Below are 56,154 nucleotides of genomic sequence, written 5' to 3'. Positions count from 1 at the left end.
CAAAGCGGAGCAGGAAGTGGCTTCATTCGAAGGTGTTCCTGAGGCCCAGGCACTGAAGCTCATCAGTGCAGGCGTCAGAAGTTTCGACGACCTGCTCCAGCAAGGCAGCGACAGAGCCGGGCGCAGATCGCTTTCATCCTCGACCGGCCTGGACGAAGAGGTTGTCCTGACTCTTGTGAACCGTGCAGACCTGGCAAGGATCAGGGGGGTCGGCGCATCCTATTCCGAACTGCTCGAGGCTGCAGGCGTTGATACCGTTCCCGAGCTTGCCCAGCGCAACCCGGCAATCCTGCACGCGAAAATTCAGGAGGTAAACACGAAAAAGAAGCTGGTACAACAGCTCCCGTCGTCCTTGCAGGTCAGGGAGTGGGTCGATCAGGCCAAATCGCTCGCCCGTGTCGTGACCTACTGAAGGGCGTTACGTTCAGAAGCCGCTTATCAGCAGTTTTTTCAGGAGGCTTCCGTGCAGGCGGGGGCCTTCTTGTGTTATATGTTTACGCGGCCTGGATGTATTCCGAAGCCAGCACTCGGGCTTTTTCGTACCGCCGTTTTTTTCTCATGGAGGGTTCGGGATCACCGAATATTTTCCAGCCGCAGCTTCCGCTGCATGAATCAGTGCTGATGCCCATGAACCCCCACACATCCTTGAGCGGATAGCCGAGAGCGATGCCGATTTCGTGGGGTATTGAACCCGATGCATGCCAGCGGCTTGCCACTTCTGCAAGAAATGCAGTGCTGTCGAGGCCAAACGGATACTTCAGGACGCAATGCAGGATATTTTTCGATGCAGCGGCAATTTGCCGGTCAACGGCAGCTGCGCGGAAAAGGATGATTTTCAGAGAGTGACCGTTATCGGAAAGCAGCAGGTGTTCAAGATCCCAGGAACGGCAGAATGACGCCGTTACCTCCTGGCATGCAGGAGCGTTCAGACCGAACATGTCTTTTTTCATGATGATCAGTTCGCCGGGTTTTTTTGCGAACAGTACTCCTGCAACATGGACGAATATCCACTTTTCGAGCAAAGCCTTTGTGTCGAGGTAATAGCAGAGTTTCTGCTTCCAGTGTTCCAGCTTCAGCTGATCTGCTTTTGAAAAACAGTGCGTCATGGTTTTCGGATTGTCGATCTGTTTCTTTGTTGCAGCATACGAAATGACTGTTAATTTGTCCGAAAGAATTATATATCAATTTATAACTAATATTAAATAGACAAAATAAAAATAATTTACTGTTTGTTTTTTGTGCAAGTCCGTCTTGTATTTATCGTCATTTTAAGGCAGCTTCATCACAGGTTGCCGCCGGAGTGGGGAATTACGGCTTTTCTTCGGCGAGCCGTCAGGCATGGGGCACAAAAGTGGTATAAAATGGATAACCGATGGAGATTTCGATGCTTCTCCGGATAATTGCTGCAGTTCTGCTTGTTACAGGTTATGCAGGACTCATCATTCCCGCCCTGCCGGGCATCGTGCTGATTTTTGCCGGATTTGCGGTGGCGGCATGGGCCGAGAACTTTGAGTATGTCGGATGGGGAACCCTCAGCGTTCTCGGCTTGCTCACAGGGCTGGCCTACCTGCTTGACGCAGTGGCCGGGCTTGTTGGGGCAAAACGTTTCGGTGCCGGGCGTTCCGGACTTGTCGGGGCGGCTGCCGGTACCTTTGCCGGTATGTTTTTTGGTATTCCGGGGCTTGTTGCCGGTCCGTTTCTCGGAGCCGTGGCCGGAGAGCTTCTTGCCCGCAAGGACTTTCGTTCGGCCGGTCTGGCCGGACTGGGCGCATGGCTCGGTCTTGCCGCCGGAGCGGCCGTGAAGATTGCCATTGCCTTTGCAATGGCCGGCGTGTTCGTTTTTGTGCGTTTTTTGTAAGTTTCGGGGTAAAGCGGCGGAGGCAGCACGGATCGGGATTGTTATTTACTATTAAAAGCTAAACGGGATAACGAAATGGAAGAGAAGAGCAGTCAGGAAGCGCAGCGGGTCATCGTTACCGATATCCGTATGCCGTTCTGGTCGATGGTCGTGTTCATGATAAAATGGGTGTTTGCGAGCATACCGGCAATGATCGTCCTGTCGGTGATCATGACCATTCTCATGTTTGCCGCCGCAGCCCTGACAGGGTCGATGTGGAACATGCACGGCATGTTCGAACAGGGCGGCCCCTCGTTCTGATCATCTCCTTTTATTACAGTAATCCATCAATGAGGAGCTTGCGCATATAAGCCTTACGCTCGGCACACGACACGGTTGCGTGATGCAGTCGGAAATCCGGACCATGTCGATAGCCTGCACGAAAGCCGGAGGCATCAATCTTTCCCAGGGGGTCTGCGATACGCCGGTTCCTCCCGAGGTATCCGGCAGTGTGGCCATGGCTGTAGCCGATGGATTCAACACCTATACGCACTATGCCGGGCTGAAAGCCCTGCGTGAGGCGATTGCCCTCAAGCAGAAGCGTTTTTCCGGCCAGGATGTCGATCCCGAAAGCGAGGTCATCGTCAGCGCAGGGGCTACCGGAGCCATGTACTGCGCATTTCAGGCGCTGCTCAGCCCCGGGGACGAAGTGATCGTGTTCGAGCCGTTCTACGGCTATCACGTCAGTACGCTTGTCGCCGCCGAGGCGGTGCCGGTATCCGTGCCGCTTGGCTTGCCGGGATGGAGCTTCACTTCGCACGATCTCGAACGTGCCGTTACCTCCAGAACACGGGGTATTATCGTCAACACGCCGGCTAATCCCTCAGGCAAGGTTTTCAGCCGCGAGGAGCTCGATGTGATCGCCGGTTTTGCCGAGCGGTACGATCTTTTCGTTTTTACCGACGAGATTTACGAGCATTTCCTCTACGACGGGCGCCGTCACTCTTCGTTCGCCACCCTGCCGGGAATGAAAGCCCGAACGATAACGATTTCAGGTTTCTCGAAAACCTTCAGCATTACCGGCTGGCGTCTGGGTTATGCGATCTGTGACGCCCGCTGGGCCGCTGCTATCGGCTACTTCAACGATCTGGTCTATGTATGTGCCCCTTCGCCCCTGCAGGCCGCCGTGGCAGAAGGCATGAGTCTGCTCGATGACAGCTACTACCTCGCGCTGTCGTCGGAATACGAAAAGAAGCGGGATCGTTTCTGTGATGCCCTCCGTCATGTCGGACTCGCTCCCCATGTGCCGGATGGAGCTTATTACGTGCTTGCCGATACCAGTAATTTGCCTGGCCATAGCGCTACGCGGAAAGCTATGTACATTCTTGAAAAAACCGGGGTTGCAAGCGTACCCGGCAACGCTTTTTTCAGCGAGAAACGGGGTGCCGATCTCGTGCGTTTCTGTTTCGCCAAGGAGGATGCTGTTCTCGATGAGGCTTGCCGGCGCCTGGCGCTTCTCCGGAAAGAGTCCTGAATCTTTTTTTCGTTGCCCGAGGGAACATCCTGAGGGTTTTCCTTTGTTAGCAATCGGCAGGGCTGTCAGTCTCTATCAGTCAACCCGTCAAGGATAAGGAGTGTCCCGGATGCGTCATGTTTTCTCTTTTTTTGTCGCGCTGCTTTTGGGTAGCGCTCTTTCGGGATGCATAAGGGTTTCCACCCATGTTACTGTCAGGCCTGACGGCGGGGGCAATGTCACCGAACGGGTGCTGATGAACATGGCTTTCATGAAGACCATGATGAACGGTTCGGGGGATGCGAAGAGCAACATGCAGACAGCCTCGTCTCCCGATCGGAAGGCGCTTGAAAAGAGTGCTGCCGCGATGGGGGACGGGGTACGTCTGAAGAGCTTCCGCCACTATCAGGAGGGTGATTTCGAAGGCTATGAGGCGGTTTATTCGTTCAGCGACATCAACCGCCTGAAAGTTTCTGGTCGTCCTGACGAGAGCCTCGCGTCGGACTCCCTTGCCAAAGGAGGGACTCCTGCTGCAAGAGAGCCGATTCTTTTCCGCTTCCGAAAGGGTGTACCTTCAACGCTTGTGATCGTGATGCCGGAAGAGAAGAGCCTTCTCGAACCGGCTTCAAAAAGCAGTACTCCGTCGAAGCCTCCGACTCCCGAACAGCAGAAACTGTCGCTTGCCATTATCAGGGAGGTTTTCAAGGGTACTCGCATGACGCTTTCCGTTGGAGTTGACGGAAGCCTGGTGAGTACCAATGCAGTGTGCCGTGAGGGATCACGTATTATTCTTGCCGATGTGGATTTCGACCGGCTGCTCGGCACGGAAAATCAGGATTCGGCACTTTTGAATCTTACCGGTTACGGTTCGTCACCCGATTCTCTGACAGAGATGCTCAACCGCGTTTCGGGACTGCGGGGTGAAACCGGAAGGGAGGTTACTGTTCTCTTCAACTGAAAAGCGCCTGGTGGATAATTAACGTGGAGGGCTGTTGCTATGAATGTTTCCGACGATGTCGATGTACAGTGCCCATATTGCGGTTCGGTTTTTACGGTTGCCATCGAGGCGTATGAATCCCGGCAGGAGTTTGTGGAGGATTGCGCGGTTTGCTGCCGTCCCCTTACAATTGTAATTACCTTCGATGAAGGGGGCACGGCTCACGCCGGAGTCCACGGAGAGGATGAATAAAAAAAGCCGAAACCGAAGCTGTAAGCCGAATTCTGTGAATCGTCTTCCGTGGAAGTCGAAACTGCAGCCATTTATCTGATGCGGCTTACCCGAAAACTCTCCCGTTGAGGGAATTGAACGGGCCGCTCTTTTTCCCCCTGAGGGGAAAAGTTTTCCTATTTAGCCTTGCTTCGGGGAGGTTTGCCAGGCATATCCCGTTGCCGGAATATCCGGTGGTCTCTTACACCGCCGTTTCACCCTTACTCCGGTTTCCCGGAGCGGTCTGTTTTCTGTTGCACTGTCTGTGAAAGCGGGTTTTCCCCACTCTCCCCGGGCTTGAATCGCGGTTGCTCCGGTTTACACCGGCAGCTCCTTGACTCTCGACCGGCACCCTGCCCTGTGAAGTTCGGACTTTCCTCTGCGTAACCTTGAAGTTATGCAGCGGCTGCACGCTTGCGGTTTCAGCAAGTAAAAAGAACTGAAGAGAGACGGAAAAAATTCATTCGGCAGCTTCATCAAACAGCCTTTCATGAACGACAATTCTTCCGCATGATTCACAAAGGTAAAATCCGCCCTGCACAATCATGGTGTGACGGTTGGTGGGTACCCTGGTGTTGCATCCGGAACAGGCGTTGCGGTTCAGCTTTACAACGGCGTTCTGCAGAACACCGCTTCTGAGATGATCATATTTGTCGAGAAGGCGTTTGGCTTCCTTAATGATGAGTTCGCGCTGCTCGTTGATTTTTTTGTTCAGTGCGTCTACTTCGTCGGCTGTTTCAATGACAATGCTGTCGAGCTCCTCTTTTTTCTGTCCAACCTGCCGGCTGAGATCCTCGAGCTGCTGCATAAGTACATCGTCAGGCATCATCTCTTCGGTTATCTCGTCGTAACGGTTTTCATCGATAAGCTGTCGTCCTTTCTGCTGAATTTCCATGGTTCGCTGTTCAGCATGAGCGATATCCTGAAGCTGTATTTCTGCCTGGGATATTTCCTTTTCTTCGTACTCTATCTGTTTGGAGAGTGCGTCATACTCTTTATTGTTGCGGGCAAGAGTCTGCTTTTCCTTGAAGGTTCTGATTTTATCCCGGCACTCGTTGATGGTTTCATTCAGCTTTTGCCGGAGTTTCAAGTGATCGTCAGCAATTTTTTTGCGTGCCTCGATCTGCCGTTTTGTGAATGCCAGGTCTTCGTCAAGGGCAATGATCTCTTCCGGTAAACCTTTCTGAAGGCTGATAATGTTCTCGATCTGGTTGTCAAGGTGCTGAAGCCTGACAAGAAGGTTGATTTTTGTATGATCCACTATTGCCTTTGTTTTGGATTATTGAAGCATAAAAAAAGCACCTTCTCTGGAAAAGGTGCATACCTTGATTGAGCTATGTGTAAACAGTCCGGATTCGTACCCTTCGCTGCGATTGTTACCTGCTGTCGTCTGCATCTTGCTTTGGAAGCTTTTTGGTGCCCGAAAGGAGATTCGAACTCCTACACCTTGCGGCGCTCGTCCCTGAAACGAGTGCGTCTACCAGTTCCGCCATTCGGGCTTCGCAGAATTAAAACCAGACCAGATTATAATAAACCCTTTTTCGATGTATTAGTCAAAAAATAAGTTACTTAATCTCTTTATGCAACGTGTGGCGCTGCATGTTTGGATTGTACTTTTTCAGCAGCAGGCGCTCTGTGGTGTTCTTCTTGTTTTTGGTTGTCGTGTACCTCGAAACGGTTTTTCCTTCTTTTTTCGCTTCGGTACACTCGATTGTTACTACAATCCTGTTTTCTTTTCCTTTTGCCATCAGAAACCTCAGTAATAGATATTTAGTTAAGAGGCATGAATATAAGGCTTCAGTAAGGATTTTGCAAGTTCAGGTTTTTTGTTTCTCTTCTTCCGGGAGAAACACTATACTATAAACCGTTCTCAAGGGTATCTCCATAAACTGTCGTGAGCGGTTCGAGTACAGGAAGGACGGAACCCCGGAAACCGGAGTGTACATCGCAGTGCATGATGAGTTCGGGTAACGCAAAACGGAACAGTCTGATGGAGATGGCCTCTCTACGATAACCATACCAGTTGAAGCTTTGAGTGAACGTACTGTTTTTCATTATCAGGACAATGTGCTCTCCTGTGAGGATGTCCGCCTTGACGAACTTGCCTCAACCTACGGGACACCGCTTTTCGTCACTTCGAAGAGAAGTCTTGTGGAGAGTTGCCGGGAGTTCGAGTCTGCATTTGTCTCTCTTCCGCATTTTACCTGTTATTCGGTAAAAGCAAATTACAATCTCACCGTCATCCGTAACTTTGCGGAGATGGGCTACGGCTGCGACGTGAATTCCGGAGGTGAACTGTTCCGTGCACTCAAGGCTGGTGTTCCTGCTGAAAAGATCATTTTTGCCGGAGTGGGCAAGCGTGCCGATGAAATTGCCTATGCGCTCGATGTTGGTGTGCTCATGCTGAAGGTCGAATCGCTGGCCGAAATCGAAGCTATCGACCGCATTGCCGGAGAGTTGGGCGTGATGGCTCCTGTGGCGCTGAGAATCAATCCCAACGTTACTGCCGAGACACATCCCTATATTACCACCGGTGACAGCAAGGAGAAGTTCGGTATTGATGAGGCCGGTCTTGAAGAGGCTTTTTCACTGCTGCACCGCCTGAAGCATGTCCGCCTTGTCGCTCTCGACATGCATATAGGCTCCCAGATTTTCGATCCGGAATACTACGTAGCGGCGACAACCGTATTGCTCGATATTTTCGAAACAGCAAAATCCATGGGGTTTGCCATAGATTTTCTCGATATCGGCGGCGGTTTTCCGGTTACCTACGATGCCCGCAAGCCGGCAACCCCGATTGCACATTTCGCCGAGAAACTTGTTCCCCTGCTCGCTCCGACCGGTGTCAAGGTTATTTTCGAACCGGGCCGTTTTCTTGTGGCCAACGCATCGGTGCTGCTTACCAGGATTCTTTACAAAAAGCGCAACCACACAGGAAAGCGGTTTTTCATAGTCGATGCCGGCATGACGGAACTCATCCGTCCAGCGCTCTACCAGTCGCACCATGAAGTACTTGCCGTTACCCGGCATGAGAGCACTGTTGTGGCAGATGTTGTCGGTCCGATCTGCGAGTCGAGCGACTTTTTCGCTCGCCAGCGCACCATCGATGATGCCGGTGAAGGGGAGCTGCTTGCAGTTATGTCTTCAGGCGCCTATGCCGCAGTGATGGGCAGCAACTACAACGGGCGACTGCGCCCTGCCGAGTTGATGGTTGATGGAAAGGATGTACTGGTGATACGCCGGCGTGAAACTTATGAGCAGCTTATCGCGAACGAGGTGCTCTGAGCATGCAGAGAGAGTATCCCGTTTGCGATGCCTGAATGTGTTCCCCCTGACTGGCCTTCGAGAGCGAGGCGGTGAGACGTCCGTCAGATTCTGCTGATGTTTTTGAATATCTTCATCGTCGCATCGGCAAGGTTCAGGGTGTAGAAGTGAATGCCCCGTACCTGCCGATCGATCAGTTCCTGCACCTGTGCAGTGGCCCAGTCAATTCCTATTTTCGCAACGTCGCCGTCGTTTTCGGTTTCAAGCACCTTTTTGAGCAGGTGTGAGGGGATGCGTGCGCCCAGAGCCAGCTCCGACATCCTGATCATCCCTTTTTTTGTGGTGACAGGCATGATGCCCGCAATGATCGGCACATCGATGCCCGCTATCCGGCAGCGTTCTACAAAATCGAAATAGTCGCGGTTGTCGAAAAAGAGCTGGGTTACGATGTAATCGGCTCCGGCGTCGACTTTTTCCTTGAGGAGCTCTATCTCTTTAAGGCGGTTCGGGGTTTCAGGGTGTCCCTCGGGAAAACCGGCGACACCTATGCCGATGGAGGGGAAGTTTTTCCTGATGAACCGGACCAGGTCGATGGCATGCGGAAAGTCCTTGATGGCTTCGGCAAGCGTTGCCGCACTTGCCGGCTTGTCTCCCCTGAGTGCCAGAACATTGGTGATACCGTGTTCAAGGTAGTGCTCCAGGATGGAAGATGTTTCCTCCCTGTCCGAACAGATGCAGGTCAGATGCGATACCACGGTCAGTCCGGTTTCCTTCTGGATTTTCGTGACAAGATCGTGGGTTCTCGATCGTGTTGAGCCTCCGGCGCCATAGGTGACGCTGACGTAAGAGGGGTGCAGGTGGTTCAGGTTGGCAATGGTCTCAAAGAGCGTGTCCCAATCTTCGTCTCTTTTCGGCGGAAAGAATTCAAAACTGAATACGGGTTCACTCGCGGAGTTCAGGATCTCTCTGACAAGCATGTAGTGAATGGGCGTTTACGGGTTTTTCAAAGAAAAGAATATACAAAAACAATGATTTGCGTAAGTTAATTAATTGAGGATACTGTAAAGAGCACTCCAGTCCTGTTGCCATGACGGATATCATTGCGCCATATCCTGCCGTGCGCCTGCTGCTGTTCGTGGTTGCCGGAATTCTGGCCGGCACGGCCTCTTTGCTGCGGCTCGACGTATGGCTCCTTATGAGCCTCTTCTTTTTTCTTCTCATGCTTGGCGCATTCGTTTTTGAAGCCGTCCGGTTGAGGCACCTTCCGTTTCCTTGCGCCGGAACCGCTATAGCCTATCTGCTTTTCGTTTTTTCCTCCTTTGCGGCCTGCAGTCACTACCGGTTCAATATGGTGCCCGATAGCAGTTTGCTTAACTATACCGGCAGCCAGGTGCTGCTTTACGGCAGGGTAGAGGGGCGGCCTTCGTGCTCCGAAAAGGGAGTGGCCTGGACGATGACGGTGAAGGAGGTTTTCGAACATGGACGGACCGAGCGGCTTTCCGATCGGGCTAAAATCTTTATGAGAACCGGAGCCGGGAGCCCTGTGGAACTTCGTTACGGCGATATGGTGCGGGTGAAGGGCACGGTGCGGACGATTCCCGGAGCGGCAAACCGGGGAGAGTTCGACCCCCGGCCTTACGCCAGGATGCAGCGCACCTTCGTGCAGCTCTACTGTGCCGGTCCGTGGCACCTGCAGCTCGAAGGGAAGCGGTCACTCAATCCGTTCGAGAGGTATGTGGTCGCTCCGCTCTACAGCTACATTGTGGGGTCCGTCGACACTCTGATTCCCGCAGGCGGAGAGCGGAAGCTGATAAGAGGGGTGCTGCTCGGCGAAAGGGAGGTGCTCGACCGGGAGGTGTTCGAGGCCTTCAAGACAACCGGAACCGCCCATGTGCTTGCCGTTTCGGGTCTCAATGTCGGCCTGCTCGCTTTTGGCATTCACCTTCTCCTGCAGCGATTCAAGATCACCACCGCGGGTCGCTGGTTTTCGTTCATTCTGATTGCTTTTATCCTTGTGGTATTCAGTTACGTCACCGGAAATTCGCCTTCGGTAAAGCGGGCGGCAATCATGTCGATAGTGCTTTTCGGAGGCGAAACCCTCGGCAGAAGAGCCTACGGGGTGAACTCCCTGGCCATTTCCGACATCATCATTCTTCTTTTCGACCCCTTCGATCTCTTCAACCCCGGCTTTCTCATGACCAACGCCGCCGTGCTGGCCATTCTTCTCGTCTATCCGATCCTCTATCCCCCAGGGCATCAGGAAGAGGGTATGTTTCAGGCTGCGCTCAGGTTTTTTCTCGGCAGCTTTTTTGTGAGCCTTGCGGCCATCATCGGGGTTTCACCCGTCATTGCCTACTATTTCGGTACCTTTTCCCTGGTGAGCCTTGCCGCGAACCTGCCGGTGGTGTTTTTTTCCACGGTGATGATGTACGCACTCATGCCTATGCTTCTTTTCAACCTTTTCTCTCCTTTTCTTGCCTCGCTGTTCGGTATGAGCGGCTGGCTTTTCGCTCGCCTTACCCTTGATTCGGCGCTTTTTTTCAGCCGGGTACCCTTTGCCTCCGTGCCGCTGAAACCCGATTTTCCGGAAGTTCTGATCTACTATGTCACATCCGGAGCACTTGTCTGGTTCTTCTACCGGAAAGCGTGGGGGAGGTTCGCCATCGCTCTTCTGCTTGGTTGCAATGCGCTTCTCTGGTACGGCATGGTGGACCGGACGCAATCGGGCAGAGGGTTGGTGACTGTGAACCTCGGTCGGAATCTTGCCCTGCTCTATGCTACAGGCAGCGAAACCGTGATTGTCGATGCGGGAAAAAGTGCTCGCGATTCCGGGCGCATCATGCGCCAGATAGAAGAGTACCATTTTCCGCCGCCTGCGGCAGCGGTGCAGTTCCATTCGAAGGATTCGCTTTTCAGCGCTATTCCGGTTCGGCTGCGGATGCCGGTAGATCAGGATCGTCTGGCGCTCTCCTCGATGATAATCAGCAGGCCGATGGAGAAAGTGCTCTCAATCCGCAGCCGGGGTCGTTCGCTGCTCTATGTTTCGGGCACCAGCCGCTTGCGGGAAGAGCCCGCATGGAAAGCCGATGTTGCGATCCTCGGCGTCTACCGCTTCCGCGAAAAGCAGGAACAGCAGATAACCGGATGGCTGAACTATGCCCGGCCGAAGCGCTGCATCCTCCTTGTCGGCTCTTTCCTGTCGAAGCAGGACAAGAGCGCGCTCGTCCGATTTGCCGATCGGAGGCCGAACATCGAGATTCGCCGTTCCGACCGCCAGATCGTGATTCCGTAGCACACAGGCTTCAGCGCCGGCGGCGCAGGATGTCGGCAGAACATGACGTCCAATTCGGGAAGGAAACCGAAACCCGTATCGGGGGTGGGTGGGCTTGTGCTGCATGCCCGCAGCTCTTCAGGAGCAAACGGAGGTTCGCTGTTGTTGATGGTTTCCTGCATGAAATGCTGGCTATAGGTAAGATTCCGCGAATACGTCAGGTTTATTCTGGTAGTTCAACTAAAGGGAGGAGACGATGAAAAAAATCATTATGACAGGGTTGATTCTTCTGGTGTCCGGTTGTGCTCCTTACATGCACGACCGCGACGAACGACGCAACGAGAGGGATTATCCGCGGAAAGATGGGCGCAACGATCCTGACGACAGTGATGGCCGCAGCGATCAGAACGACAGGAAACCGCGTGACGATAACCGGTATCAGCCGGGTTACAAATAACGATATCCTGTTCGGCAAATTCTCCTGAAAACCATCATGACTTGCCGGATTTCATGAGCCAGTTTCTGGCCGATTCGAGGTCGGTGAACATGCCGAGGATGAGGCCCCGGTTGACGACAACGTTTTCGAAGAATTGCGCATCGGCAATGAAGGCCGGATTATAGACGATTGCGATTCTGGCGACTTTCGGCGCATGTGCAGAGAGGAATTTGCCCGCTTCGTAGGTATCGACGGTGCCGAGCCGGTACTCGAGGGCGGTTTCATCGCACAGTACAAGGGTGGCCCCATGCTGAAGACAGGCCTCGATTACCCCCTGCGCGTAATCCTCCACATCAGCGAGGCTTTCGTCGAAACCCGAAGCCTTTACCAGAAGGAGCTCGCCGTAGATTTTTGTGGTGTATCGGATACTCATGCTTTTTTTGTAGAGCCTGTTTGCGGCGTTTTTTCGACTTATTTGTTATTGCTGCCGCTGAAGATGTTGTTGACGACGAGTTTGTCGATGATTTTCGTGACGTCGGAGGAGAGTCCGGGAGGGTTGATGCGGCTGATAACCTGGGCAAGGGTATAGATCTTTCCTTCCAGAGGGAGGAACTTGTTGACCACCACCACGTTGTCTTCCCTCAGGCGGCATTCTCCGCCGAGAAAATTTCCCTTCTCGTATCGCAGGCCAAAACCGATCTCCTTTACGGTATTTTCAAGCAGGGTGAGCTGTGCGGTTTTTTTCATGACTGCCTGGTCTCGGGTAGTGGTCTCAGCGGTTCAGCATCAGGAGATATTTCAGAATGGGTGCAGCATGCAGGGACTGAAGCATCTCTCCCTGGAGGACGATGGTCTTCAGCTCCTCTATGCTTACCAGATGGACGGAAATCTCCTCGGTGGCGTCGAGCTGCCTTGGCCCCAGAGGTTCCACTCCTTCGGCAAGAAAGGTGCAGGTGAGGTTGTTCTGCAGGGCGGGGTTCGCCGACAGCTCCATCCAGGGCGTCCATGTTCCACCCCCGAATCCGGTTTCTTCGAGCAGTTCGCGCTGCGCTGCTTCGAGCAGCGATTCGCCGGGCTTGTCGTGAACGCCTGCAGGAAGCTCCCAGTAAACCCCTCCTATTCCGTGCCGGTACTGCCGGATCAGCACAGCATGGCCTTTTCCGGTCAGGGCCAGTACGTTGGTCCAGGGTGGGTACTCCCAGATGTAGTAGTCGTCGATAACCCTGCCGTTCGGAAGTCGTACCCTGTCCTGGCGCATGGTGAGCCATGGGTATCGGTAGAGGTATTGTGTGCCGAGTTTTTCCCATGCACCCGGTTCAGGCTGGCCGTTCATGTCTGTCCGCGCATTCTGGGGTCGAGGGCGTCCCGCACGCCGTCGCCAATAAGGTTGAAGCAGACCACCGTGGTGAGAATGGCGATGCCGGGAAAGGTCGATATCCACCAGTGGTTCAGAAGGCTGTCGCGGCCTTCGTTGATGATGTTGCCCCAGCTCGGAGTGGGAGGCTGTACGCCGAGACCGAGGAACGAGAGGCCGGCTTCGGTAAGGATGATGCTGCCGATACGGAGGGTTGCTGCAATGATGACCGGTGTGAGGGTGTTAGGCGCAAGGTGGCGGAAAATGATTCTCATGCTGGAGAGTCCGAGCGCTTTGGCCGCAAGAATGAACTCCTGCTCCTTGAGCGAGAGTACCTGGCTTCTGACGATGCGGGCTACCCCCATCCATCCGGTGAAGGAGAGCGTGATGACGATCAGATAGATCGAGTTACCGAATGCGGCTATGATGATGAGAATCAGGAAGAGCGCGGGAAAGGCGATCAGCACATCGACGATTCTCATGAGCAGCGCATCGATCCAGCCTCCGAAATAGCCAGAAGATATGCCGATGACAGTTCCGAGGGTAACCGAGATAAGCACCACAAGAAATCCGATGGAGAGCGAAATGCGCGAGCCGTAGATCACCCGGCTGAGAATGTCGCGTCCGTACTGGTCGGTTCCGAGCACGAACGTTCTGGTGATCTCCGGAGCTTTTCCTTTTCGGTCGGCAAGTTCCTCAACAGGCATGGTTCTTGTTCTCATGCCCTGCAAAAAGGTGACCGTGCCGTTTTCGATGCGGTAGCTGTCGATAAATTTCAGGGCATGGGGTTCGTTTCGTGTTTTCAGGGTCCTGAGATCGTCGATCAGGGATGCTGCCATGCGGTCTTCGGTGTTTTCAGCCTTTGCGACGGGCATCACCTGGATTTTTGGCTGCCGGAGTACCAGCGCCTGCAGTCGGGTCAACGGCGGCTTATAGGCGGTAACGAGAAAATCCTGCTGGTCGTAAGGGCTGAATGGTGCAAGAAAAGGGGCAAGAAACGCTACGGAGTAAAGGACGAAAACCACGGCGGCCGCACTCTGGGCGATGGTGTTGCGCATGAATGCCTGCAGGCTGATGCTTCCGAGGCTGGATTCGTTGCGGCTCCCGTCTGAATTTTGCCGGGTGGCCTTCGCCGCTGATTTTTTTGAAATGAGGGCGAGCGCAGGCAGCATGGCCAGAAGCACGATTGCCGAAATCCAGAATTCGACGATCTCGATGCTGAAAATTTCCCTGAGCCTCTGGGGCGCCGTCACCAGCAGTGCTGATGCGAGGGCAAGTGAACGGAGACTGATAAGCACCAGGTCCCACTGCAGGATCAGGATGAAGAGATAGGCAAGAAATGAGCAGAGCAGAAAGATGCCCTGTCCTTTTCTTTGACGGCTGATAAGACCGAGTCCGGGGATGAGATGAAGAAGCGGCAATGCTCAAGTATCTGATTTATGGTGGTCGCTGCTGCTTTGTCCGGCAATTGTGTTTTTTTCGCTTCAGGTCCCCAGGAAATCATCACTTTCCGGAGCGGTCCGGCGAAAAAACGCTTGAATCAGCAATAGTGGGTACCAGTGCGGTCCTGTGAGACTGTGTACTGCCAATATTGTTTCAATTACCGTAAAAAACAATACATGCAGCTCGAAAACCCTCCGGCGAACAAAAAAAGCAGCTTTCCGTTTCGGGGAAAGCTGCTTTTTGAATGCATGTTCTCTTTGCAGTGGAAAGGATGCGGTGTTTTTCAGGCTTCAGTAGCAGCTTCTCCGGCCGCCTCGGCTTCCTTTTTCGGTGCAAGAACGCTCACAACCGGCGTATCGGGGTCATCCATGATGCTGAGTCCGGAATAGGCGTCCATCGGGATCTCTTTTACGTGGATGATATGGCCGATTTCCAGAGCGGTGACGTCGATGGTGAGGTGATCCGGCATATCGGCAGGCATGCCTTTGATGGTCAATGCATGCCGGATAATCTGGATTTTCCCTCCTTTTTCGACACCTGCGGCGTTGCCGCTTACAGCTACAGGAACTTCAAGTTCAACGATTTCATCGGCTGCAAAGAGCTGAAAATCGGTATGAATGATACGGTCGCTTACCGGGTCGAACTGTACGTCCTTGATGAAGGAGCGCATTGTTTTGCCGTCCGGAAACTGGAGGTCGATAATGTGTGATTCGGCCGAATGAACGAGTTTGTTGAGTGCGATCTCGTTGACGCTGACTGCGACGGTCTCTTCACCTTTATGATAGATAACGGCAGGAACGATGCCGCTCTTGCGCAGTTTTGCCGCTTCGTTTTTTCTGACGATGCGGGATTCTACCCCTAATGCAATTGTTTCCATGCTCTTCCTTTATATCTTTTCTGCTTGTGATTTAATGATTGTTCGTGATTTTTTCGCTGATATTCTTGCTGTCGAACAGGCAGCTGACCGAATCGTCTTCGTAAATCCGCTTGATGGCTTCGCCGAACAGACCGCTTACCGAGACGGTTTCGATTTTGGGCGAATATGCGTGATTGGTGACCACCGAATCGGTAACGATCACCTTTTCGATAACCGATGCATCGATCCGCTCTATGGCCGGTCCGGAAAGGATAGGGTGTGTTGCCGCCGCATAGATGTTCAGGCCGCCTGCTTCGCGTATGGCTTTTGCCGCATTGACCAGCGTGCCTGCAGTGTCGATCATGTCGTCGACAAGCAGGACGTTTCTTCCGCTTACATCGCCGATGATGTTCATTACTTCTGCTACGTTTGCTTTCGGACGCCGTTTATCGACAATCACCAGATCGGTGCCGAGCTCTTCGGCGAATTTTCTTGCAAGTTTGACGCCGCCGACGTCAGGAGAGGCAACGACAAGGTTGTCGCGGAAATCTCTGTGCCGGATATGGTCGATGAGCACGACGCTCGAGTAAAGGTGGTCAAACGGAATATCGAAAAAACCCTGTATCTGCGGGGCGTGCAGATCCATTGTAAGAATGCGGTTCGCTCCGGCTTCGGTAAGCAGGTTGGCGACAAGTTTTGCTGTGATGGCAACCCTCGGCTTGTCCTTTCTGTCCTGTCGGGCATAGCCGTAATAGGGGAGAACCGCCGTGATCCTTGCTGCAGAGGAACGCCGGGCAGCATCGATCATGATCAGCAGCTCCATGAGGCTGTCGGCAGGCGGATTGGTGGACTGGATGATGAACAGATCCGATCCCCTGACCGATTCGAAATAGTTTACTGAAATTTCCCCGTCGGAGAAATTTTCGACTTTTGCATTGCACAGCGGCATGCCGAGATAACGTGCTATTTTCTCTGCGATAGCCGGGTTGCTGCGCCCTGCAAAAATTTTAATTGGTTTTGCCATTGCGTCCTGCATTTTCACTATGAAACGGGTTATATTATGGCAGTATTTTTTTCATTTCCTGGACGGCCGTGTCTTTTTTTTCTTTTCGGAATCGAGGCCTTCACGGGACTTCGAATATAATGAAAAAGGCTTAAAAATTAATTAATTTTTTCCTCTTTGTACGGCATTGTTATCTACTTGTAAAATATGTTAATAAGTGAAATCAGGGACTACCTCGGGCAGTTTTTCGGAAGCGTCGAACTGCATGGCTCCAGCGATGGCGTAATTTCCGGTCCGGGAAAAATCGAAACTGCGCAACCGGGTCAGGTCACCTTTGTGTCGAATGAAAAATATCTCAGGTTTCTCGACGGGACAGAGGCATCTCTGGTGATTGTTGGTCAAGGAGTCGATGTTGAAGCCTATCTGGGACGTACTTCATTTATCAGGGTAGGTGATCCCTATACTGCGTTCATGCTCCTGCTTCAGAAGTTCTACAAACCCAGAACGATTGCCGGGCCGGGTATAGCTGCGACGGCGGTGATCGGCAGGGATGTACGGCTTGGAATCGGTGTCTCGATAGGTGAGTATGCGGTTGTAGGTGACGGTTGTTCGATCGGCGACAATTCGGTGATCGGGCCTCATTCGGTTCTGCTTCATGACGTTGCCGTCGGCAGCGGGACGGTGATCAATGCGCATGTGACCTGTTACGATGGCACCGTTATCGGCAGCCGTGTAATCATACACTCCGGCAGTGTTATCGGGGCAGACGGATTCGGTTTTGCCCCGCAGGAGGACGGTTCATATCTGAAAATACCGCAGCTCGGCATTGTCGAAATCGGTGACGATACTGAAATCGGAGCAAACACCACAATCGACCGGGCTACGATGGGAAGCACAGTGATCGGAAAAGGGGTGAAAATCGATAACCTCGTTCAGGTGGCACACAACTGTCGTATCGGAGATCATACGGTCATTGCTGCCCAGGCGGGAATATCCGGCAGCGTTATCCTCGGCAAATGTTGCATGATCGGCGGGCAGGTTGGGTTTGCAGGTCATCTTGAGCTTGCCGATCGCATACAGGTAGCAGCAAAATCCGGTCTTTCCAAGTCGTTTCCTGATGCCGGTATTGTCTTGCGCGGTACTCCGGCTCAACCCATGAGGGAACAGCTCAAGCAGGAAGCTCTGGTGAGGAGTCTCGGTTCTATGAAGGAACGCCTTGAAAAGCTTGAAGTTGTGCTCAGCCTTATGAAGCAGGACTGAGACGGTTTACAGTCCCGTGCTTGTTATCCTGACGTACTCCCTCTGCGGATTTCCGTTTTCCACAGAGGGAGTTGTCTGTTTATGACAGGTTTCTTGGTACCTGAGAGGAGTGGTGGTGTACTATAGGTTTTTCGCAGGCGATATCGATAACGAAGCTGAACCGGGAAGGAAAACTCAGCAGCACCTGATCGACTTCGAATTCAAAGGAGTAGATACCGCTAAGGGTATGCAGGGTTTCACTCAGGGGTTGTTTTCTGAGGGCTTTGTTGTGGAGCCTTACACCAAGGCCGTCTCTGGTCGCAAGCTGTTCGAAATAGCCTTTTATCCCTTCATGGGAGGTTACCGTATGGGGAGAAAAGGTTGGAATCAGCACGGCATGTTCATGGTAAAGGGCCGCTATGTCATCAGGGTTTCCGCAGCATACCCGAGAAACCCACTGGAACAGCACTTCTTCAGGATTGTTGAATAGCATGGTGATAAATGTTGTTGGAAACGGCAGAGTCGATTTGCCCCAAATATAGCCCGAGTTTTTTTTTCGGCAATAAAAAAAGCCTGAACGTCCGGCCGGACGTTCAGGCTTTGATGGTTAAGGTAGCCATCGGCGCCTGAGAGAGGCTTACATCCTCAGTTCTCCGGATTGTGCCTGCCGTTTCAGTTCGTTGTTGGCGTAAATAAGGATTTCAACGCGGCGGTTCAGGCGGCGGCCGGACTCGGTTTCGTTGGTGGCAACCGGTCTGGTTTCACCGAAACCTACAGCTGAGAGCCTGTTGCCTGAAACTCCATATGCCCTCAGAAGGTTCGAAACCGCATCTGCGCGGCGCTCGGAGAGAATCTGGTTGCTCTGTTCGTTGCCGATGCTGTCGGTGTGGCCCTCGATCACCACATTGGTGTCGTCATAGTTGTTGAGAATTCGTGCGAGCTTCTCGAGATTGTACCGGCTGGTGGAGGTTACGGTCGATGATGCGGTGGAGAAAAGAATCCCTGAATCGAACACGACCCGGATGCCTTCGCCTACACGTTCCACGGTTGCTCCCTCGACATTCCTGTCGATTTCGGCAGCCTGCTTGTCCATATAGTTGCCGATAAGAGCACCGGCAGCGCCGCCAATAACCGCGCCAAGAATAGCTCCTTTGGCCCAGCTTCCCGATTTGCTGCCGATAATGCCGCCGAGCAGGCCGCCTGCGGCAGCGCCGTACCCGGCTCCACGGCCGGCATTTGTCGTGCTCTCGCATCCCCAGGTGAGGGAAGTCATGGCAATAATCAGAAGCAGGGCTACCGGTTTGGTCAGTTTTTGCAGATGTGTCATGGTTTCGATGTGTTTAACAGTTGGAGCTGAGCGGTCATGAAAAAAATCAGTGCAAAAGCATTCATTTCCGGGAAGCGGAATACATCAATGATATAGATTCAGCTAAGTGTATTATCAGCGATGATGTTATAAAATACCTGCATCTGTTCTTAAGTTCCCCGATCCCTCAAGAAAGTCCCCTGGAGGGCCGGTTTTTTTCGCCGGGTTATTATAGTGCCCGCTGCAGCTCTGCGACGCTTTGCATACACATTCGCAGCAAATTTTTTACAGGGGGATTTCGTTCTTTTCCGGAATGGAACGAGTCTCACAAATCGAATGGGAGGATTTCTTATGCCCGAACGAGAGGTCTGGAGCGCAATGCTCGAAGAGCGGCTTCCGGTGGAAGCGCAGGCGGTTGCACGCAATCTGGCCATTACCTCCGGTTATGCAACATGGTATCTTGAAAAGCCAGAACTGTTCAAGTGGGCGGGAATGGCCGCGTTTGCATCGAGGCAGGTAGGTCTTGCTCTCATCATGTTCGAACTAATGCAGGCTCCTTCGATGGACGTGCAGCAAAAAGGGGGAGCGAATGCCGGTATTGGCGAGCTTATCGGTGCACTCTTGCGGACTCCGATATTTTTCGCTTCGTCTCTCCATACGTTTGCGGCCGACCGGCTGCTATTTTCCGATTTTGATGTCATACGAAGGGGAAACAACAGCATCTACCGTGACATCGCCTGGGCTCATGCGGCTTACCTGCACGGAGGCATCGATGAGGTCGAGGCTGGGTGCTTCAGTGCGGACGAGTCGTTCATGCTTCAAGGATTTCGCCTGATCGACGAGGGACGGCGGGAGCTTGCGGCGAATCACGGCAGCATGGTGGCTCGCAGCCTTATCAGGGAGGGAAACATCCTGCTGCTGCGGCATGAACAGCAGCATACCCTTCAACCGCTCTTCGAAACCGTATCGCCTGCAGGAAGCATCGTGGTTTCGTTCGGCAGCGAACTCGATTTTTCGTGCGGAACCGAAGAGGGCCGGTTCCGGAAGGCTTCGTTCGCGGGTTTTGCCGGTTTCCTCGAAACCGCCGCCGGTCTGCGGAGCATTACGGTCGAGAAAGACCGGTGGGCCTGGATAGAGCGGGAGGTGCTTCCGGCATGGGAGGCTGCCGAAGGCTCTTTCTGCAGGGGATCGGCCATTGAACGGCAGCTTCTCGGCATGGCTGCACAAGAGGGCGACCCTCTTCGCTCCCTCACCATGGCGGCGGGCGCTCTCTCCCGCAATCTTGGCGGCGGGTGAAGGTTCTGCCGACAGCCCGAGTGTCGGGCTTATTTCGGGCGGAGTGCTTCTACGGGATCGAGACCGGCGGCCTTCCATGCCGGAAAGATGCCAAACGCCATGCCGATAATCGAGCAGACCACGAGCGACACGCTTATCCAGAGCAGGGGAAAGATGAGCGGAAGGTTGAGGTTTGCGGCAATGATATTTCCTGCGCCGATTCCGGCGATAATGCCGATGAAGCCTCCCGTCAGGGAAAGAGTAAGGGCTTCGAGCAGAAACTGGTTGCGGATGCTTGTGCGGGGTGCGCCGATTGACTTGCGGATGCCGATCTCCCTGGTTCTTTCGGTTACGCTGACCAGCATGATGTTCATGATACCCACCCCTGCGGTGAGCAGCGCCATGAAGCTGATGATGAATGCCCCGATGCTGATGATGCGCTGAATGTCGCGGAACGAATCGATCAGGGAGTCGTTGGTTCTTATCTCGAAATCGTTGGGTTCCTGAATGGTAAGTCCTCTTGCAAGACGCATGGCGCCTACGGCCTGGTCGATGGTTTTCCGGTACTCCTCCTGCGAAAAGGCTTCAATGGTTATGCTGAGTGTGCTTTTTTCGTTGATATGGTCGAGGTAGCGGGTGATGGGAATGACCACGATGTTATCCTGGCTCTGACCGAATGCGGCTCCTTTTTTTTCAAATACACCGGCTACCGTATAGACCTGCCCGTTGACCCGTATCGTTTTGTTCAGTGGATTCTCTCCGGCAGGAAAGAGTTTTTCGGCCAGTTCTCCGCCCAGAACCGCAATATTCCGGGCATACTGGATATCGCTGCCGCTGAGGTTTCTACCGGTTCTGAGGATGAAGCCGTTCGCCGGCGCAAAATTTTCGTCGCCTCCGGTCATGGTCACGTCCGGGTTGGTAGAACGGTTGGCGTACCGGGCCTGGTTTGCCGCCGAGGTTATGATGAAGCCGATGTTCCTTGCTTTCGATTCCATGATTTTGCGGAAAAACAGCCCTTGCTTATAGGTGATGTCCTCCCGGTTCGCATAACGGTTCCGGCTGTGTCCCCCTCCGAAAACCGTTGCAGGATATTTCTGGATCTGGAAGGTGTTCGCACCGAGGCTGGTGAGTCCCGATTCGACACTCTTGTCGATGGCGTCAAGCGCGGTCATGACGGCAATAATCGAAAACACTCCGACGGCGACCCCCATGGTGGTAAGCCAGGAGCGGAGGCGGTTGACTGCAAGGGATGAGAGCGCCTGCAGAAACACATCCCTGGGCTGTATGGTTTTGTTTCTACTCATAGCGCAGCGAATCAGCAGGGTCGAGTTTAGAGGCGTTCACCGCGGGAGCCAGGCCGGAAACGATGCCGGTAAGCACCGAAACGCCGAGACTGGCAAGTACCAGGGTGAACGAAAACTGTACCGGAAAGTCGGGAATGGCTTTTTCGATGATGAAGGTGATGGAGAGGGCGGTTACCATGCCGACAACTCCTCCCAGGAGGCAGATCATGACAGATTCGATGAGAAACTGCAGCAGTATGGTTCGCCGTTTGGCTCCGAGAGCCTTCCGCAGGCCGATCTCCCGGGTCCTCTCCCTTACGCTGACGAAGGTGATGTTCATGATACCGATAGCACCTACAAAGAGCGACATGCCGGTAATGAAGATGCCGGCTGCAGCAATGCCGTTCTTGATCGGGTCAAGCTGGCTTTTGAAGGCTTTCTGTTCGTTGATGGAAAAATTTTCCTCTTTTCCGGGTGTTATTCTGCGTATCCTGCGCATCAGGCCGAGCAGTTCCTCCTTGGCTTCGGCAATTCGCTCCTGGTCCTTGATTTTAACCCGAATGGTTACGAACATGTTTCGCCCATAAACCTTTTCAAAGGCGCCAAGCGGCATGATCACCTGATTGTCGAAGCTGAAGAGGCCGAGAAACTTGCCCTGTTTTTTGAAAACCCCGACGATACGGAACTTGCGGTTTTTAAGGCTTATGGATTTTCCGAGAGCGTTTTCATTCGCAAAGAGGCCCGAGGCGATGTCGTCTCCTACCACGCAGACCATTTCACTGCCGGCGGATTCCCCGGGTGTGAAGAACCGTCCGGCGGCAAGATCTCCGGATGCGGTTTTCAGATATTCGTGGTTGGTGCCGAGCGAGAAAATCTGTTCGAGTACCCGCTCCTTGTAGCCGGCCGTTGCCTGATAGGTCGACATCTGCGGTACGGCTATGAGCAGCTCCGTATCGGGGTTATCGGCAATGATGCGGTTGATCCTGGTTGCATATTCCGTTTTCAGATCCGGACGGTTGCGGTAGCGCCACCACTCGCCCATGGTGCTCCAGGAGCTTTTCTGTACATAGATCACATCGTAGCCGATCATGGAAAGGCTTTTTTCAAAGCCCATGTCGATGCCGTTGATGGCAGTGCCCATCATGGTGATGGAGACAATGCCTATAATGACCCCGAGCGCGGTAAGAAACGATCGGATTTTGTTCGAGTTGATCTGAAAAAGCGCGATTTTCAGGCTTTCTGCGGTTTCATACCGGAACTGCTGCAGGTTCTCTTTCATCGCTTTGCATCGCTTTCGATTCTGCCGTCCCGAAGGCGGATAATCCTGCGGGTAAAGCGGGCGATGTCCTCTTCATGAGTGATGAGGATGATGGTGTTGCCCAAATCGGAAAGCCTGCCGAACATATCCATGATATCGTGGCTTGTCGCGGTGTCGAGGTTGCCTGTCGGCTCGTCGGCAAGAATGATGGAGGGTTTGTTTACCAGTGCCCTTGCTATGGCCACGCGCTGGATCTGTCCTCCCGACAATTCCGACGGCTTGTGCAGAATCCGGTCGCCGAGCCCGACGCTGAGCAGCGCCTGTTCGGCACGTTCCTGACGCTCATCGGGAGGAACGCCGGCGTAGATCAGCGGCAGTTCGACGTTTTTCAGACAGTTCATGCGCGGCAGCAGATTGAAGGTCTGAAAGACAAAGCCGATTTCCCGGTTTCTCACCCTGGCCAGCTCATCGTCATCCATTTCGGCGACATTGGTGCCGTTGAGTTCATAGATGCCCGATGTCGGCGTGTCCAGGCATCCTATAATGTTCATGAGCGTCGATTTACCGCTGCCCGAAGGGCCCATGATCGCGGCATAGTCGTTCCTCCGGAACTCAAGGTCGATAGATTCGAGCGCCCTGACGATCTGCTCTCCCATTTCGTAGTGCCGGCAGAGTGATGCCATGCGGATGATGACGGGTTCCATCTTGCCTGTTTACCGTTTCGGGATTTTGATGCTGCACCCGTCGTAAAGCAGGGTGGTGATCGCGCTATAGCTGCCTGATATCACATCCTCACCGGCTTTTAGGCCGGTGAGGATAATGATGTGGGTGTTGTCGGTCGTACCGGTCTTTACCTTGCGGAAGCGCGCTTTTCCGTTCTCCACCACAAAAACGCCTTCGACGCTTTCGGCTTCTCGGGTCTGTTTTTTGTCGGGGTTGGCTGAATCTTTCTGTGCGGTTCGTGATCCCTCCGGTGTTCTCACCGTTACGCACTGAATGGGAACGACGAGCGCGTTTCTGACGCGTATGGACTCGATGTCGGCGGTTGCGCTCATACCAGGTTTAAGCAGGCGCATGTGGTTGAGAATGCGGATTTTGACCGAAAAATTCGTGACCTCCTCCTGAGTGCCGGCAGCCTGCGAGACCGCAGAATTCGATATTTCGTGCACGATTCCCCTGAATACGCGTTCTCCGAAAGCATCGACGGTAATAGTGACCGGATTGCCTTTTCTGACATTGACGATGTCGTTTTCATTGACTTCAACCTCTACCTGCATACTGTCGAGGTTTGCAAGACGGAGTACTTCGGTTCCGGGAAACTGTCCCGTTCCGACGACACGTTCGCCACTTTTGTTGTTCAGCTTGATGATGGTGCCGTCGATCGGCGCCCGAACGACGGTTTTTTTCATGCGTTCCTCATTCTGGTCAAGAAGGCTTCGGTACTGTTCGATGGAATAGTTTGATGCTTCCCAGGAGGCTCTGGCCGCTTCCGCATTGGTTTTTGCGGCAAGGAAGTCGGTCTGGGAGATAAGTTTTTCCCTGAAGAGCAGGGAGGCTTTCCTGAAATCATCTTCAGCCTTGATCTTTCTTGACTTTGCCTCGAGGCTCTGCGATTTTGCAAGGTTAAGCTGTGCCCGGCTCTGCTCGACCTGGTTGATATACACATCAGGCTGTATCTTGAAGAGCAGATCCCCTTTTTTGACCTGCTGGCCGTCCTTGACGGGCAGTTCGATAATTTCTCCGGAAACGTCCGGCGACATGGCTACATCGGTCTCCGGTTCGATCTTGCCTGTAGCGGTTACCAGATGAACCACCTCTTTTCTGAACGATTTATCGATGGTGACCTCAACAGGTTTTTCCCGGAAAATGAAAAAAGTGACCAGTAGCGAAATGCCGAGAATGAGAACCGGTATGACGATCAGGAGGGATTTGCGGTTTCGTAGCGGTTGTTTTTTCTTCATGAGCGGTCAGACCTTTAGGGTCATTGGGTTGACAGAGTTCCTGATGTGAAGTCGAGCACGTTTTTCTGCAGGACAAGATTATAAGTCGCCTGGCTGAGGGTCGACATGGCGTTGAACAGCGCAGCACGGGCCGAGCTCAGCTCAACAAAGCCTGATGCGCCAAGATCATATTTTCTTTTGATGCCCTCGTATGCTGCTTTTGCTGCCTTGAGGCCGGCTTTTGCCGATTCGATGCTTGCTTCAGCTGCCTTATATTCAGCTACCGCCTGTTGCAGGTCGAGAGCAATATCCGACTGAAGGTCCTCATAATCGAGCCTCTGGTTGATATGGTTGATCCTTGCCTGCTCGACGTTGTACCGGGTCTGGAAGCCGTCGAAGATTGCCCAGCTCAGGTTCAGCACAATTGAATAACCTACCGAGTTCTCCAGCTGGTCGGCCATCGGAGGGAATGAGTATTCCTGGGGAGGAGTTCCGCTGTAGGTCTGGCGAAGCGACTCCACGCCGCTGGTGCTGACGTTGAAATTCAGATCGAGCTTCGGGTACCAGGATGAGGCTGCCTGACGGATCTGCCACCTTGCGGCATCGGCTTCGAGTTTTTGGCTTTTCAGGTCGGTACGGTTTTTTAGGGCAAGGTCGATAAGGCTGTCGATATCGGGTTTCAGGGGTTCGGCTGAAAGCGTCTCTTTCGGGAGCGGTTCAAGCGAGAGGTTTGTGCGGGGATCGATGCGCAGCCTCCGCAGGAGTTCGAGCCGGCTTCGTTCAAGCTGTGCATCGGCCCTGTTGACGGCAAGCTCGCTGCTGGCAGTTTCAGCCTGCTGCTGATAGAGGTCGGGCATCGATTTCAGGCCGATCTCAAACTGCCGCTGGCTGAGTTTCAGCTGATCTTTTGCAGTCAACAGGTTTTCACGAGCAATTGCAAGTATTTCCTGGTTGAGCAGCACCTGGCAGTAGTGCTGTGTGACATCGAATACAACGGCCTGGCGGGCTCTATACAGTGAAAATTCCGCACTCTGCTCGTTTTTCAGGGCAGCCTGCAATGAGGCATAATCACGGAATCCGTTAAACAGGTTCAGGCTGGTTGTCAGCGTCAGATCCAGCGTTTCCCGTTCGCTTTTCAGTTTCACGGTTTCAGTACCGGCAGTGGGGAACTGGCTGTAGGAACGGCTGATCGAATAGGGGACATAGCCCGCCGATACCGAAAGTTTCGGCAGAAAACTTCCGTAACTCCGCAATAGGTCAGCGCCTTGCAGGCGGGTGAGATTACCGGCTTTTTTCAGGGATGATGCGTTTTCAAGTGCAATCGATATGGATTCCTTGAGCGAGAGGCGCTTTTGCAGAGGTTCTGCGAGCAGCGGGTAGGAAGATAGAAGCAGCAGAAACGAGGTGGTGACGATAGCAAAAAGCTGTCTGTGATTCAATATGGGAGACTGTAAACGTTTGATGGTCATCTTTTCCTCATTTGCCTGCTGGTCGAACAGATACTCACCTCATAAGTTTCATCGGATATAAATAGTTTCATTTTCTGAAGATGAATTGCTCAATTCAACGGAGCCCGTCTACAGATATTCGAGCAGGGTGTCGATTCTGCTACGGTAGTGATCGGCCAGTTCGGGTTTCAGCTGGATAAGGGCGGTATAGATCTTGATGGCTTTTTTATAGGCCCCCTGCTCCGTAAAAAGGTTGGCAAGGGTTTCAGTCGGTACGGCAATGGTCGCATCATCGGGGAAGGGCTGTTTCTGTTCCAGAATCGGGGTCGGATCAAAACTTTCCGTCGAACAGTCCGGCTGAAATTCCTGTAAGGCCGCCGTGAGCTGTTCAAGCTCGTCGGTTACCGGATCGAAGAGATTTTCTTCTGAGCCGTTTTTTTCCTGCGGGGTAAGTGTTTGCAGTTCAATCAGTTCTTTCCAGGCGATCTGGTTAGCCGGTGCCAGATGGCAGCACTTTTCGAAATGGCTCAGCGCTGCACCGTAGCTTTTCAGGCCTTTCAGGGCCCTTGCGAAAAGGAGGTTGATCAGATACGAGTCCGGATAGCGTTCCAGCAGAGGCTGGAGTTTGTTCAGCCCTGCCCGGTATTCCCCTCTTGAGAGGTCAAGAGAGACCTCCGCGAAAAATAGATGAGGTTCAGAAAGCATGGTTCAAAGGCTAAAAATGAAAGGCTGCGCACTCAGTTACCCGTCCATTCCGGTTTTTCCAGGGCGTACTGCAGAAGCCTGTCGATAAGTTCGGAAAAGGCAATTCCTGAAGCTTCAAAAAGCTGCGGGTACATGCTGATATCGGTAAATCCGGGGATGGTGTTTATTTCGTTCAGGACGATCGATCCGGTCTTTTCGTTTACGAAAAAATCGACCCTCGACATTCCTTTGCAGCCGAGAGCCTTGTAGACGGTGATGGCGCTCCGGCGTACCTCTTCGAGCAGTTTATCTGGAAGACGGGCAGGAATGAATGTTTTTGCGGTATTTCCGATGTATTTGTCCTGAAAATCGTAAAAATCGCTGCCGGGCTGGATTTCTCCCGGAACCGATGCCAACGGCTGGTCGTTGCCGAGCATGGCCACCTCGATCTCCCTGCCGGTAACCGCAGCCTCGACGAGCACCTTGCGGTCGAGCCCGAAGGCTATCTGCAGCGCCCGGAGGAGTTCTCCGGCATGGTGCACCTTCGATATGCCGACCGAGGATCCCAGGCTTGCCGGTTTGACAAAAACCGGGAAACCGAACTGCCGGGCAATCAGTTCATGGGTGCTTTCAGGTGAGGCCTTGTAGTCCGGAGCGGAAAGGGTAATCGAAGGAGCCGTCGCTACTCCTGCGGCGGCAGCGCACAGTTTTGTCAGGGCCTTGTCCATTGCCAAAGCAGAAGCCGATACACCACAGCCGGTATAGGGAATGCCTACGGTATCCAGAAATCCCTGTATTCTGCCATCCTCTCCGTAACTTCCGTGAAGGACGATGAAGGCAACATCGATACCCGAGTCCGTGAAATTGAAATCGAAGGGTTTCTGGCCTGAATCGAGAGCTTTTCTTTTCAGAAGATTCTCAGCCTCTTCCCGTGATGTGTTGCGCATGATCGAGGAAAGGTCAAGATCAAGAATCTCTCCGGCGATCCCCCCGGTATACCACTCGCCGTCGCGGGTGATATAGAAAGGGATAATGCGGTAGTGTTCGCGGTTGATGGCCCGGGCAATCGAGCGTGCCGAAATGATGGATATTTCATGCTCGGTTGATTTTCCCCCGAAAAGAAGGGCTACGGTTGTCTGTGACATCTCGATTCCGTTACTATGGCAATATGGTTCAAAGCAGTGAGCCCAGCAGTGTTCATTCTGCCCGCAGTTAACACTGGATTTCCTGGAATGGAACATCCTCGAAAGTCGGTCTTTGGACAGTAGGGGGGGACCTTCTGGCATAATTTTTGGAAAATACCCGACAGCAACCAGACTAACAACCCGCAATACCGGAAAAAATTATTTCGTTCGTTTTTTCCAGCTGCAGTGCAGGGAAACTTACCGTAAAGTGCATCCGTTATAATCAGTGCTAAAGGAGTTTCGTGATCCCTCTGAAACCAGCTTGGGCTCCAGGGGGGATGGCATCCAAACCTGATGAGGAGTTTTTATGAAGAAAAATACCGGTTTTATCCGCACCTCGGTACTGCTCTTCATGTTTCTGGCGACCTCATGTTCCGCTCTTTCCGTCATGAGCGATTATGACCGCGATTACGATTTCACCCGGCAGCGTACCTACCGGTGGGTTACTGAGTCCGGTCAAGACAGCTGCGATGTTTTTTCTACCAATCCGCTTCTGAAGAACCGGGTGCAGTCGGCTATCGACAGGGAACTCGCTGCACGTGGATTTATTGCCGTCTCGGGTTCGGCTTCGGCCGGTCTGGAGATCGTCGTTCGTGCCTATGTAAGTGAAAAGAGCATGACCAGGCATGAACCCGCTCCCTTCTATCCTCCTGTCTACAGGTGGGGCAGGGGTTTTCGGTATTATCCCTGGTTTGATCGGTTCGACGGAGTGCCTGTGGTGTACCAGTACGACGAGTTTCTTCTTTTGATCGACATGATCGACCGGACGGGAAAGCGCATGGTCTGGAACGGTTCGGCAAGAGGCCTTCTGAAACGGTACAGAACGGGTGAATCCATGCAGAAAGACATCGATTTTGCGGTATCGGAAATCTTTTCCGATTTTCCCCTGCAGAAAGCCGTCCGGAATTAGGAAGGCTTTGTTTCAAGCTGAAAAAACGGGGGCTTGCCGGTGAAGAGGCTTTTTTCAACAGTATACGGCGTCGATACCGGTTTGCAGACGGGTGAACGCAATATGGAAATCGATTGCATGCTCATGCAGGCGTTTATCGACGGGCGTTTTCACCACCGGTACGGTTCAGGGTGTTGTTTGTGGCGTTTTTACGGCTGGCAGCCTTTTGCCGTGACGCTCGGGTACAATCAGGATATTACCGCTATCGATACCCTGCGGTGTGCCAGGGAGGGGATCGATATTGTCCGAAGGCCTACCGGCGGGAGGGCGGTTTTTCATGCCGAAGAGTTTACCTACAGTTTTATTGCGGAAACCGGCGAACCGAATGCCGTGATCTACCGTTGGGTTCACGAGGTGATCATGCATGCTCTCGAGTATCTGGGAATTTATGCCGAATTCTGCCGGTCTACCCTTGACGAGTCGAGGGGAAAAGGTGCTCCTGTAACCTGTTTTACGGCTTCGGCCCGCTATGAGCTTCAGGTTGCCGGAAGGAAACTTGTCGGTTCCGCACAACGCCGTACCCGTCAGGTGCTGCTGCAGCACGGCTCTCTTCCACTTACACAAAAGCACAGGGAGCTCAGCAGGCTTGTCGCCGCCGGCGACAAAGAGACTGCGGCTTCGACCCGGCGGGAGATGGAGCGGAAAACAGTTTCACTCGAAGAAGTTCTGGGTTATATTCCCCGTTACAGCACGCTGGTCGGATTGCTGAGGCAGGCATTGTCCCGGCGGTACGGCATCGAGATGGTCATGCTTGAGCGCCATGAGCTTGAAGGTTTTCTTGGCCAGGGGCAAACGACGTTAATCAGCTAAACACACACAGAGCTATGAACCGAGGTAATCAGCAGAAGTCAGCGCATGTCACCACCAGAAGACTTCTCGACATGAAAGAAAAGGGGGAGAAGATTTCCGTGCTGACAGCCTATGATTTTACCATGGCGCGCATTCTTGACCGTGCCGGGGTCGATGTCATTCTTGTCGGCGACTCGGCAAGCAATGTCTTTTCCGGTCACAACACCACCCTCCCCATTACCATCGACGAGATGATCTATCATGCCAGGGCGGTGGTGAAGGGTGTGCAGACCGAAACAAGCCGGGCAATGGTGGTTATCGATATGCCGTTCATGAGTTATCAGCTTTCCGGTGAAGAGGCGCTGCGCAATGCCGGTAAAATCATGAAAGAGCATGAGTGTGATGCCGTGAAACTGGAGGGCGGGTACGTCATCGCCGAAACGGTCAAACGCATTACCGATGTCGGCATCCCCGTCATGGGCCATCTCGGGCTCATGCCACAGTCTATCTACAAATACGGCAGTTACAAGGTTCGGGCGCAGGAAGAGCGGGAAGCAGAACAACTGCTCGAGGATGCCCGGCTTATCGAGGAGGCCGGTGCTTTCGCTATTGTGCTCGAAAAAATTCCCTCGAAGCTGGCCGAAACAGTTACCCGGCAACTGAGCATTCCGACCATCGGGATTGGCGCAGGCGGTTCCTGCGACGGGCAAGTGCTGGTGATCAACGATATTCTCGGTCTAAACCGTGAGTTTCATCCCCGTTTTGTTCGCCGTTATGCGGATCTCGATGCGGTTATCGAAAATGCGGTCATGCGTTATGTCGATGATGTCCGTTCCGGGAGTTTTCCTTCCGCCGACGAGAGCTACTGAAAAGCGTTTTCTTCTCCGGATGATGCTTTCAAAGCCGCCTGAAAGATTGTACCTTTAAGGTCAAATTTCACTGAGGATCCCTGAAGGCAACCGCTCGGATATGTCGGGATGCAGAGGTCCCGGCAACCGGTAGCACTACCTATGGCAGACGCTGAAAAACAGACATCCCGCAAACGGTATCCGCCCGTTCTCCAGAGCGATCCGGAAGGCCGTTCCCGTTTACTCCCTTTCGTATCCCGTTCGTTCGTGCCTTCGGTTTTTACCGTCCTGAACATGGTCTGTGGTTATATCGCCATTGTAATGGCGGGGGAGGGGAGTTTTGCCGCTGCCTGCTGGTTCATTATTTTTGCCGCTTTTTTCGACACCATAGATGGATTTGTCGCCCGTGTGACAAACGGGACGTCGGATTTCGGTATCGAGCTCGACTCGCTTTCCGATCTGGTCTCGTTCGGGGCGGCACCGGCATATCTTGTCTATCGGTTCGCGCTGGAGGGAATGGACGGCTATGCAGGCATTTTTCTGAGCTCCCTCGTCATGGTGGGAAGCGGCTTGCGTCTGGCCCGGTTCAACATCAATCTGATCGGATATCGCAAGGAGTCGTTTTCGGGCCTTCCCTCTCCGGCCCAGGCGCTCACGGTTGCCGGTTTTGTGCTCTGGATGGGTTCCGAACGCATGCTTCCGGCGCAATCGCTTCAATCCGTGCTCGGATGGTTGTCGGTCATCCTTTCGATTCTGATGATCAGCAAGGTGAATTACGATGCTCTGCCGAAACCGACGGTTGAAACCTTCAGGAAGCAGCCAGTGCAGCTCGGTCTCTATCTGATCGCGATTTTCTGCGTACTTCTCTTCCAGGCGAAGGCTTTTTTTCTTGCCATGTTGTTGTATATTCTGCTCGGGGTTATCCGCTCGCTCGGGCTTTTTATCCGGCAGTGGCAGACTTGATTTTTTTCAATCCATCCTGAAAGCACCATGCCATTCAACGCTAAAATAAAGGTTACCCTGCGTCAGTCCATTCTCGATGTACAGGGTAAAGCTGTGGAGCATGCCCTGAAAAATCTGGGATATACCACCGTCGATTCGGCAAGAATCGGCAAATATATTGAAGTCAGCATCAACGAGGTGGACCGCCATGAAGCCGAGCGGATATGCAACGAGATCTGCCAGAAACTCCTCTCGAATCCCGTTATGGAAAACTATGCTTTCGAGCTGGAACAAGTCAATTAAACAGAATCCGATTATGGCTGATATAACTGCAGGAATTGTTGTTTTTCCCGGTTCCAACTGCGATCACGATACCGAGTATGCCGTTGCATCCTTCAGCGGCGTCAGGCCGGTCATGCTCTGGCACAATGAACACGATCTGCAGGGCGCGGATGTCATCATCCTTCCGGGAGGCTTTTCCTATGGTGACTATCTGCGTGCGGGGGCAATAGCCCGTTTTTCGCCGATCATGCAGGAGGTGATCGAGTTCGCCCGCAAAGGTTATCCGGTGCTCGGCATCTGCAACGGCTTTCAGGTGCTGCTCGAATGCGGCCTGCTTGAGGGAGCGCTCTCCAGAAACCGCGACAAGAAATTCATCTGTTCCCAAACGGCCATCAGCGTGGTCAACACAGAAACCATCTTCACCGGTCTCTACCGGCAGGGTGAGGTGCTTTCCATTCCCATTGCGCACGGTGAGGGCAACTACTTCGCTCCGCCCGAGGTTATCCGGAGGCTTGAGGAAAACAACCAGATCGTCTTCCGCTACTGTGACCCGGAAGGTAACCTCACTCCTGAATCCAATCCCAACGGTTCCATCGGCAATATCGCAGGTATTGTCAACAGGGAGGGCAATGTGCTGGGTTTGATGCCGCATCCCGAAAGAGCCAGTGATCCGCTGCTCGGCTCAGGCGACGGACGGCGGTTGTTCGAATCGGTTTTCGGCTGTATCGTCGGTGGATCGGTAACAGGATAAATACTGAATTGTCGTGACGCAGAAACATAAAGTGTTTTCATGGCTGCTGTTTGATTTCGCCAACACCTCATTCAGCGTCATGATGGTTACCTTCGCTTTCCCCCTGTATTTCAAAAATGTGATCTGCAGCGGTGATTCTTATGGCGACGTTCTTTGGGGGGCAGGCGTGAGCTCATCCATGCTGCTTGTCGCCCTTGTTTCGCCGGTGCTTGGCGCAGCTTCCGATTATTCCGGCAGAAGGAAGCGCTATCTTTTTTTCTTTACCATGCTTTCGGTGGCGGCAACAGCGCTGCTCGGCTTTTCGGACAGCGGTATGGCGGTTTTGGCAATCATACTTTTTGTACTTGCCAATATGGGTTTTGAAGGCGGGCTTGTTTTTTACGATGCCTACCTTAAGGAGATCACTTCAGAGACCAGCATCGGCAGGGTGTCCGGCTATGGCTTTGCCATGGGTTACCTGGGTTCGCTTTCCATTCTTCTGCTTATGCGTCCGCTTCTCGGTGGCGGCATTGTGCCGGAAAATGCCCTGAACGTTCGTTCCGGTTTTTTTATAACCGCGCTCTTTTTCCTCGTGTTTTCTCTTCCGCTTTTTCTTGTGCACCGCGACGAGAAGAAGCGTGACGGCCGTGCTATTTCCCTGGAGCTGATCGTTCGCTCCATCAAAGAGGTGAAGCATACCGTACGCCACATCATGAGCTATCCCGATCTTGCCCGCTTTCTTCTGGCATACTTTTTCTACAACGATGCCATTCTCACCATTATCGCCTTTTCTTCGATCTATGCCCAGAATACCCTTGATTTTACCACCGGCGAACTGATTGTCTTTTTCATGCTGGTGCAGACCACTGCGATTGCCGGCTCGCTTGTTTTCGGGTTCATAACGGACAGGATCGGGCCGAAGCGAACCATTGTCTTTACCCTGATGATCTGGTTCGGCGTGGTGCTGGCGGCGGTTTTTGCCGACAGCAAGGAACTGTTTTTCCCGGCAGGCATGCTCGCCGGCATGGCGATGGGTTCCTCTCAGGCCGCCTCGCGCTCCATGATGGCGAAACTGACGCCTCGTGAACATGTTGCGGAATTTTTCGGTTTTTATGACGGGACCTTCGGAAAGGCATCGGCCATAGCGGGTCCCCTGGTATTCGGCATGGTATCGGCTCAGGCATCGAGCCAGAAAGTCGCGCTCGCCTCGTTGCTGGTATTTTTTGCGATAGGTCTTCTCCTGATGCTTCGGGTCAGGAGTTCGAGCGTATCCGGCAGGCCGGCGGTGCAGAAAAGCTGAGCGGGATTTCTCCGGAGGAACCCCCGCCGCCCAGGATATCCAAGGGAGAACGGCAATGGGAAAAAATATGAAGAAACCTCCAGTTTCCGGCGTGTTCAACACTGCCGGCATTCCGGCCTACTTTAGCCGAATGGCGCCTTTTTTTCTGAAAAATCTTCTTGCAGACAGGGTATTTCTCAGTGCGGCCTCTCTTGCCTTTCAGACGCTGCTTTCCATGGTTCCGTTTCTTGCCGTGACACTTTCCGTGCTCAGGGTGTTCCCTTTTTTTGCGGAATTGAAGCGCTATATCGAAGAGTTTATCCTGCAGAATTTCGTGCCCTCCTCCGGTGAGCTGTTTCAGCGCTATTTTGAGGAGTTTATCGCAAAAACCTCCAGTGTGACGCTTGTCGGGGGTGTGCTGCTGTTTATCATTGCGCTCTCCCTTATTTCCACCATCGACAGTATCTTCAACGATATCTGGAGGGTACGTTCATCCAGAAAGCCGATGCAGGCATTCACCCTCTACTGGACGGTGCTGACCCTCGGCCCGGTGCTGATCGGCGGCAGCCTTGCGGCAAGTTCGTATGTGTGGTTTACGGTTTTCACCGAAGGGCCTCTGCTTGAAATGAAAACGCGATTGATCTCCTTTCTGCCGTTCATGAACTCTCTTGCGGCTTTTTTTCTGCTGTATGTGCTGGTTCCGAACTGCAGGGTGAAATTTCTGCATGCATTCTCGGGTGCAGCGCTTGCCGCACTGCTTTTTGAACTTTCGAAAAAATGGTTTGTGTTTTATGTCAGCCGCTTTGCTACATTTGAACATATCTACGGTGCGCTCTCGGCTGTACCGATGCTTTTTTTCTGGATTTATCTCGGCTGGCTGGTGGTGTTGACCGGAGCCGAACTTGTTTTCACCCTTGGGGCGATGAGACACGATCCGCCAGCAGAGGCGCTGAAAAAAACGCTGCAGGGTCTCGCTCCTGTGCTCTCGGTGCTCGGTTCACTCCTGCAGGATCAGCAGGGAGGTTGGCCGCTCCGTGCCGGTAAACGGAAAGAACCCGGGAGGGAAAGGATTATCGATCTGCTGCTTGAAAAAGGGGTGATTCATGAGACTGCAAAAGGGAAGCTTGCAGTGAGTCTTGATTTGTACAGGACTACCCTTTTCGATCTCTACACCCTCATACCCCGTGAGCCGGACCTGGATGAGGCGCTTGCAGATTCAGGTGGCACAACGCTCGAGGCTCTTGCTCCGATCGAAAAAGAGGTGACGTTATGCATGAAAGGGCTGATGGATATGCCGGTTGCTTCGCTATTGGAGGATTCACTTATTAATAAAGCATGAGTTATCAGGTCATTGCGCGCAAATACCGTCCGAAAACATTTGAGGATATTACCGCGCAGGAGCATATAACCCGGACGATCCAGAATTCGCTTCGGATGGGAAGGGTAGGCCACGGCTATATTTTTTCGGGTTTGAGGGGTGTTGGCAAAACCACTGCGGCAAGGGTTTTCGCAAAAGCGGTAAACTGCCAGAAAATCATAGAGGATCCGGAATACCTCAGAACGGTAACCGAGCCTTGCGGAGAGTGCGAGAGCTGCAGGGATTTCGATGCCGGAACCAGCCTGAACATCGCGGAATTCGATGCAGCATCGAACAACAGCGTCGACGATATTCGTACCCTTCGAGAAAATGTCCGTTACGGGCCGCAAAAAGGGCGCTACAGGGTCTATATCATCGACGAGGTGCACATGCTCTCCATTGCGGCGTTCAACGCGTTCCTGAAAACGCTTGAAGAGCCGCCTCCGCATGCGATTTTCATTTTCGCTACCACCGAGCTTCACAAGATTCCGGCCACCATCGCATCCCGCTGCCAGCGTTTCAACTTCAAGAGGATACCCCTGGAGGAGATACAGAAGCAGCTGCAGATGATCTGCAATGCTGAAGGGATCACAGTGGAACCGGACGCCCTGCAGCTTGTCGGTCGCAAGGCCCATGGCTCCATGCGCGATGCCCAGAGCATTCTCGATCAGGTCATTGCCTTTTCGGTAGACCGTCAGAACGAGGGGGGGATCAGCTACAGCAAAGTTGCCGAACTGCTCAACTATGTCGATGACGATCATTTCTTTGCCGTAACCGATGCGGTGCTCGAGAGGAATCCCTCCGCCATGATCGATACCGCACAGTTTGTCATCGAAAACGGTTATGACGAACAGGATTTTCTTGAAAAGCTGATCGAGCACCTGCGCAACATCCTCATGGTTCAGAACCTCCGCTCCCCGAGGCTGGTCGAACGTCCCGATGCCGTTCGGGAGCGTTACCTGCGCGATGCGGAAAGGTTTTCTCCCGGTTCGGTCATGCAGATGATAGATCTCCTGCTCAATACCTCCAGGGAGTTGAAATTCCAGTTCGAGTACCGGTTCCGTTTCGAACTTGCGCTCCTGAAGCTTATTGATCTGGCATCAGGCGGTGCGACCTCCGGCGCTTCGGCTGAAGCTCCCGGTACGCCGCAAAAAAAAAAGCCCGTAATGCAGCACTGAAAAGCAGTGCGGTGGTACCGCCTGAACCGGAGACTCCCAAAGCAGCGTCTGCTGCCCCCAACCCGATAAAAAATAATAATATCGATCTTGGTTCGTGGCAGAAAAAACTATCCGGTTTTGCGTCGGGTGTTATGCCTAACTCCAGGAAAATTAACCCTGTACCGGCCGGAGTGGCAGAGGATGCTGCGGAGCTGGCCGGTACCATACCCGATATCGAGTCGCTGAAAGTTGAGTGGCACCAGTTTCTTGATGCGGTGGCCCGTGCCGATCACAGCGTCCTCTCTGCCCATCTGAGCTCCTGTGAACCGGTATCCTGCACAGGGCGGGGCGTTTTTACAGTTTCGTGCTGCAGGAAATTTTCCTATGAAGAGCTGTTGCCGGAACTGCCCGCGCTGCAGAAGGAGCTTGCCGCGTTTTACCGCTTGCCCCTGAACCTGCGTCTTGTCTATGACGCCGAAAAAGACGCTTGTACGAAAGAGAAAACTGTTTTCACGCTTTTCGAGGAGCTCTCGCGCAGTAACGGTGTCGTGCAGTTCATCATCAGGGAGTTCGGCGGGGAGCTGGTCTACTGATCAGGAACGGCCGGGTTTTATAAATCAGCAAAAATTCCCGATATTCAGACTTTTCAGGCTACCCATTCAGACAATTCATTTATCATTATCAAAGAAAAAAGAAGTTATGCATAGAGCTGCAGAGAAGGCGATAACTCTTCAAAACAGGTTTCGAACGGACTATTGTGGCCAGCTTGGTCTTGAGTGTGAAAACCGTTCCGTCAGGCTCGGAGGATGGGTTCACCGGAAACGGGACCATGGCGGGCTGATATTTATCGATCTCAGGGACCATTCCGGAATCTGTCAGCTTGTCATCCAGCCCGAGCAGCAGGACCTGTTCGATGCGGCCGGGCATCTGCACTCCGAGTCGGTTATCTGCGTGGAAGGCACGGTTGTCCGGCGCAGCCCCGAAACCGTCAATTCGCGTCTTGCATCGGGCCAGATCGAAGTTGTGGTCAGCGCTCTGAGCGTCGAGGGCGAAGCCCAGCCTCTGCCTTTTCCCGTTGCCGACGAGGTGCCGACTTCCGAAGAGCTCCGGCTGAAGTACCGCTTTATCGACCTTCGTCGCGAAAAGCTCCACGAAAACATCATTTTCCGCAGCAGCCTCACCGCCGAAGTGCGCAGCTACCTCGTCGAGCGCGGCTTCATCGAAATCCAGACTCCCATTCTCACATCGAGTTCACCCGAAGGCGCCAGGGATTTTCTTGTGCCGAGCCGTCTGCATCCGGGCAAGTTCTATGCGCTGCCGCAGGCGCCCCAGCAGTTCAAGCAGCTGCTCATGGTTGCGGGCTTTCCCCGCTATTTCCAGATAGCGCCCTGCTTCAGGGACGAAGACGCCCGCGCCGACCGCAGCCCCGGCGAGTTCTACCAGATCGATATGGAAATGGCCTTTATCGAGCAGGACGATCTTTTCGGGATTCTCGAAGGGATGTTCCGCCACCTCACCGAAACCATGTCGAAGAAGCGGATCACAGAGTACCCGTTTCCCCGCATCAGTTACAGGGATGTCATGAACCGTTTCGGTACCGACAAGCCCGACCTGCGCATTCCGCTTGAAATCCGTGACGTTACGTCGCTGTTCGTTGATTCATCGTTCAAGGTGTTCGCTTCCAATACCCGCCAGGGCTCGTGCGTCAAGGCGCTGGTGCTCAAGGGGCGCGGCGGCGAGTCGAGGCTTTTCTACGACAAGGCCGAAAAACGGGCCCGCGAGCTCGGTTCGGCCGGCCTTGCCTACATCCAGTTCAGGGAGGAAGGCCCGAAAGGCCCCGTGGTGAAGTTTCTCGGCGAGGCGGAAATGGAGCGCCTGAAAGCCGAGCTCGGTCTTGAGACCGGCGATGTGGTGTTTTTCGGTGCCGGCAAGTGGGAATCAACCTGCAGGATCATGGGCGGCATGCGTACCTGGTTCGGGGATCTTTTCGAGCTCGACCGCGACGAACTCTCCTTCTGCTGGATCGTGGATTTTCCCATGTACGAGTACAACGAAGAGTCCAAAAAGATCGACTTCTCTCACAACCCCTTCTCCATGCCGCAGGGCGAGATGGAGGCGCTCGACACCATGCAGCCGCTCGACATCCTTGCCTACCAGTACGACATCGTCTGCAACGGCATCGAACTCTCCAGCGGCGCGATCCGCAACCACCGCCCCGACATCATGTACCGCGCATTCGAGATAGCAGGGTATTCGAAAGACGAGGTCGACAGCCGGTTCGGCCACATGATCGACGCCTTCAAGCTGGGCGCGCCGCCGCACGGAGGCATCGCTCCCGGCCTCGACCGTCTCGTCATGATCCTGCGCGACGAGCAGAACATCCGCGAGGTGATCGCTTTTCCGATGAACCAGTCGGCCCAGGACCTCATGATGTCCGCACCTTCGGAGGTCATGGAGCAGCAGTTGAAGGAACTCTGCCTGAAGATCGAGCTTCCGCCGGTGAAACAGTAGGCAGGAAGATCGTGGGCGGTGCGCAGTGAGCTGTGAGTCGGAAGACAGGAGTCAGTATTCGTATTGCAATAGGGGCTTTCGGGCCCCTTTTGTATTTCGTGTCCGCGGTACTTTTAACTTGAATCCGTATTTCTGATGAGCACAGGCACGGGGATGTATTCCTGAATACCCGTGTAATACGGGACGCTCCTTATTATTACAACTAAATGCGAAAACAGACACGAAGCATACCGCACAGGATCGAATCCCTGATTTACTGCTTCGCCTTGCGTCTGTAAGACTTCGATGCGTATTTCGGCAGGTGAAAAAAAATCGATATGCAGGGCACCTTGAATCGACTTATCGATAGGAATAGCGTTGACTCAGTCACTTCGATTTCACGAATTATTCAGGACGATGAATGGTAAACTTGATTGTTTTATACGCCATGCTGTTCGGGTAACAAACAGAAAAAAAGAAGGTTAAGGTAACAGCTGTTTCTTAAGCGCTTTGGTTTTACTTTTTTCTGTGATACCTTACAGGTGTTTGCGTTGCCATCGGTTGATGGTCAGGAGGAAATTCAATCACTGGTCGAGGGGTACCTCTTCTCACCGGGAAAAGATATAACTCCTTATCCGTGCAGTCTGACAGGTTCCCCTATTTTACTATTAACAACCAGGGAGGTTCATCATGCGTATTAAAGCATTACTACTGTTTCTCTTTCTTTTTTCAAGCTCTGTTTTTTCTGAGGGATTTGCCTACGAAAAGCCAAGGATAGGAGTGTTGCGGTTTACGAACAATACCTATGCAGGATGGTGGCACGGGGGCGTTGGATATGAATTGCAGGATATGCTCATTTCTGAACTGGCATCGACGAACAGTTTTCGGGTACTCGAGAGGAGAGAACTCGATGCTGTACTTAATGAGCAGGATCTCGGAGCATCCGGCAGGGTTAACCCTAAAACAAGAGCGAGATTAGGCAAAATTACCGGCGCAAAATACCTCGTGGCGGCTACCGTGTCTGCTTTCGAGCACAATACGAGTGGCGGCGGCGGTGGCCTCTCCTACGGCGGCATCAGTCTGGGAGGAAGACAGGATAAGGCATACATGGCGGTCGACCTGAAAGTAATCGACGTTGCAACGGGAGAAATCTATGACGCCCGGACAGTAGAAGCAACATCAAAATCCAGCGGTATCAGTGTTGGCGTCTACCGCGGTGGTTTCGGCGGCCATCTCAATCAATACAAGGATACGCCAGTAGGAAAAGCGATAAGGGGTTGTATTATTGAAATATCCGATTACCTCCAGTGCTCTCTTGTAGAGGGTAAAAACAGTGGCTGTATGGATGAATACAACCAGAAGGAAAGGAAGCGCAGAGAGAAGACGAAAGGTTCGATCGATCTTGATGATTGATGCTATAATAGTGAAGGGGGGCAGTTTTGCCCCCTTTGCTTTTACAGAGTACCCGTTTGGAAAACCGGAGTTCCGGTTTTTTTTCTTGTGATCATGAAAGAATGGATGTTCCTGCCGCGAGTATCTCCATTCGCCTCATCTGTTCAGTTCGTTTTCCGGAAATACGCCAGGCTGAACCATTCTTTTTTATCGGAAAAAATCCGGTTGACAGCGAGGCCAGCATGTTCGCCCAGGGCATGTATATCGCACTCATCGAACTTGTGGGAGTTTTCGGTGTGGATGGTTTCGCCTTTTTGCAGCTCAAAAGGCTGTTTCATATATGGGCAGCATACACGGAGCGACTTTTTCGCTTCGACGTGCATTTCGATTCTCCTGTGCCGGGGATTGTAAAACGCCCTGTGCACGAAATCATCCGGGTCGAAATCTGACAGGATAAGGCGGTTGACGACACGCAGGATGTTTTTGTTGAATCTGGCGGTAAGCCCGGTCTGGTCGTTGTATGCGCTTTCCAGCATGGAGGTATCCTTTATCCGGTCGAATCCGATGAGAAAACTGTCGCCGGGGCGCATGATATCACTGATGTTCCTGACAAAGTTCATGGCTTCAGCCCGGTCGAGATTACCGATGGTGCTGCCGAGAAAACAGAAGAGTTTTTTACGCTCTCCGGGGACGAGATGCATCTGGTGGTAGTAATCGGCTACGATGCCCTCTACTGCAAGGGACGGAAACCTTTCTGCGAGCTTCCTGACAGATGTTTCAAGCGTTGAAAAGCTTATGTCTACCGGAATATACCGCATGTGCTGCAGCTGTGCTTCTGAAAACCTTTCGAGTATCAGGGTGATCTTGCTGTGGTCCCCGCTGCCGAGTTCGATGATGTCGATATCGAAAGATCCGATCAGCTTTTCGAGGGGGAGTTCCCTGAGTATGGCATTCTCTGTCCGTGTAGGGTAGTACTCGGCAAGGCGGGTGATTTCGGTAAACAGGTTAGAGCCTTCGGTATCGTAGAAGTATTTGCATGAAATTCTTTTCGGGCTGGAATTCAGGCCGTCGACGATTTCCGAAACAACCTTCAGGAGGCCTATTTCCGGCAGATGGTTCACGATCGTTGCGGAACCGCACTTGACGATTTCCTTTGTGTTATAATCCATCATGAAACCTTCACTGGTTCAGGTTTTTCATTGCTTCTCCGTGGGAGCTCCTGTTTCCCAGGGGTTATCGGGATCGTTGCTCCACTCGAACCAGCCTCCGTCGTATACCGATATGCGAGGCCAGTCCATCAAGAGCGCATTGAACCATGCCTCGCTGCCTCTCCAGCCGGTTCCGCAGTAGAATGCGAGGTGTTTTTCCGGAACGATGCCTGAACGCTTCCAGATAGCGGCTATTTCATGGTATTCGCGAGTGGTATGGTCGAGGTTCCGGTAGTTTTCCATGTGGTAGGCGTCACTGCCGCATTCGGCGAACACCGTTCCGGGTATGCGACCTTTCTTTTTGATGTAGTTGTACCCGCTGACTTCTCCGAGGTATTCAGGGTAACTTCTGACGCAGACCAGCTCTGCGTCGTCTGATCGAAGGATTTCTTTTGCTTCGGGGGTATCGACGGCAAGTTCGGGTTTTGCAGGTATTGCAACACCGAACGAAGGAACCGGACGTTTCGGTTCGTCTTCCGTGCTGACGGGATACCCGGCATCTTCCCAGGATCGGTATCCGCCGTTGAGCACTCGCACGTCTTTAACTCCTGCGTACATCATGATGAAGGCAAGCCGGATTGCTCCGATATGGCCGGCGGCGCTTCCCGGAAACGGGTCGTCGTTGTTCGGGTTCAGGAACTTTCCATAAAGCACGACGGTGGTATCGGCCGTGATGCCGTGCTTCTCGAATGCTTTTTTCAGTTCGTCAGGAGTTCGTCTGTTCCATGTTTCGGGCGCTTCCAGCGCAAGCGTATCCATATCGATCGCGCCGGGAATATGGCCGCCGAGATAGGCATCGCGGTTGCGGTAATGTGCATGGCAGATGACGAACCTGTCGTTCCTGTATTCCGGGGGATAACCTCCTGTAATCAGGCTGTTGACCCACTCGGGATAGACGAGCATCCGGTAGTTTGGCAGTTTTTCCATCGGATATTCTTCACCGGATGTCCATTCTGCAAGAAAATCGTTATATACCGATACGTTGCTGTATCCGTTCTGCATGAAACGTTTCGCCATTACTGAAGCCTGTTCTGCCGTGTACCCGTAGATTATCAGTTCATCTCCGGGACTGATCTGCTTGAAATCGAGAATCGTTTTCCATTCGGGCCAAAGAGCCCATTTTTCGGGCAGGGATTTCGCGCCCTTGATGTGTCCGCCGCGAGCCTCGGCCTGTATTATCCATCCGTTATAGGCGTCAACAGGGCGGACATCGATGATTTTCGAGGTGCCGCTTTCCAGCATCGTGAGCAGTTCGCCGGTAGTCACATTGTTCAGTTCAGGCATTGTATGACGGTTTGGTGTTTCTGGGTCCGGATCGCGGAAAAACGCGTAAAGAGCATGGTACGGAATCCGGGGTGCATTATGTCACCGGGTTTTGCAAGAACCTGCACCTGGTTTCCAGGGCTTGAAGATGGAGATGAATACCGTGGCGAGGAGCAGGAGCACCTGGGCCGTGCCGAAGAGCAGGTTCATCCTCTGATTCCATAGGTACGCCGGATCCTGCAGGGCAGCGATGCCGATGTTTCCGGAGATATCCATCATGGATGTTTCCCATGGGCCTAGAAAGAATGTACCGAAGAGTATTGCCGCAATGGTGACGATCCATTTGAAGGTAAGCCAGGAGTGTCTGAAAAAGCCCCAGTTGCTGAAGAGGGAATATATGAGCCCGGTGAAGAGGCAGCCTGTTGCTCCGGGGATGACCACGATGCTCATATCGATGTGGTGAATGCTCCGGTTGATACCGTAAAGTTCGCTGCCGTTGGTGACGCCGTTTTTCAGGAAGTAGAGTGAAAGCAGCGAAATGGCGCCTCCTGTCCACGATGCTGCGGCTATCAGGTGGAAGCCTTTCAGCCATTTGAGGCTCCTGGCAGAGAGTTTCCGCATGGTGGCAGTTCGGTTGGATGCTTTCAGACAGGTTGCGTGTAACTCTCTTTGTGCTTCAGTAGTAGTATTCAGGAGAGAGCTTCTTGGTGAAGCGGTGCATCATGTAGTTCACGAACCAGACCCAGTTGAGTGGCTTGCCCTTCATGCGCTGCATGATCGAACGCCCTTTGTATACCTCCTTCTGCAGCTTCACGAAGTTCTCGAGCAGTTTTTCTCCGCTCATCTTGCTGGGCTCGAACATGTAGTGGTAGGTGTCGTACTTGTCCCAGTCGAAGTGACGCACGCGGGATTTCATTTCCTCGAAGTAGGGTGTGCCGGGGAATGGCGTCACCAACGAGAAAACCGGGAACTCGATGCGGTTCTTCATGATGAAGTCGTAGGTGAGCTGAAAGCTCTCTTCGGTATCGTTGTCGAAACCGAACATGAAGTAGCCCTGGATTGCGATGCCGTTCTGGTGGAGGTTGTTGACCACCTTTTCATAGCTTCCGAGGCGGTTGGAGCCTTTCTGTACGCTTTTCAGGGTTTCGGGATTGAGCGATTCGAAGCCGATGCTCAGGAGGTCGCAGCCCGAGCGTCCGGCAAGTTCGGCAACTTCCGGCTTGTCGAGGAAGTTCATGGAGATGTTGGCGTTCCAGTGCACGCCGAGCTTTGCCATCTCTTCGAGCAGCGTCATGAAATACTTCGGCCTGAAGCTGATGTTGTCGTCCATGAAGGAGAAGTTGATCTTCCGCTTTCCGAGCCGCTCCTGGTGGTAGCGCATCTCCTCAAGCACGAGATCGAGTTCGCGATACCGGTAGTTTTTGCCGTATATGGTAGGCGTTGTACAGAAGTTGCAGCCGACCGGACAACCCTTGGTGGCAAGAATGGGTATCAGTGTACTGTACTTTTTCGCGTTTTTGGAGTTGATGGCATAGCTGAAATCCGGGCGGTGCATGTCGCCCATCGGCTTGAGCGTCTTTGCACGGTAGACAGGCTGCATCCTGCCGTTGAGCACGTCGGTAGCCAGTTCCGTCCAGATCGACTCTATTTCTCCGTAGACCACGCTGGTGCAGTGCTGTGAGGCTTCATCATGCAGCATGGTGGGGTGCACACCGCCGAGAATGACGGTCTTGCCCTGTTTGAGCGCCGCATCGCCTATCCGGTATGCCTTGTTGGCGTTCAGCGTACGCGAGGTGATGGCGATGACGTCGAATCCCGAAAGGTCTTCGGGAACGCGTTCTCCGAGTCGTTCATCGATGAAGGTGACATCGAAAAGCTTTCCGACGATCGTGGCGACCATGATGAGGTTGAGCGGCATGCTGACCGTTCCCGAGTCCACCATCATGCTGGTGTTGCTCACCGGCTGCACCAGCAGCCATTTCTTTCTGGATTTCTGTAGGGAGGCGAGCTGCTGCAGAAGCTCTTCGGAGTAACCTGCGGCGGGGGCAAACGGTGGTATCACGGCGTCGGATTGTTCTGTCTGCATACCCTTGTGGACGGCAAAAATGTTTAAAACTGAAACTGCGAAAGAACAAGGTATGAAAAGTTTTCAAAAAAAAACGTCCGCCGGATTCGAAAAAACGAGTTTCCCCGGCGGCATTGGTTTTTCAGTCGGGTTTGCGGAGAACTGCGACCGTAAAGCGGCTTACGCAGACGAGCTTTTTTCCCTCGTTGCGGATTTTTATGTCCCACACCTGCGAACTTTTTCCGAGATGCAGAGGTGTCGCCGTAGCGAAAACGAAGCCCTCCCTGACCGGCCGTATATGGTTGGCGTTGATCTCCTGGCCGACAATGTAGCACCGCTCACGGTCGACGCAGTAGGAGGCTGCGATGCTCCCTATGGTTTCTGCAAGCGCAAGCGACGCGCCTCCGTGCAGGATGCCGATGCGCTGGATCGTACGATGATCTACCGGCATCTTTGCCGTCATGTAATCGGGGCCGACCTCGGTCATTTCGATGCCGAGATGACGCGCCATCTGGCCGTCGATAATCTGCGTTTCGTTGATCTCTTCAGGAGTGACGGGAACGGTGAAAATTGAAGGTGTCTGCATGAGCGGGATTGATGGACGGGCGTTCCCGATAGTGGTACGGTAGTGACTTGAGAGCGGGTGACGAGATTCGAACTCGCGACATTTTGCTTGGGAAGCAAACACTCTACCAGCTGAGTTACACCCGCTTGTAAAAGCGAAGCTCTATTGACGCGCCATGCCATTTCAGGTCGCTTCCGGCGACAGTCAACAGAGTTTCACTCGAAAGTGGTGAGAGAGGGAGTTGAACCCTCGACCTCAGGGTTATGAATCCTGTGCTCTAACCAACTGAGCTATCTCACCGGTTGACGGGCTGTAAATATAGGAAAGAATTGAAAAAAAACAACCCGGTCAGGAATTTATTTTTCGCCGTCCGTCTCTTCCTCGGTCTGGAGTTTCCGGTAGATCGCTTCGGCTACCTCCACGTCTTCCGGGGTTGTTATTTTAATGTTGTGATAACCGGTTTCATAAACCCTGACCGGCTGTTCGGGAAAAAAGCGTTCGACCAGAGAAGCGTCGTCGGTGCCGTACCACTGCTCCAGTTCGGCCTGTTCGTGGGCCTGGATGACGAGGGCGCTCAGGAAGCTCTGGGGTGTCTGAACCTGCAGAAGCCGGTTTCTGTCGGGAGTTTCTCCGAAAAATCCCGGATCGCTTCCTACGAATTTGATGGTGTCCTTGGGTTTTGTCGCCGGAACACAAGCCCCGTACTGCATGGTGAGCCGGGAGATTTCGTCGATTTCCGAAGGCCGGATAAACGGTCGGGCTCCGTCGTGTACCATGATGATGTCCGGTCTTCTGCCGGAATCCGCCATCCCGTTTTCGATGGCCCGGATGCAGTTTCTGATCGAGTCCTGCCGCTCCTTACCCCCTTCGATGACCGCCTTGACCTTCCCGAATCCGAATGCTTCGGCCATGGCGCTGAGGGTTGCGATGTTTTCCTGCCGAGTGGCGATGTAGACCTCCTGAATCGTGGATGCACACTCGAAAGCCCTGAGTGTATGGTAGATTACCGGCAGTCCGCCGATCTCGAGCAGCTGCTTGCTCTGGCCGCTGGAGAGCTGCATGCGTTTGCCGATACCGCTGGCGGCAATGATGGCACAGGCATTGATGGTCATAGGGGAGAGAACTGCTGTTGAATTTAATGAATCAGCATGGCGTCACCGTATGCAAGGAACTGATAATCGGTTTTCAGGGCTATTTTATAGGCTTCCATAAGAAGACGGTGTTCGGCAAAAGCGCTGACAACCATGAGCAGTGTCGTTTCCGGTTGCTGAAAATTGGTGATGAGCGCATCTGTTACCTTGAACTGGTAGGGCGGATAAATGAACTTGTCCGTCCAGCCCCGGCCGAACTTGATTTTTCCGTCAACGGTGGCGTTGGCTTCAAGCACCCTGCAGGTTGTCGTGCCGACGGCAATTACCCTTCCGGACTTGTTGACCTTGGTCTCGTTGATCTCCATTGCCGTCTGGTAGGGAATATTGAAATATTCGGAATCCATTTTGTGCTTCGATACGTCCTCCACTTCGATGGCGCTGAAGGTGCTCAGGCTCGGATGCAGGGTGATCGGCAGGATCTTGACTCCCATTTTCTGGATTTTCTGCAAGAGGGGCATCGTGAAATGCATGCCTGCCATGGGGGCAACGACCGCACCGGTCTGGGAGGCGTAAACCGTCTGGTAGTCCTCCTTGTCGGCCTCCTTGGGTTTTCTCAGGAAGTAGGGAGGGAGCGGTACGTGGCCGATCCGTTCAACAAGAGCGAATACATCGATTTCAGGGTTAAGGAACCGGATCGTTCTGCCCCTCGACGTGGTATTGTCAACCACTTCGGCGACGACATCCTCTTCGAAGTAGATTTTATTGCCTACCCGTACCTTTCGGGCGGGATCGACCAGTACATCCCACAATCCGGCATCCTTGTTGAGCACCCGGAGGAGAAATACCTCGATTTTGGCGTCGGTTTTCTCTTTCTGACCAAAAATCTTGGCAGGAAAGACCCTGCTGTTGTTGACGACAAGCAGATCCCCTTTTTTGAAATACGAAGCGATATCCTCAAAAACCTTGTGCTCGATCTCTTTTTTCCGCCGGTTCAGTACCATGAGCTTGCACTTGTCGCGGGGCGAAACCGGATGATCGGCAATTTTTGTTTTGGGCAGATTATATCTGAAGTTGGACAGGCGCATAAGCGGTGATGCAATAGGTCGTCAGAAAAAGTAAAAAAATAAAAATAATACGCTTTTCCATCTAAAAGAGCAATTAACCGGCACGCTGAGCGGTGCCGGTGGCCGGTTTCGGGTTCAGGCTGTTTCCACGGCTGCACCTTTTGAAAGCGTCACCAGGTGACCGTTAATGCAGGCCGCCGCTTCATCCGCTTCGGAATCGTCGAGCAAGACCGTTACGCTGCCGGGAACAAGGGCAATTCTGTAGCGGTCTGCGCGGAAACAGACGTTGATTTCAAGCTTTTTCCAGTGTGCGGGCAGGTTCGGATGCACGTTGAGCATGCCGTTATCGAACGAAATTCCCGCAAAGTACCGTACCACGGTATCGAGTGTGCCGGCCATCACGCCACAGTGGATGCCTTCCTGTGTCGTACCCCCCTGGGTGTCACCTATATCGCTTTTCAGCGCTTCCATAAACCATTTCCATGCCGTTTCGTGGCCGTTGTCGAGGTAGCTCGATATTATCGAGTGGACAACCTTGCTCAGGGTCGAACCATGGCTGGTTCTTGGTTCGTAGTAGGAATAGTTGTCACGCACCAGCTTTATCGGATCGGGTACTGCATAACCGTTTTTTTCAAGAATCCTGGCCACTTCCGTCGGAGAAAGGGTGTAGAAGGTCATCAGCACGTCGGCCTGCTTGGCTACCTTGTAGTAGTCGGGAGAGTCATTCTCGGCCTTGAGAATGCGATCCATCCTGTGGATATTGCCGTATTTGGAGCGATAGAGGGCCCAGTCAAGCTCCCGGAGCGTCATGTAGCCTTCGAACTGTTCCAGAATGCCCTCGCTTCCGAAGGGAATATTCATGGAGCTGCTGATGTCCCTCCATTTCTGCAGTTCATCAAATCCGAGGTGGATTTTTTCAAGCAGGTTTCTCAAAACAGCCTCGTCGATGGTTTCGCTGATTTCGACGGCTTTTTCAAAAAGCCATGCGGCCATGATGTTGGTGTATGCATTGTCCTTTACGCCTTCCACGCCGCTTCCGGGGAGTGTTTCGTGGAACTCGTCGGGGCCCATTACCCCCTCGATATGGTATTTGCCGGTTTCCGGCGAGAGGGTTGCGATGCTTGCCCAGAATCGTGCTATCTCGAACATCATTTCCGTTCCGTACTCGTTGAGGAAACGGGTATCGCCGGAATCGTAGATGTATCTCCAGGTATTGTAGAATACCGCAATGGAGACATGCCGCTGCTTGCGGCTGAGGTCAGGGCCCCACGAGCCGCTTGTCGGATTGAAATGGATGACCTGGGTGTCTTCCTCGCCATCATCGGCAGTCTGCCATGGAAACATTGCGCCCCGGTAACCATTTTCCCTTGCGTAGTTCCTTGCCGCATTGAGTCTGTTGTATCGGTACATGAGCAGGGCCCTGGAGATTTCCGGGAAGGTTCTGTTGAAGAACGGAAGAATGAAAATTTCATCCCAGAAAATATGTCCCCGATAAGCCTCTCCGTTGAGACCTCTTGCTGTGATGCCCGCATCGATGACGGTATTGTGAGGCGATGCAGTGCCCATCAGGTGATAGATGTGCAGGCGCAGCACCTTCAGGCTGAGCCGGTCACCTTCGATGCAGAGGCCGTTCTGACGCCAGATCTTTTCCCAGGCTTCGGTATGGGCCTGAAGGAGTCCATCAAAGGTTTCTTCCTGCTGCAGGGAGGCTTTTGCCGCTTCGAGCGGGTTTCCTGTACCGTCGCGATCGAGGGAGGTATGGATGGAGACAAGTTTTTCGATGGTGCAGCTTTTCTCCGGGCTCAGTTGCATGCTGAAGGATTGGCCGATGTAACGCTCCGTGGATATTACCGTCCGGTCTGCCCTCAGTGGCTGGCCGTGGCAGACCGCCCTTGTGCGTGCTCCGGTTGCGATGCCGTAATGCGAATGGTTGGTGCGGACATGGAGAAAGATCGTTTCATTGTCGCTGCAGGCCTCGATATGCTCGAGATGATCGGAGCTGAGTTCGCTGTAGCGGGCAACCCCCTTGTTTTCAATGGTTCCGTCGATGGCGGAACGGAATTCAACCGATGCGGTGTAGTTGACCGGTCGGAGGTTGAAACGCAGGGCGCAGCGGTGCGGGTCGGCCATGCTGGCAAAGCGCCGGCTGCTGATCCTGCTGATTCTTCCGAGATTGTCCTGGATGACGATCTCCCGCTCCATGACGGCGTTTCGCAGATCGAGGTTCTGCCGGTAGCTGAGAATTTTCTGATCGAATGGGTCGATGAAATCGCCGCCGCCGATGCTGAACTCCAGAGGCAGCCAGTTCGGGCAGTTCACGAAATCATTGTTGAATACGGTCTGACCGTGCACATCCGACGGGAGACGGTTGTAGATTCCTGCGATATAGGTGCCCGGATAGTGATGTCGGGAGTTTTTCGAGCCTTCATAGGCGCCCCTGACGCCGAGATAGCCATTTCCGGACGAAGTGAGTGCCTCCCTGAGCTTTTCGTCGCGGTCTATGAAACTGTTGTAGGTCAGGTTCCAGCACTCTTTTTCAAGGCCTTCACTGAACCATGCATCAATATCCGCTATCGTGATTTCTCCGAGGTCCCGGACGACGATATCGGCACCCTCCTCCCTGAGTTTCGAACCTTCTATCTCGCGTGCGATGCCGAGCACCAGACCGAAATTGCCTCGCGAACCGGCCTGAACGCCTGAAATGGCATCCTCTACCACGACGCACTCATGGGGTTCCAGTCCGAGATTGTGAGCGGCTGTGATGAAAATATCCGGATTGGGTTTGCCTTTCAGGTTCATCTCGATGGAAACCTCTCCGTCCACCCTGGTTTCAAAAAGATGCTCCAGCCGGGCAAGCTGGAGGATCACCAGGCAGTTGCGGCTCGATGATGCTATGCCGATGCGGATGCCTCTGGCGATGAGTTTTTCGATCAGTTCCACCGAGGTCATGTAAACTTCCGGACCCTCCCTGACGAGGATTTCGGTGAAAAGCGTGTTTTTCCTGTTGCCGAGACCGCAAACGGTCTCTTTTTCGGGAGTGTCGTCAAGCTCTCCGAAGGGGAGTTCTATCTCTCTGGATGCAAGAAAGCTTTTGACGCCCTCCATGCGGGGTTTTCCGTCAACATATTTGTGATAGTCGTGAACCGGATCGAAAGGCACAAACGGTTCATTGTTCACTTCAGCATAACTTTTCAGGAAGGAGTTGAACATCGATTCCCAGGCAAGGCTATGCACTTTGGCCGTACCTGTGATTACTCCGTCAAGATCGAATATTGCGCCTTTAAATACGTTGCTCATTACCACACATTAAATGGTTGCGAAAGTTTACCGAAATATGTTATTACAGTGACAGAAGGCCGAGAATGGTGAGGAGAATATCGGGAGAAGGAACGGTATAGCTTTTTGGACAGATCTCTTCCACCTGTTTCTTGAGCTTTTCATCCCGCGTTACAAAGACCGCCCATACATCGTCGTACATTTCGACGGCTTTTTTCAGCATGGGAATGTCCGATGCCGTATCGCCGCAGACAAGGTTTGGTCCTTTCGTGGTATCGATGCCGAGCTTGCCGCTGATGAAGGCAAGACCATCCCCCTTGTCGAAATCCTTGATGGAGGAGCTGTCGCTGTTGACGTCTATGGTGAGAATGATCTCGATATCCAGACCGGTGTCTTCGATACGGAAATTTCTGCCTTGCGGGTCGATTTCCCTGACAATGCTCTTTACTTTTTCAAGGAAAGCCGCGGATTCATCGTCCCTGATGGATTTGCTTATGTCCTGACGGGCTACCGTTGTCTGTCCGAACTTGATCTGCATGGCCGATCCGATAAAGTTGAACTTTTCGAAATTCGGATCCTGGAGCAGTACATGAAGACGGTCGTTCAGGAGACGGATCATCTTCTGCTTGTTTTCCTCGATGGGAAAACTGTTGAAATGCTCATCGAGATCGATGAATTCGCGTCCCTTGGAGCCGGCATATACAAAGGTATTGCTTGGATTGATCGATACATTGAGAATACCGAAATCCTTCAGTGGCGCAGAGGTGATGAAGATCGGAAAGCGACAGCAGTTTTTGGCGAACCGGGTTATGAAGACGGAGTTGTATATCGGCTGTACTGAAGAGCGGTAACGGCCGCAATAGTTGTTTGTCGTTCCGTCGCGGTCTGTTACGAAAGCATTGAACCGTTTTCCCCGGAACATGTCGATGCCGTGATTGACATAACCGCGGAACCCCGGGATGAATTTGGCCAGATAGTCGATAAACTTGTCTTCGCCGTATTCCAGATAGTAGATGTCTTTCTGGAGTTCGCGTATTTCGTAGGTCAGATCGACCTCTATCTCTCTCATACCGTCGATGCGCAGAAGCCTTTGTCCGGTGTCGTCGTCGATGTAGATGGTTTCGAGTGAGTAGAGCGCGTTTTTAAGCGATTCCACACAGGAACGGCCAACGACCCGCTGCTTGATGATGTTTCTTACAATCGGTTCCCGCAGTTCCCGTGTTTCGGCTTTCAGACGGTAGAGTTCCTTCAGAGTCCGGATATCCTGCAGCGTGATCGGAGAGATGCAGGTGGTGAGTTGGTGCTCTTTGAGAATCGTTTCGTGCATGCGTAGCCGGTAAGGAGATGTGGACAGAGTAGATCGATACTCAATCTAAGCAAAAACGCAATAAAAGCTTGAAAAAACTTTTCTATTAACACAGGAAGACCCTTCCGCAGTTCCCGTTATGTCAACCTTTTCCGTATCAGGGTGTCCTGAGACCTGAAAACGCCGGAAACCGTTCACCCAGCGAGGCTACAATCTCCTTGTGCAGCTTTTCCGGATTGTCGAGTGCATCGAGCACGACGAAACGGTTTTTTTCCCCTTCGATGATACGGTGGTAGCCTTTCCGCACTCTCTGGTAGAAATCCGATCCCGATCGCTCCATACGGTCAAGTTCGTTTTCTTCCAAAGCCAGCGGCAGCGATTTTTCGGAAAATTTCCGCAACATGGCATTCTCCGGCGAGATGTCAAGATAAAAGGTGATGTCGGGGTGCAGTGAAAAGGTGGAGAGCCTGATAATGGACTGCAGCATTTCGGCGTCGAGACCTCTGCCGTAACCCTGATAAGCCGTTGTGGAGTCAAAAAAACGGTCGAGAATTACGGTTTTTCCCTCGGCGATAGCTGGCAGGATGACCTGTTGTACCAGTTCGGCACGACTGGCCGAAAAGAGCAGCAGTTCGCCGACAGGGGTGATGTCGTGGCGGCTTTCCAGCAGGATTTGCCGGATTTTTTCCGCAATCTCGGTTCCTCCCGGTTCGCGCAGCACGATCGTCTCGCACTGTTTTTCGGCAAGCAGCTTTTGCAGTTTTCTGATCTGGGTGGATTTGCCGGCACCATCTATGCCTTCGAAGGTTATGAGCATGGTGTTTCCGGATAAGGATGTTCTGAAAGAATGAACTCCCTGACGGTTTCAGAAAACTTCTCAGGGTATTCGAGCATCGGGGCGTGACCGCATTCTGGGAATATGACCAGATTCGAACAGGGGATTTCCGAGTTCACCGAGCGGGCTATTTTCGGAGAGAAGTACTGGTCGTGGTCACCCCAGATGATCAGAACGGGGATTTTCAGCTCTCCGAGTCGTTTGCGCAGGCCTGTACGGTTCATGTCGAGTTTCATGAGGTTCCGGTTCAGGGACATGACTGTATCGAAAGCCTCCCTGTCCCTGACTGCAGCGAGATTTTTGCTGAATGAGCGGGAATCGACGTTCTTTGTGCGGTAGAATGCCGAGGTGAACATTTTCTCAGCCATTTTCTCCCCGGTCATGACCTTTTTGAGAATCTGACGCACTCCGGGAAGGCTTATGCCCCGAGCCCATGCAGGTACGTTGATGAATCCGTCGGTATTGCTGAGTACCAGTTTCCGGAATGTGCCGGGGTAGAGCAGTCCCGATGCGAGCAGGTATTTGCCTCCCATGGAGTGTCCCGTTGCATAGAGGGGTTCTCCGATGCTGTTGGTCTTTTCAAGGAATTCGCGGATCAGGGAGGCGTAAAGTTCCAGACTGTAATCAGTTTTACGGGGTTTGTCGGAAAGCCCGAAACCGAGGAAATCAAAGGCGAGAACCCTGAATGAACGCGACAGGGACGGGATCACCTGTTCGTAAAAATCGAGTGAAGACGAGATGCCGTGCAGGAGCAGCATGGTTTGTCCGGAACTGCCGGTTGCAACATAGCGGTGGCGGTGACCTCCAAGGGTGATGTACCGGTTTTGAGAAGCCATGACCGGAGTCGGGTTTACAAGCGGTTGCAGAAAATACTCATATCCCGTCTAAAATAATATCATCCGGCAAAATTATCGCCGTGAACCGTTTTTTTCGTGGTGCCGCCCGTTTTTTCCCGGCCGGGAAATCAGTGAGGCTGTCCGGTCGGCCGGATGACGATTTCATTCACGTCGACACGAGGCGGTTGTGAAACGGCGTAAAGCACCGCAGCGGCGATATCTCCGGCCTGCAGTTCCGGAGTGCCGGGTTTCTCCAGATGGCTCCAGAAAGGCGTATCGACCACCCCCGGCTGGATGAGGGTGACGCGCACTCCGGTTCCCGCCATTTCGTTGCGTATGGCCTGCGCCATTCCGGTAACCGCCCATTTGGTTGCCGAGTAGAGGTTACGGATGGAGGTGATTCGTCCTGTCACCGAGCCCGTCAGCAGAAAGTGACCCTTCGTTTTTACCAGTTCCGGAAGTGAGAGCCTGGCCGTTGCGGCCGCACCGAACACGTTGACCAGCACCATTTCCCTCCATTCATCGGGCCTGTTTTCTCCCCCGAAAAATGACGAACCTTTCGAGAAGCCGGCATTGGCGAAGACGGCATCGATCCTGCCGAAACGCTCGAGTGTTTTTGCGATCATGCGCTCCTGGGACGCCCAGTCCGAAACGTCGCACTGAACGGCAAAAGCACGCTCCGGCTCCAGTTCGCCGGCAAGCCTGTCAAGTTTTCCGAGGGAGCGTGCGGCGAGCACAACGCGATACCCGGCTTCTGCGGCCAGTCGGGCCGTTGCCTCACCGATACCGGTCGATGCTCCGGTAATGAGAAACACCCTGTTTTCATCCATAGTGTCTTTTGCTTGGGAATTAAGTGGAAAGTACTTGCAAACATAGAAATAATTGCAGAATTTTTCTTTAAACTGGGATAATCCGGGCGGGATTGACAAAAGGGAGTTGTTTTTGTATTTGCAATGAAGCGGGTTGTTCGGCGCAAGCCTTGGGTTTTTGCTCTACTATTGACGGAAAATTCGGGTTGTTACGCTAAAACATCTGGTCTGAGTTAAAATTAATGAAAGACTCCGAAGAATCCAGGCCGGGAGACGCCGGTGCAGTGTTTCCGGAAAAACCGGGGGATCAGGAAGTGCCTGCTGACTCCGGATTTCCATGTGCCGGAAATTCCTCAGGCAAGCAAAGTGAAGCTTATCTGCAAAGCATCCTGCGTGCTGTTCCTGTAGGTATCGGTGTGGTCGTCAACCGAATCATAATGGATGCCAATCCGCGTCTTTGCGATATTCTCGGTTATCGACGCGAGGAACTTGTCGGCCATAGTTCCCGTATGCTTTATATCTCCGAAGAGGATTATGAATATGTTGGCCGGGAAAAATACCTCCAGATAGCCAAACACGGTTTCGGAACCCTCGAAACCCATCTGCGTTGCAAGGACGGTCGTGTCATTGATGCGCTGCTGAGTTCTTCCCCCGTTGATACCGGCGATATGTCGAAGGGGGTCACCTTTACCATTCTCGATATTACCGCAGGGAAACTGGCGGAAATAAGGCTCCGTGAGAGCGAAGAGAAATACCGGACCCTTGTAGAGCAATCGATACAGGGGATGATCATCAGCAGGGACAATCCTCCTCGCATCTGCTTTGCCAGCAAGCCCATGGAAGCCATTATCGGCTACACCCCCCAGGAGCTTATGAACTTCTCTTCGGCAGAGTTGTTAGATATCGTTCATTCCGATGACAGGGAGAGCTATTACAAGGCTTTTCGCGATCGTCTTTCCGGCCGTCTGCAGCAGATTCGCCGGGAATTCAGGATGGTCCACAAAAACGGCCAGGTACGCTGGGTGGAACTGTCCGGAACCACCATTCTTTATGAGGGGTATCCGGCAACACAGACCGTCATGGTAGATATCACCGAAAGAAAGCATGCTGAAAAAGAACTGCTTGAGAGCGGTGAAAAGTTGAAAAAACTGTTTGACAATATCCGGGACGGCCTGTTTGTTCATCCCGTGTCCGATAGCGGAGTGCATGGCGTTTTTGAAATGGTCAACCGGTCGGCATCGGAAATCCTCGGCTACACCGAACAGGAACTGCTCGGGATGACCCCTGAAGATATCTATGCACCTGTTTTCCCTGGTGCCGGTATTTCCCGGGAGATGAGTCTTCTCGACCAGCAAGGAAGCCAGATATTCGAAGCTGTTCATGTTCACAAGAACGGCGCAAGGATACCTGTCGAGGTCAGAACATCGAGAATCGAACTATCGGGCAGCGAGTTCACCATTTCAACGGTTCGCGACATAACCGGAAGAAAACGTTCCGATGAGGAGCTGAAGAAAATTGCAACCGCATTGCAGCAGAGCCCTACGGTTGTTGTTATGATGAATGCCGCTGCTGAAGTCGAGTATGTCAATCCGAGATATACCGAACTGACCGGTTACACCGCCAGGGAGGTAATAGGGCGATATCCCACCATTCTGCAGTCCGGCATGATACCCGGTAATATATGGCTCCTCGCTGTTTCAAGTGGGTGATGATATCAGAAGCGTATATTGTGGTGTAACCAACTAAGCCAGTAACCAGTACGCTCATGAACGACCTTACCCTTTTTCAGATGGCCTTGGGACTTGAGTCCCCATGGTATG

Annotated in this window: 55 protein-coding genes, 3 tRNA genes and 1 other RNA gene (1 of these 59 only partly in view); 24 read left to right on the top strand and 35 right to left on the bottom strand. The window is 53.0% G+C overall.

What is annotated here, in order from left to right:
- Positions 1 to 412, top strand: the 3' portion of a protein-coding gene (locus K9G39_RS00295) for a DUF4332 domain-containing protein (RefSeq protein WP_292002923.1). The gene continues 644 nt to the left of window position 1, outside the view; 412 of the gene's 1,056 nt are visible here — the last part of the coding sequence; the start codon falls outside the window, past its left edge; its stop codon occupies positions 410 to 412.
- Positions 413 to 494: 82 nt separating this feature from the next.
- Here the strand turns inward: K9G39_RS00295 and K9G39_RS00290 are convergent, their stop codons facing one another.
- The gene (locus tag K9G39_RS00290; RefSeq protein WP_292002922.1) at positions 495 to 1,106 is read right to left on the bottom strand and encodes a DUF3793 family protein; all 612 of its coding nucleotides are present in this window, start codon (positions 1,104 to 1,106) and stop codon (positions 495 to 497) included.
- 278 nt (positions 1,107 to 1,384) lie between these two features.
- On the opposite strand from K9G39_RS00290, the gene K9G39_RS00285 reads away from it, so the two are divergent.
- The 5 genes from K9G39_RS00285 (at position 1,385) to K9G39_RS00265 (ending at position 4,539) form a co-directional block, all read left to right on the top strand.
- The gene (locus K9G39_RS00285) at positions 1,385 to 1,858 is read left to right on the top strand and encodes a DUF456 domain-containing protein (protein ID WP_363319345.1); all 474 of its coding nucleotides are present in this window, start codon (positions 1,385 to 1,387) and stop codon (positions 1,856 to 1,858) included.
- Between the two features lie 75 nt (positions 1,859 to 1,933).
- Positions 1,934 to 2,158, top strand: coding sequence for a hypothetical protein (locus tag K9G39_RS00280; protein ID WP_292002920.1), 225 nt, complete (start codon positions 1,934 to 1,936; stop codon positions 2,156 to 2,158).
- A gap of 82 nt (positions 2,159 to 2,240) precedes the next feature.
- The gene (locus K9G39_RS00275; protein WP_363319344.1) at positions 2,241 to 3,371 is read left to right on the top strand and encodes a pyridoxal phosphate-dependent aminotransferase; all 1,131 of its coding nucleotides are present in this window, start codon (positions 2,241 to 2,243) and stop codon (positions 3,369 to 3,371) included.
- 109 nt (positions 3,372 to 3,480) lie between these two features.
- The gene (locus K9G39_RS00270) at positions 3,481 to 4,308 is read left to right on the top strand and encodes a hypothetical protein (RefSeq protein WP_292002919.1); all 828 of its coding nucleotides are present in this window, start codon (positions 3,481 to 3,483) and stop codon (positions 4,306 to 4,308) included.
- A 39-nt stretch (positions 4,309 to 4,347) separates the two neighbouring features.
- Positions 4,348 to 4,539 carry a CPXCG motif-containing cysteine-rich protein gene (locus K9G39_RS00265; protein ID WP_292002918.1) on the top strand — a complete coding sequence of 64 codons (192 nt, stop codon included), beginning with the start codon at positions 4,348 to 4,350 and terminating at the stop codon, positions 4,537 to 4,539.
- 5 nt (positions 4,540 to 4,544) lie between these two features.
- On the opposite strand, the gene rnpB is transcribed toward K9G39_RS00265, so the two are convergent.
- The 4 genes from rnpB to rpmG form a co-directional block, all read right to left on the bottom strand.
- An RNA gene (rnpB, locus tag K9G39_RS00260) (RNase P RNA component class A) lies at positions 4,545 to 4,980 on the bottom strand.
- 37 nt (positions 4,981 to 5,017) lie between these two features.
- Positions 5,018 to 5,818, bottom strand: coding sequence for a hypothetical protein (locus tag K9G39_RS00255; RefSeq protein WP_292002917.1), 801 nt, complete (start codon positions 5,816 to 5,818; stop codon positions 5,018 to 5,020).
- Positions 5,819 to 5,971: 153 nt separating this feature from the next.
- A tRNA-Leu gene (locus K9G39_RS00250) sits at positions 5,972 to 6,056 on the bottom strand.
- Between the two features lie 66 nt (positions 6,057 to 6,122).
- Positions 6,123 to 6,305, bottom strand: coding sequence for a 50S ribosomal protein L33 (rpmG, locus tag K9G39_RS00245; protein WP_292002916.1), 183 nt, complete (start codon positions 6,303 to 6,305; stop codon positions 6,123 to 6,125).
- 283 nt (positions 6,306 to 6,588) lie between these two features.
- Between rpmG and lysA the strand changes: the two genes are divergently transcribed.
- Entirely contained in the window at positions 6,589 to 7,842 is a 1,254-nt protein-coding gene (lysA, locus tag K9G39_RS00240) for a diaminopimelate decarboxylase (RefSeq protein WP_292002915.1), read from the top strand.
- 83 nt (positions 7,843 to 7,925) lie between these two features.
- Here the strand turns inward: lysA and metF are convergent, their stop codons facing one another.
- Entirely contained in the window at positions 7,926 to 8,798 is an 873-nt protein-coding gene (gene metF, locus K9G39_RS00235; RefSeq protein ID WP_292002914.1) for a methylenetetrahydrofolate reductase [NAD(P)H], read from the bottom strand.
- 110 nt (positions 8,799 to 8,908) lie between these two features.
- Here metF and K9G39_RS00230 point away from each other — a divergent pair, with 110 nt between their 5' ends.
- Positions 8,909 to 11,113 carry a ComEC/Rec2 family competence protein gene (locus tag K9G39_RS00230; RefSeq protein ID WP_292002913.1) on the top strand — a complete coding sequence of 735 codons (2,205 nt, stop codon included), beginning with the start codon at positions 8,909 to 8,911 and terminating at the stop codon, positions 11,111 to 11,113.
- 235 nt (positions 11,114 to 11,348) lie between these two features.
- Positions 11,349 to 11,549, top strand: a complete 201-nt coding sequence (locus tag K9G39_RS00225) for a hypothetical protein (RefSeq protein WP_292002912.1) — start codon at positions 11,349 to 11,351, stop codon at positions 11,547 to 11,549.
- Between the two features lie 34 nt (positions 11,550 to 11,583).
- Here K9G39_RS00225 and K9G39_RS00220 read toward each other — a convergent pair whose 3' ends face one another.
- From K9G39_RS00220 to K9G39_RS00195, 6 genes are all read right to left on the bottom strand, one after another.
- The gene (locus K9G39_RS00220) at positions 11,584 to 11,961 is read right to left on the bottom strand and encodes a hypothetical protein (RefSeq protein ID WP_292002911.1); all 378 of its coding nucleotides are present in this window, start codon (positions 11,959 to 11,961) and stop codon (positions 11,584 to 11,586) included.
- Between the two features lie 38 nt (positions 11,962 to 11,999).
- Entirely contained in the window at positions 12,000 to 12,275 is a 276-nt protein-coding gene (locus K9G39_RS00215; protein WP_292002910.1) for a hypothetical protein, read from the bottom strand.
- A 25-nt stretch (positions 12,276 to 12,300) separates the two neighbouring features.
- Positions 12,301 to 12,861: an NUDIX hydrolase gene (locus K9G39_RS00210; RefSeq protein WP_292002909.1), complete on the bottom strand. Its 561-nt coding sequence runs from the start codon at positions 12,859 to 12,861 to the stop codon at positions 12,301 to 12,303.
- Positions 12,858 to 14,303: an ABC transporter permease gene (locus K9G39_RS00205; protein WP_292002908.1), complete on the bottom strand. Its 1,446-nt coding sequence runs from the start codon at positions 14,301 to 14,303 to the stop codon at positions 12,858 to 12,860. Before K9G39_RS00205 ends, K9G39_RS00210 begins: the two co-directional genes overlap by 4 nt.
- Positions 14,304 to 14,608: 305 nt before the next feature.
- Positions 14,609 to 15,202, bottom strand: coding sequence for a 50S ribosomal protein L25/general stress protein Ctc (locus K9G39_RS00200; protein ID WP_292002907.1), 594 nt, complete (start codon positions 15,200 to 15,202; stop codon positions 14,609 to 14,611).
- A 31-nt stretch (positions 15,203 to 15,233) separates the two neighbouring features.
- The gene (locus K9G39_RS00195) at positions 15,234 to 16,205 is read right to left on the bottom strand and encodes a ribose-phosphate pyrophosphokinase (RefSeq protein ID WP_292002906.1); all 972 of its coding nucleotides are present in this window, start codon (positions 16,203 to 16,205) and stop codon (positions 15,234 to 15,236) included.
- Between the two features lie 186 nt (positions 16,206 to 16,391).
- Between K9G39_RS00195 and lpxD the strand changes: the two genes are divergently transcribed.
- Positions 16,392 to 17,444 carry a UDP-3-O-(3-hydroxymyristoyl)glucosamine N-acyltransferase gene (lpxD, locus tag K9G39_RS00190; RefSeq protein ID WP_292002905.1) on the top strand — a complete coding sequence of 351 codons (1,053 nt, stop codon included), beginning with the start codon at positions 16,392 to 16,394 and terminating at the stop codon, positions 17,442 to 17,444.
- Between the two features lie 79 nt (positions 17,445 to 17,523).
- Here the strand turns inward: lpxD and K9G39_RS00185 are convergent, their stop codons facing one another.
- Positions 17,524 to 17,916: a DUF4440 domain-containing protein gene (locus tag K9G39_RS00185; RefSeq protein ID WP_292002904.1), complete on the bottom strand. Its 393-nt coding sequence runs from the start codon at positions 17,914 to 17,916 to the stop codon at positions 17,524 to 17,526.
- Between the two features lie 144 nt (positions 17,917 to 18,060).
- Positions 18,061 to 18,750 carry an OmpA family protein gene (locus K9G39_RS00180; protein ID WP_292002903.1) on the bottom strand — a complete coding sequence of 230 codons (690 nt, stop codon included), beginning with the start codon at positions 18,748 to 18,750 and terminating at the stop codon, positions 18,061 to 18,063.
- A 315-nt stretch (positions 18,751 to 19,065) separates the two neighbouring features.
- Here K9G39_RS00180 and K9G39_RS00175 point away from each other — a divergent pair, with 315 nt between their 5' ends.
- The gene (locus tag K9G39_RS00175) at positions 19,066 to 20,025 is read left to right on the top strand and encodes a hypothetical protein (RefSeq protein WP_292002902.1); all 960 of its coding nucleotides are present in this window, start codon (positions 19,066 to 19,068) and stop codon (positions 20,023 to 20,025) included.
- 29 nt (positions 20,026 to 20,054) lie between these two features.
- On the opposite strand, the gene K9G39_RS00170 is transcribed toward K9G39_RS00175, so the two are convergent.
- From K9G39_RS00170 to K9G39_RS00140, 7 genes are all read right to left on the bottom strand, one after another.
- Positions 20,055 to 21,308, bottom strand: coding sequence for an ABC transporter permease (locus K9G39_RS00170; RefSeq protein WP_292002901.1), 1,254 nt, complete (start codon positions 21,306 to 21,308; stop codon positions 20,055 to 20,057).
- On the bottom strand, positions 21,301 to 22,566 hold the full coding sequence (locus K9G39_RS00165; protein WP_292002900.1) for an ABC transporter permease: 1,266 nt from the start codon (positions 22,564 to 22,566) through the stop codon (positions 21,301 to 21,303). Before K9G39_RS00165 ends, K9G39_RS00170 begins: the two co-directional genes overlap by 8 nt.
- On the bottom strand, positions 22,563 to 23,249 hold the full coding sequence (locus tag K9G39_RS00160) for an ABC transporter ATP-binding protein (protein ID WP_292002899.1): 687 nt from the start codon (positions 23,247 to 23,249) through the stop codon (positions 22,563 to 22,565). The genes K9G39_RS00165 and K9G39_RS00160 overlap by 4 nt, the downstream gene beginning before the upstream one ends.
- Positions 23,250 to 23,258: 9 nt before the next feature.
- Complete coding sequence (locus K9G39_RS00155) at positions 23,259 to 24,506, bottom strand: efflux RND transporter periplasmic adaptor subunit (RefSeq protein WP_292002898.1); 1,248 nt, start codon at positions 24,504 to 24,506, stop codon at positions 23,259 to 23,261.
- A gap of 20 nt (positions 24,507 to 24,526) precedes the next feature.
- Positions 24,527 to 25,924: a TolC family protein gene (locus K9G39_RS00150; protein WP_292002897.1), complete on the bottom strand. Its 1,398-nt coding sequence runs from the start codon at positions 25,922 to 25,924 to the stop codon at positions 24,527 to 24,529.
- Between the two features lie 138 nt (positions 25,925 to 26,062).
- Complete coding sequence (locus K9G39_RS00145) at positions 26,063 to 26,638, bottom strand: hypothetical protein (protein ID WP_292002896.1); 576 nt, start codon at positions 26,636 to 26,638, stop codon at positions 26,063 to 26,065.
- Positions 26,639 to 26,670: 32 nt separating this feature from the next.
- Positions 26,671 to 27,762, bottom strand: coding sequence for a D-alanine--D-alanine ligase family protein (locus tag K9G39_RS00140; protein ID WP_292002895.1), 1,092 nt, complete (start codon positions 27,760 to 27,762; stop codon positions 26,671 to 26,673).
- A gap of 346 nt (positions 27,763 to 28,108) precedes the next feature.
- Between K9G39_RS00140 and K9G39_RS00135 the strand changes: the two genes are divergently transcribed.
- The 12 genes from K9G39_RS00135 to K9G39_RS00080 all read left to right on the top strand — a co-directional run bounded on the left by K9G39_RS00135 (position 28,109) and on the right by K9G39_RS00080 (position 40,037).
- Positions 28,109 to 28,711 (top strand): DUF4136 domain-containing protein, encoded by a 603-nt coding sequence (locus K9G39_RS00135; protein WP_292002894.1) that lies wholly within the window; start codon positions 28,109 to 28,111, stop codon positions 28,709 to 28,711.
- A gap of 39 nt (positions 28,712 to 28,750) precedes the next feature.
- On the top strand, positions 28,751 to 29,560 hold the full coding sequence (locus K9G39_RS00130) for a lipoate--protein ligase family protein (protein ID WP_292002893.1): 810 nt from the start codon (positions 28,751 to 28,753) through the stop codon (positions 29,558 to 29,560).
- A gap of 14 nt (positions 29,561 to 29,574) precedes the next feature.
- Complete coding sequence (gene panB, locus K9G39_RS00125) at positions 29,575 to 30,408, top strand: 3-methyl-2-oxobutanoate hydroxymethyltransferase (RefSeq protein WP_292002892.1); 834 nt, start codon at positions 29,575 to 29,577, stop codon at positions 30,406 to 30,408.
- A gap of 141 nt (positions 30,409 to 30,549) precedes the next feature.
- Complete coding sequence (pssA, locus tag K9G39_RS00120) at positions 30,550 to 31,350, top strand: CDP-diacylglycerol--serine O-phosphatidyltransferase (RefSeq protein ID WP_292002891.1); 801 nt, start codon at positions 30,550 to 30,552, stop codon at positions 31,348 to 31,350.
- 27 nt (positions 31,351 to 31,377) lie between these two features.
- Positions 31,378 to 31,632 carry a phosphoribosylformylglycinamidine synthase subunit PurS gene (gene purS, locus K9G39_RS00115; protein WP_292002890.1) on the top strand — a complete coding sequence of 85 codons (255 nt, stop codon included), beginning with the start codon at positions 31,378 to 31,380 and terminating at the stop codon, positions 31,630 to 31,632.
- A 13-nt stretch (positions 31,633 to 31,645) separates the two neighbouring features.
- Positions 31,646 to 32,362 (top strand): phosphoribosylformylglycinamidine synthase subunit PurQ, encoded by a 717-nt coding sequence (gene purQ, locus K9G39_RS00110; RefSeq protein ID WP_292002889.1) that lies wholly within the window; start codon positions 31,646 to 31,648, stop codon positions 32,360 to 32,362.
- A 13-nt stretch (positions 32,363 to 32,375) separates the two neighbouring features.
- Entirely contained in the window at positions 32,376 to 33,641 is a 1,266-nt protein-coding gene (locus tag K9G39_RS00105; RefSeq protein ID WP_292002888.1) for an MFS transporter, read from the top strand.
- Between the two features lie 67 nt (positions 33,642 to 33,708).
- Positions 33,709 to 34,959, top strand: a complete 1,251-nt coding sequence (locus K9G39_RS00100; protein ID WP_292002887.1) for a YihY family inner membrane protein — start codon at positions 33,709 to 33,711, stop codon at positions 34,957 to 34,959.
- The gene (gene dnaX / locus K9G39_RS00095) at positions 34,956 to 36,155 is read left to right on the top strand and encodes a DNA polymerase III subunit gamma/tau (protein WP_292002886.1); all 1,200 of its coding nucleotides are present in this window, start codon (positions 34,956 to 34,958) and stop codon (positions 36,153 to 36,155) included. Before K9G39_RS00100 ends, dnaX begins: the two co-directional genes overlap by 4 nt.
- A gap of 131 nt (positions 36,156 to 36,286) precedes the next feature.
- Complete coding sequence (locus tag K9G39_RS00090; protein ID WP_292002885.1) at positions 36,287 to 36,727, top strand: DNA polymerase III subunit gamma/tau; 441 nt, start codon at positions 36,287 to 36,289, stop codon at positions 36,725 to 36,727.
- A 106-nt stretch (positions 36,728 to 36,833) separates the two neighbouring features.
- Positions 36,834 to 38,645: an aspartate--tRNA ligase gene (gene aspS, locus K9G39_RS00085; RefSeq protein WP_292002884.1), complete on the top strand. Its 1,812-nt coding sequence runs from the start codon at positions 36,834 to 36,836 to the stop codon at positions 38,643 to 38,645.
- A gap of 669 nt (positions 38,646 to 39,314) precedes the next feature.
- On the top strand, positions 39,315 to 40,037 hold the full coding sequence (locus K9G39_RS00080) for a CsgG/HfaB family protein (RefSeq protein WP_292002883.1): 723 nt from the start codon (positions 39,315 to 39,317) through the stop codon (positions 40,035 to 40,037).
- 143 nt (positions 40,038 to 40,180) lie between these two features.
- Here the strand turns inward: K9G39_RS00080 and egtD are convergent, their stop codons facing one another.
- The 14 genes from egtD to K9G39_RS00010 all read right to left on the bottom strand — a co-directional run bounded on the left by egtD (position 40,181) and on the right by K9G39_RS00010 (position 54,355).
- On the bottom strand, positions 40,181 to 41,188 hold the full coding sequence (egtD, locus tag K9G39_RS00075) for an L-histidine N(alpha)-methyltransferase (RefSeq protein WP_292002882.1): 1,008 nt from the start codon (positions 41,186 to 41,188) through the stop codon (positions 40,181 to 40,183).
- Positions 41,189 to 41,212: 24 nt separating this feature from the next.
- Complete coding sequence (locus tag K9G39_RS00070) at positions 41,213 to 42,508, bottom strand: rhodanese-like domain-containing protein (RefSeq protein WP_292002881.1); 1,296 nt, start codon at positions 42,506 to 42,508, stop codon at positions 41,213 to 41,215.
- A gap of 81 nt (positions 42,509 to 42,589) precedes the next feature.
- On the bottom strand, positions 42,590 to 43,108 hold the full coding sequence (locus K9G39_RS00065) for a hypothetical protein (protein WP_292002880.1): 519 nt from the start codon (positions 43,106 to 43,108) through the stop codon (positions 42,590 to 42,592).
- A 55-nt stretch (positions 43,109 to 43,163) separates the two neighbouring features.
- Positions 43,164 to 44,573: a radical SAM protein gene (locus tag K9G39_RS00060; RefSeq protein WP_292002879.1), complete on the bottom strand. Its 1,410-nt coding sequence runs from the start codon at positions 44,571 to 44,573 to the stop codon at positions 43,164 to 43,166.
- Positions 44,574 to 44,694: 121 nt separating this feature from the next.
- Positions 44,695 to 45,138 carry a hotdog fold thioesterase gene (locus K9G39_RS00055; protein ID WP_292002878.1) on the bottom strand — a complete coding sequence of 148 codons (444 nt, stop codon included), beginning with the start codon at positions 45,136 to 45,138 and terminating at the stop codon, positions 44,695 to 44,697.
- A gap of 52 nt (positions 45,139 to 45,190) precedes the next feature.
- A tRNA-Gly gene (locus K9G39_RS00050) sits at positions 45,191 to 45,263 on the bottom strand.
- Positions 45,264 to 45,343: 80 nt separating this feature from the next.
- Positions 45,344 to 45,417: transfer RNA gene (locus K9G39_RS00045), tRNA-Met, on the bottom strand.
- Positions 45,418 to 45,473: 56 nt separating this feature from the next.
- Positions 45,474 to 46,223 carry a 2-C-methyl-D-erythritol 4-phosphate cytidylyltransferase gene (ispD, locus tag K9G39_RS00040; RefSeq protein ID WP_292003060.1) on the bottom strand — a complete coding sequence of 250 codons (750 nt, stop codon included), beginning with the start codon at positions 46,221 to 46,223 and terminating at the stop codon, positions 45,474 to 45,476.
- 29 nt (positions 46,224 to 46,252) lie between these two features.
- On the bottom strand, positions 46,253 to 47,293 hold the full coding sequence (gene queA, locus K9G39_RS00035; protein ID WP_292002877.1) for a tRNA preQ1(34) S-adenosylmethionine ribosyltransferase-isomerase QueA: 1,041 nt from the start codon (positions 47,291 to 47,293) through the stop codon (positions 46,253 to 46,255).
- A gap of 114 nt (positions 47,294 to 47,407) precedes the next feature.
- Positions 47,408 to 50,569: a beta-phosphoglucomutase family hydrolase gene (locus K9G39_RS00030; protein ID WP_292002876.1), complete on the bottom strand. Its 3,162-nt coding sequence runs from the start codon at positions 50,567 to 50,569 to the stop codon at positions 47,408 to 47,410.
- A 43-nt stretch (positions 50,570 to 50,612) separates the two neighbouring features.
- Positions 50,613 to 51,875, bottom strand: coding sequence for a trehalose 6-phosphate synthase (locus tag K9G39_RS00025; RefSeq protein WP_292002875.1), 1,263 nt, complete (start codon positions 51,873 to 51,875; stop codon positions 50,613 to 50,615).
- A 136-nt stretch (positions 51,876 to 52,011) separates the two neighbouring features.
- Positions 52,012 to 52,671: a dTMP kinase gene (tmk, locus tag K9G39_RS00020; RefSeq protein ID WP_292002874.1), complete on the bottom strand. Its 660-nt coding sequence runs from the start codon at positions 52,669 to 52,671 to the stop codon at positions 52,012 to 52,014.
- Positions 52,662 to 53,525 carry an alpha/beta hydrolase gene (locus K9G39_RS00015; RefSeq protein WP_292002873.1) on the bottom strand — a complete coding sequence of 288 codons (864 nt, stop codon included), beginning with the start codon at positions 53,523 to 53,525 and terminating at the stop codon, positions 52,662 to 52,664. Before K9G39_RS00015 ends, tmk begins: the two co-directional genes overlap by 10 nt.
- 128 nt (positions 53,526 to 53,653) lie before the next feature.
- Complete coding sequence (locus K9G39_RS00010) at positions 53,654 to 54,355, bottom strand: SDR family oxidoreductase (RefSeq protein WP_292002872.1); 702 nt, start codon at positions 54,353 to 54,355, stop codon at positions 53,654 to 53,656.
- A 221-nt stretch (positions 54,356 to 54,576) separates the two neighbouring features.
- On the opposite strand from K9G39_RS00010, the gene K9G39_RS00005 reads away from it, so the two are divergent.
- On the top strand, positions 54,577 to 56,043 hold the full coding sequence (locus K9G39_RS00005; RefSeq protein WP_292002871.1) for a PAS domain S-box protein: 1,467 nt from the start codon (positions 54,577 to 54,579) through the stop codon (positions 56,041 to 56,043).
- Positions 56,044 to 56,154 lie beyond the last annotated feature (111 nt).

It is taken from the genome of Chlorobium sp. (assembly GCF_021740465.1).
Taxonomy (GTDB): Bacteria; Bacteroidota; Chlorobiia; order Chlorobiales; family Chlorobiaceae; genus Chlorobium.
The sequence above is the reverse complement of the archived record's forward strand: the minus strand, read 5'-3'. Positions and strand labels throughout refer to the sequence as shown.

Excerpts from the sequence above, each read along its gene's own strand:
- K9G39_RS00290 (WP_292002922.1), bottom strand. The coding sequence starts at position 1,106 with ATGACGCACTGTTTTTCAAAAGCAGATCAGCTGAAGCTGGAACACTGG.
- K9G39_RS00285 (WP_363319345.1), top strand. The coding sequence starts at position 1,385 with ATGCTTCTCCGGATAATTGCTGCAGTTCTGCTTGTTACAGGTTATGCA.
- K9G39_RS00280 (WP_292002920.1), top strand. The coding sequence starts at position 1,934 with ATGGAAGAGAAGAGCAGTCAGGAAGCGCAGCGGGTCATCGTTACCGAT.
- K9G39_RS00275 (WP_363319344.1), top strand. The coding sequence starts at position 2,241 with ATGCAGTCGGAAATCCGGACCATGTCGATAGCCTGCACGAAAGCCGGA.
- K9G39_RS00270 (WP_292002919.1), top strand. The coding sequence starts at position 3,481 with ATGCGTCATGTTTTCTCTTTTTTTGTCGCGCTGCTTTTGGGTAGCGCT.
- K9G39_RS00265 (WP_292002918.1), top strand. The coding sequence starts at position 4,348 with ATGAATGTTTCCGACGATGTCGATGTACAGTGCCCATATTGCGGTTCG.
- rpmG (WP_292002916.1), bottom strand. The coding sequence starts at position 6,305 with ATGGCAAAAGGAAAAGAAAACAGGATTGTAGTAACAATCGAGTGTACC.
- metF (WP_292002914.1), bottom strand. The coding sequence starts at position 8,798 with ATGCTTGTCAGAGAGATCCTGAACTCCGCGAGTGAACCCGTATTCAGT.
- K9G39_RS00230 (WP_292002913.1), top strand. The coding sequence starts at position 8,909 with ATGACGGATATCATTGCGCCATATCCTGCCGTGCGCCTGCTGCTGTTC.
- K9G39_RS00225 (WP_292002912.1), top strand. The coding sequence starts at position 11,349 with ATGAAAAAAATCATTATGACAGGGTTGATTCTTCTGGTGTCCGGTTGT.
- K9G39_RS00220 (WP_292002911.1), bottom strand. The coding sequence starts at position 11,961 with ATGAGTATCCGATACACCACAAAAATCTACGGCGAGCTCCTTCTGGTA.
- K9G39_RS00215 (WP_292002910.1), bottom strand. The coding sequence starts at position 12,275 with ATGAAAAAAACCGCACAGCTCACCCTGCTTGAAAATACCGTAAAGGAG.
- K9G39_RS00210 (WP_292002909.1), bottom strand. The coding sequence starts at position 12,861 with ATGAACGGCCAGCCTGAACCGGGTGCATGGGAAAAACTCGGCACACAA.
- K9G39_RS00200 (WP_292002907.1), bottom strand. The coding sequence starts at position 15,202 with ATGGAAACAATTGCATTAGGGGTAGAATCCCGCATCGTCAGAAAAAAC.
- K9G39_RS00195 (WP_292002906.1), bottom strand. The coding sequence starts at position 16,205 with ATGGCAAAACCAATTAAAATTTTTGCAGGGCGCAGCAACCCGGCTATC.
- lpxD (WP_292002905.1), top strand. The coding sequence starts at position 16,392 with ATGTTAATAAGTGAAATCAGGGACTACCTCGGGCAGTTTTTCGGAAGC.
- K9G39_RS00185 (WP_292002904.1), bottom strand. The coding sequence starts at position 17,916 with ATGCTATTCAACAATCCTGAAGAAGTGCTGTTCCAGTGGGTTTCTCGG.
- K9G39_RS00180 (WP_292002903.1), bottom strand. The coding sequence starts at position 18,750 with ATGACACATCTGCAAAAACTGACCAAACCGGTAGCCCTGCTTCTGATT.
- K9G39_RS00175 (WP_292002902.1), top strand. The coding sequence starts at position 19,066 with ATGGGAGGATTTCTTATGCCCGAACGAGAGGTCTGGAGCGCAATGCTC.
- K9G39_RS00170 (WP_292002901.1), bottom strand. The coding sequence starts at position 21,308 with ATGAGTAGAAACAAAACCATACAGCCCAGGGATGTGTTTCTGCAGGCG.
- K9G39_RS00165 (WP_292002900.1), bottom strand. The coding sequence starts at position 22,566 with ATGAAAGAGAACCTGCAGCAGTTCCGGTATGAAACCGCAGAAAGCCTG.
- K9G39_RS00160 (WP_292002899.1), bottom strand. The coding sequence starts at position 23,249 with ATGGAACCCGTCATCATCCGCATGGCATCACTCTGCCGGCACTACGAA.
- K9G39_RS00155 (WP_292002898.1), bottom strand. The coding sequence starts at position 24,506 with ATGAAGAAAAAACAACCGCTACGAAACCGCAAATCCCTCCTGATCGTC.
- K9G39_RS00145 (WP_292002896.1), bottom strand. The coding sequence starts at position 26,638 with ATGCTTTCTGAACCTCATCTATTTTTCGCGGAGGTCTCTCTTGACCTC.
- K9G39_RS00140 (WP_292002895.1), bottom strand. The coding sequence starts at position 27,762 with ATGTCACAGACAACCGTAGCCCTTCTTTTCGGGGGAAAATCAACCGAG.
- K9G39_RS00135 (WP_292002894.1), top strand. The coding sequence starts at position 28,109 with ATGAAGAAAAATACCGGTTTTATCCGCACCTCGGTACTGCTCTTCATG.
- panB (WP_292002892.1), top strand. The coding sequence starts at position 29,575 with ATGAACCGAGGTAATCAGCAGAAGTCAGCGCATGTCACCACCAGAAGA.
- pssA (WP_292002891.1), top strand. The coding sequence starts at position 30,550 with ATGGCAGACGCTGAAAAACAGACATCCCGCAAACGGTATCCGCCCGTT.
- purS (WP_292002890.1), top strand. The coding sequence starts at position 31,378 with ATGCCATTCAACGCTAAAATAAAGGTTACCCTGCGTCAGTCCATTCTC.
- purQ (WP_292002889.1), top strand. The coding sequence starts at position 31,646 with ATGGCTGATATAACTGCAGGAATTGTTGTTTTTCCCGGTTCCAACTGC.
- K9G39_RS00100 (WP_292002887.1), top strand. The coding sequence starts at position 33,709 with ATGAAGAAACCTCCAGTTTCCGGCGTGTTCAACACTGCCGGCATTCCG.
- dnaX (WP_292002886.1), top strand. The coding sequence starts at position 34,956 with ATGAGTTATCAGGTCATTGCGCGCAAATACCGTCCGAAAACATTTGAG.
- K9G39_RS00090 (WP_292002885.1), top strand. The coding sequence starts at position 36,287 with ATGCCTAACTCCAGGAAAATTAACCCTGTACCGGCCGGAGTGGCAGAG.
- aspS (WP_292002884.1), top strand. The coding sequence starts at position 36,834 with ATGCATAGAGCTGCAGAGAAGGCGATAACTCTTCAAAACAGGTTTCGA.
- K9G39_RS00080 (WP_292002883.1), top strand. The coding sequence starts at position 39,315 with ATGCGTATTAAAGCATTACTACTGTTTCTCTTTCTTTTTTCAAGCTCT.
- egtD (WP_292002882.1), bottom strand. The coding sequence starts at position 41,188 with ATGATGGATTATAACACAAAGGAAATCGTCAAGTGCGGTTCCGCAACG.
- K9G39_RS00070 (WP_292002881.1), bottom strand. The coding sequence starts at position 42,508 with ATGCCTGAACTGAACAATGTGACTACCGGCGAACTGCTCACGATGCTG.
- K9G39_RS00065 (WP_292002880.1), bottom strand. The coding sequence starts at position 43,108 with ATGCGGAAACTCTCTGCCAGGAGCCTCAAATGGCTGAAAGGCTTCCAC.
- K9G39_RS00060 (WP_292002879.1), bottom strand. The coding sequence starts at position 44,573 with ATGCAGACAGAACAATCCGACGCCGTGATACCACCGTTTGCCCCCGCC.
- K9G39_RS00055 (WP_292002878.1), bottom strand. The coding sequence starts at position 45,138 with ATGCAGACACCTTCAATTTTCACCGTTCCCGTCACTCCTGAAGAGATC.
- queA (WP_292002877.1), bottom strand. The coding sequence starts at position 47,293 with ATGCGCCTGTCCAACTTCAGATATAATCTGCCCAAAACAAAAATTGCC.
- K9G39_RS00030 (WP_292002876.1), bottom strand. The coding sequence starts at position 50,569 with ATGAGCAACGTATTTAAAGGCGCAATATTCGATCTTGACGGAGTAATC.
- K9G39_RS00025 (WP_292002875.1), bottom strand. The coding sequence starts at position 51,875 with ATGCACGAAACGATTCTCAAAGAGCACCAACTCACCACCTGCATCTCT.
- tmk (WP_292002874.1), bottom strand. The coding sequence starts at position 52,671 with ATGCTCATAACCTTCGAAGGCATAGATGGTGCCGGCAAATCCACCCAG.
- K9G39_RS00015 (WP_292002873.1), bottom strand. The coding sequence starts at position 53,525 with ATGGCTTCTCAAAACCGGTACATCACCCTTGGAGGTCACCGCCACCGC.
- K9G39_RS00010 (WP_292002872.1), bottom strand. The coding sequence starts at position 54,355 with ATGGATGAAAACAGGGTGTTTCTCATTACCGGAGCATCGACCGGTATC.
- K9G39_RS00005 (WP_292002871.1), top strand. The coding sequence starts at position 54,577 with ATGAAAGACTCCGAAGAATCCAGGCCGGGAGACGCCGGTGCAGTGTTT.